The sequence below is a fragment of the Thalassolituus sp. UBA6592 genome (assembly GCF_002433655.1).
In the GTDB taxonomy this organism is placed as follows: Bacteria; Pseudomonadota; Gammaproteobacteria; order Pseudomonadales; family Oceanobacteraceae; genus Venatoribacter.
In genome coordinates, this window is sequence record NZ_DJIO01000140.1 from 1 (window position 1) to 45,291 (window position 45,291).

Annotated in this window: 42 protein-coding genes; 14 read left to right on the top strand and 28 right to left on the bottom strand. The window is 53.1% G+C overall.

What is annotated here, in order from left to right; translation table 11 throughout:
• The 4 genes from B2Z72_RS13825 to ispH all read left to right on the top strand — a co-directional run.
• A partial coding sequence (locus B2Z72_RS13825) for a class I tRNA ligase family protein (protein ID WP_297005086.1) occupies positions 1-1,407 on the top strand: 1,407 nt, incomplete at its 5' end.
• On the top strand, positions 1,407-1,901 hold the full coding sequence (lspA, locus tag B2Z72_RS13830) for a signal peptidase II (protein ID WP_296982761.1): 495 nt from the start codon (positions 1,407-1,409) through the stop codon (positions 1,899-1,901). The genes B2Z72_RS13825 and lspA, both read left to right, overlap by 1 nt.
• 20 nt (positions 1,902-1,921) lie before the next feature.
• Positions 1,922-2,365, top strand: a complete 444-nt coding sequence (gene fkpB, locus B2Z72_RS13835; protein WP_296982760.1) for an FKBP-type peptidyl-prolyl cis-trans isomerase — start codon at positions 1,922-1,924, stop codon at positions 2,363-2,365.
• Complete coding sequence (gene ispH / locus B2Z72_RS13840) at positions 2,355-3,302, top strand: 4-hydroxy-3-methylbut-2-enyl diphosphate reductase (protein WP_296982759.1); 948 nt, start codon at positions 2,355-2,357, stop codon at positions 3,300-3,302. The genes fkpB and ispH overlap by 11 nt, the downstream gene beginning before the upstream one ends.
• Here ispH and B2Z72_RS13845 read toward each other — a convergent pair.
• The 9 genes from B2Z72_RS13845 to B2Z72_RS13885 all read right to left on the bottom strand — a co-directional run bounded on the left by B2Z72_RS13845 (position 3,299) and on the right by B2Z72_RS13885 (position 12,964).
• Positions 3,299-3,700, bottom strand: a complete 402-nt coding sequence (locus B2Z72_RS13845; protein WP_296982758.1) for a type IV pilin protein — start codon at positions 3,698-3,700, stop codon at positions 3,299-3,301. The genes ispH and B2Z72_RS13845 overlap by 4 nt on opposite strands.
• Before the next feature lie 10 nt (positions 3,701-3,710).
• Entirely contained in the window at positions 3,711-4,547 is an 837-nt protein-coding gene (locus tag B2Z72_RS13850) for a PilW family protein (RefSeq protein WP_296982757.1), read from the bottom strand.
• Positions 4,544-5,113 carry a type IV pilus modification protein PilV gene (gene pilV / locus B2Z72_RS13855; RefSeq protein ID WP_296982756.1) on the bottom strand — a complete coding sequence of 190 codons (570 nt, stop codon included), beginning with the start codon at positions 5,111-5,113 and terminating at the stop codon, positions 4,544-4,546. The genes B2Z72_RS13850 and pilV overlap by 4 nt, the downstream gene beginning before the upstream one ends.
• Positions 5,101-5,580 (bottom strand): GspH/FimT family pseudopilin, encoded by a 480-nt coding sequence (locus B2Z72_RS13860; RefSeq protein WP_296982755.1) that lies wholly within the window; start codon positions 5,578-5,580, stop codon positions 5,101-5,103. Before B2Z72_RS13860 ends, pilV begins: the two co-directional genes overlap by 13 nt.
• A 4-nt stretch (positions 5,581-5,584) precedes the next feature.
• Positions 5,585-8,671, bottom strand: a complete 3,087-nt coding sequence (locus B2Z72_RS13865; protein WP_296982754.1) for a PilC/PilY family type IV pilus protein — start codon at positions 8,669-8,671, stop codon at positions 5,585-5,587.
• Positions 8,672-8,723: 52 nt separating this feature from the next.
• On the bottom strand, positions 8,724-9,278 hold the full coding sequence (locus B2Z72_RS13870; protein WP_296982753.1) for a pilus assembly PilX family protein: 555 nt from the start codon (positions 9,276-9,278) through the stop codon (positions 8,724-8,726).
• A gap of 132 nt (positions 9,279-9,410) precedes the next feature.
• A complete protein-coding gene (locus tag B2Z72_RS13875) occupies positions 9,411-9,974 on the bottom strand; it encodes a GspH/FimT family pseudopilin (RefSeq protein ID WP_296982752.1) in 564 nt (187 codons plus the stop codon).
• A gap of 83 nt (positions 9,975-10,057) precedes the next feature.
• Positions 10,058-11,422: a sigma-54-dependent transcriptional regulator gene (locus B2Z72_RS13880; RefSeq protein WP_296982751.1), complete on the bottom strand. Its 1,365-nt coding sequence runs from the start codon at positions 11,420-11,422 to the stop codon at positions 10,058-10,060.
• Positions 11,423-11,437: 15 nt separating this feature from the next.
• Positions 11,438-12,964 carry a sensor histidine kinase gene (locus B2Z72_RS13885; RefSeq protein ID WP_296982750.1) on the bottom strand — a complete coding sequence of 509 codons (1,527 nt, stop codon included), beginning with the start codon at positions 12,962-12,964 and terminating at the stop codon, positions 11,438-11,440.
• A gap of 142 nt (positions 12,965-13,106) precedes the next feature.
• Here B2Z72_RS13885 and B2Z72_RS13890 point away from each other — a divergent pair, with 142 nt between their 5' ends.
• Positions 13,107-14,741: an NAD+ synthase gene (locus B2Z72_RS13890; RefSeq protein ID WP_296982749.1), complete on the top strand. Its 1,635-nt coding sequence runs from the start codon at positions 13,107-13,109 to the stop codon at positions 14,739-14,741.
• A gap of 105 nt (positions 14,742-14,846) precedes the next feature.
• On the opposite strand, the gene B2Z72_RS13895 is transcribed toward B2Z72_RS13890, so the two are convergent.
• Complete coding sequence (locus B2Z72_RS13895; protein WP_296982748.1) at positions 14,847-15,680, bottom strand: outer membrane protein assembly factor BamD; 834 nt, start codon at positions 15,678-15,680, stop codon at positions 14,847-14,849.
• A gap of 120 nt (positions 15,681-15,800) precedes the next feature.
• On the opposite strand from B2Z72_RS13895, the gene rluD reads away from it, so the two are divergent.
• Together rluD and pgeF are read left to right on the top strand one after the other, a co-directional pair.
• Entirely contained in the window at positions 15,801-16,754 is a 954-nt protein-coding gene (gene rluD, locus B2Z72_RS13900) for a 23S rRNA pseudouridine(1911/1915/1917) synthase RluD (RefSeq protein WP_296982747.1), read from the top strand.
• On the top strand, positions 16,747-17,487 hold the full coding sequence (gene pgeF / locus B2Z72_RS13905; RefSeq protein WP_296982746.1) for a peptidoglycan editing factor PgeF: 741 nt from the start codon (positions 16,747-16,749) through the stop codon (positions 17,485-17,487). The genes rluD and pgeF overlap by 8 nt, the downstream gene beginning before the upstream one ends.
• 4 nt (positions 17,488-17,491) lie before the next feature.
• On the opposite strand, the gene B2Z72_RS13910 is transcribed toward pgeF, so the two are convergent.
• On the bottom strand, positions 17,492-17,953 hold the full coding sequence (locus tag B2Z72_RS13910; protein WP_296982745.1) for a DUF4124 domain-containing protein: 462 nt from the start codon (positions 17,951-17,953) through the stop codon (positions 17,492-17,494).
• Positions 17,954-18,307: 354 nt separating this feature from the next.
• Here B2Z72_RS13910 and B2Z72_RS13915 point away from each other — a divergent pair, with 354 nt between their 5' ends.
• Both B2Z72_RS13915 and ilvN read left to right on the top strand, forming a co-directional pair.
• Entirely contained in the window at positions 18,308-20,032 is a 1,725-nt protein-coding gene (locus tag B2Z72_RS13915) for an acetolactate synthase 3 large subunit (protein ID WP_296982744.1), read from the top strand.
• Between the two features lie 2 nt (positions 20,033-20,034).
• On the top strand, positions 20,035-20,526 hold the full coding sequence (gene ilvN, locus B2Z72_RS13920) for an acetolactate synthase small subunit (RefSeq protein WP_296982743.1): 492 nt from the start codon (positions 20,035-20,037) through the stop codon (positions 20,524-20,526).
• 94 nt (positions 20,527-20,620) lie between these two features.
• Here ilvN and B2Z72_RS13925 read toward each other — a convergent pair whose 3' ends face one another.
• Entirely contained in the window at positions 20,621-20,905 is a 285-nt protein-coding gene (locus B2Z72_RS13925) for a hypothetical protein (RefSeq protein ID WP_296982742.1), read from the bottom strand.
• Positions 20,906-21,153: 248 nt separating this feature from the next.
• Positions 21,154-21,822 (bottom strand): 2-polyprenyl-3-methyl-6-methoxy-1,4-benzoquinone monooxygenase, encoded by a 669-nt coding sequence (coq7, locus tag B2Z72_RS13930; RefSeq protein WP_296982741.1) that lies wholly within the window; start codon positions 21,820-21,822, stop codon positions 21,154-21,156.
• 130 nt (positions 21,823-21,952) lie between these two features.
• Here coq7 and B2Z72_RS13935 point away from each other — a divergent pair, with 130 nt between their 5' ends.
• Complete coding sequence (locus B2Z72_RS13935; RefSeq protein ID WP_296982740.1) at positions 21,953-23,431, top strand: AAA family ATPase; 1,479 nt, start codon at positions 21,953-21,955, stop codon at positions 23,429-23,431.
• Here the strand turns inward: B2Z72_RS13935 and B2Z72_RS13940 are convergent.
• From B2Z72_RS13940 to B2Z72_RS13980, 9 genes are all read right to left on the bottom strand, one after another.
• Entirely contained in the window at positions 23,428-25,767 is a 2,340-nt protein-coding gene (locus B2Z72_RS13940) for a 7TM-DISM domain-containing protein (RefSeq protein WP_296982739.1), read from the bottom strand. The genes B2Z72_RS13935 and B2Z72_RS13940 overlap by 4 nt on opposite strands.
• A 44-nt stretch (positions 25,768-25,811) precedes the next feature.
• Positions 25,812-27,101, bottom strand: coding sequence for a phosphoribosylamine--glycine ligase (gene purD, locus B2Z72_RS13945; RefSeq protein ID WP_296982738.1), 1,290 nt, complete (start codon positions 27,099-27,101; stop codon positions 25,812-25,814).
• 449 nt (positions 27,102-27,550) lie between these two features.
• Positions 27,551-29,182 (bottom strand): bifunctional phosphoribosylaminoimidazolecarboxamide formyltransferase/IMP cyclohydrolase, encoded by a 1,632-nt coding sequence (gene purH / locus B2Z72_RS13950; RefSeq protein ID WP_296984428.1) that lies wholly within the window; start codon positions 29,180-29,182, stop codon positions 27,551-27,553.
• 68 nt (positions 29,183-29,250) lie between these two features.
• Positions 29,251-29,583 (bottom strand): DNA-binding transcriptional regulator Fis, encoded by a 333-nt coding sequence (gene fis / locus B2Z72_RS13955; RefSeq protein ID WP_414716377.1) that lies wholly within the window; start codon positions 29,581-29,583, stop codon positions 29,251-29,253.
• Positions 29,584-29,633: 50 nt separating this feature from the next.
• Positions 29,634-30,605 carry a tRNA dihydrouridine synthase DusB gene (gene dusB, locus B2Z72_RS13960; protein WP_349676748.1) on the bottom strand — a complete coding sequence of 324 codons (972 nt, stop codon included), beginning with the start codon at positions 30,603-30,605 and terminating at the stop codon, positions 29,634-29,636.
• A 147-nt stretch (positions 30,606-30,752) separates the two neighbouring features.
• Positions 30,753-32,063, bottom strand: coding sequence for a DUF3426 domain-containing protein (locus tag B2Z72_RS13965; RefSeq protein WP_296984429.1), 1,311 nt, complete (start codon positions 32,061-32,063; stop codon positions 30,753-30,755).
• A 9-nt stretch (positions 32,064-32,072) separates the two neighbouring features.
• Positions 32,073-32,963 (bottom strand): 50S ribosomal protein L11 methyltransferase, encoded by an 891-nt coding sequence (gene prmA / locus B2Z72_RS13970; protein ID WP_297005089.1) that lies wholly within the window; start codon positions 32,961-32,963, stop codon positions 32,073-32,075.
• Positions 32,963-33,421, bottom strand: coding sequence for a type II 3-dehydroquinate dehydratase (gene aroQ, locus B2Z72_RS13975; RefSeq protein WP_296984431.1), 459 nt, complete (start codon positions 33,419-33,421; stop codon positions 32,963-32,965). Before aroQ ends, prmA begins: the two co-directional genes overlap by 1 nt.
• Positions 33,422-33,534: 113 nt before the next feature.
• The gene (locus B2Z72_RS13980; protein WP_297005092.1) at positions 33,535-35,139 is read right to left on the bottom strand and encodes a GGDEF domain-containing response regulator; all 1,605 of its coding nucleotides are present in this window, start codon (positions 35,137-35,139) and stop codon (positions 33,535-33,537) included.
• Between the two features lie 185 nt (positions 35,140-35,324).
• On the opposite strand from B2Z72_RS13980, the gene B2Z72_RS13985 reads away from it, so the two are divergent.
• The 4 genes from B2Z72_RS13985 to B2Z72_RS14000 all read left to right on the top strand — a co-directional run bounded on the left by B2Z72_RS13985 (position 35,325) and on the right by B2Z72_RS14000 (position 39,727).
• Positions 35,325-36,017 (top strand): transglutaminase-like cysteine peptidase, encoded by a 693-nt coding sequence (locus tag B2Z72_RS13985; RefSeq protein WP_296984434.1) that lies wholly within the window; start codon positions 35,325-35,327, stop codon positions 36,015-36,017.
• 31 nt (positions 36,018-36,048) lie between these two features.
• Positions 36,049-38,031 carry a bifunctional diguanylate cyclase/phosphodiesterase gene (locus B2Z72_RS13990; protein WP_297005096.1) on the top strand — a complete coding sequence of 661 codons (1,983 nt, stop codon included), beginning with the start codon at positions 36,049-36,051 and terminating at the stop codon, positions 38,029-38,031.
• 211 nt (positions 38,032-38,242) lie between these two features.
• Complete coding sequence (locus B2Z72_RS13995) at positions 38,243-38,686, top strand: copper chaperone PCu(A)C (RefSeq protein ID WP_296984202.1); 444 nt, start codon at positions 38,243-38,245, stop codon at positions 38,684-38,686.
• A 90-nt stretch (positions 38,687-38,776) separates the two neighbouring features.
• The gene (locus tag B2Z72_RS14000; protein ID WP_296984203.1) at positions 38,777-39,727 is read left to right on the top strand and encodes a DUF808 domain-containing protein; all 951 of its coding nucleotides are present in this window, start codon (positions 38,777-38,779) and stop codon (positions 39,725-39,727) included.
• Between the two features lie 87 nt (positions 39,728-39,814).
• On the opposite strand, the gene yacG is transcribed toward B2Z72_RS14000, so the two are convergent.
• The 6 genes from yacG to B2Z72_RS14030 form a co-directional block, all read right to left on the bottom strand.
• Positions 39,815-40,012: a DNA gyrase inhibitor YacG gene (gene yacG / locus B2Z72_RS14005; protein ID WP_349676745.1), complete on the bottom strand. Its 198-nt coding sequence runs from the start codon at positions 40,010-40,012 to the stop codon at positions 39,815-39,817.
• A 9-nt stretch (positions 40,013-40,021) separates the two neighbouring features.
• Entirely contained in the window at positions 40,022-40,624 is a 603-nt protein-coding gene (gene coaE / locus B2Z72_RS14010) for a dephospho-CoA kinase (RefSeq protein WP_296984204.1), read from the bottom strand.
• A 96-nt stretch (positions 40,625-40,720) separates the two neighbouring features.
• Complete coding sequence (locus tag B2Z72_RS14015) at positions 40,721-41,599, bottom strand: prepilin peptidase (RefSeq protein WP_296984205.1); 879 nt, start codon at positions 41,597-41,599, stop codon at positions 40,721-40,723.
• Positions 41,599-42,834, bottom strand: coding sequence for a type II secretion system F family protein (locus B2Z72_RS14020; RefSeq protein WP_296984206.1), 1,236 nt, complete (start codon positions 42,832-42,834; stop codon positions 41,599-41,601). Before B2Z72_RS14020 ends, B2Z72_RS14015 begins: the two co-directional genes overlap by 1 nt.
• Before the next feature lie 136 nt (positions 42,835-42,970).
• Positions 42,971-44,665, bottom strand: coding sequence for a type IV-A pilus assembly ATPase PilB (gene pilB, locus B2Z72_RS14025; protein WP_296984208.1), 1,695 nt, complete (start codon positions 44,663-44,665; stop codon positions 42,971-42,973).
• Between the two features lie 176 nt (positions 44,666-44,841).
• Positions 44,842-45,291, bottom strand: a 450-nt coding sequence (locus B2Z72_RS14030) for a pilin (RefSeq protein ID WP_297005100.1), incomplete at its 5' end; no start/stop codon positions are given.

The window sequence follows — 45,291 nt, forward strand, 5'->3', positions numbered from 1 at the left end:
CGTCAGCGTACCTGGGGTGTGCCGATTGCACTGTTCGTACACAAAGACACCAGTGAACTGCACTCGGATTCTGCTGCACTGATTGAAAAAGTCGCATTAAAAGTAGAAGAGAAAGGCATTGATGCCTGGTTCGATCTGGAGCCATCTGAACTGCTGGGCGACGAAGCCGATCAATACGTTAAAGTGATTGATACGCTGGACGTATGGTTCGATTCCGGTGTGACTCACACAGCGGTATTGCGCCAGCGTGACGAACTGAAATTCCCGGCAGAAATGTACCTGGAAGGTTCGGATCAGCATCGTGGCTGGTTCCAGAGTTCCCTGCTGACCAGTGTGGCGGCGTATGGCACTGCGCCATATAAAACGGCGCTGACTCACGGTTTCACTGTGGATGGCGAAGGCCGCAAAATGTCCAAATCACTGGGCAACACGGTTGAACCACAGAAAGTGATCAATCAGCTGGGTGGCGATATTCTGCGCTGGTGGGTAGCAGATACCGATTACAGCGGTGAAATGACCGTTTCTGATGAAATTCTGAAACGTACCGCTGACTCATACCGTCGTGTACGTAATACCTGTCGCTTCCTGTTGGCCAACATCAACGGCTTTAATCCGGCAACGGATATGGTCGCCGGTGATGAGTTGCTGCCACTGGATGCCTGGATGGTGGATTACACCCGCAAGCTGCAGGAAAAAGTCATCGCCTGTTACCTGGATTATGACTTTAAAACCCTGACAAAAACCCTGATGAACTTCTGTGTGACCGAGCTGGGTGGCTTCTACCTGGATGTCATTAAAGACCGTCAGTACACCTGCAAAGCCGATGGTCTGCCACGCCGCAGTGCCCAGACCGCGCTTTATCATGTGCTGGAAGCCATGGGCCGCTGGATCGCGCCTGTGCTGTCTTTTACCGCAGAAGAAATCTGGGAAAACCTGCCGGATCGCAAAGAAGACTCTGTGATGCTGGCTGAGTGGTATACCGATTTCCCACAAACCGGTGCCAGCCTGTTTGATGACGAGTTCTGGGATGACATCATCAAGGCCAAAGAGGCCGTCAACGGCGCACTGGAAAAAGCCCGTGGCGACAAAACCATTGGTGCCAGCCTGAGCGCGGATGTTGTGCTGTATGCCAAACCAGAGCTGAAAGCACAGCTGGAAAAACTGGAAAACGAACTGCGTTTTATCCTGATTACTTCCGGCGCCGAAGTGAAAGACTTCGACGACAACGCAGGCGATGCTACTGAGCTGGATTCTCTGCGCGTTGCCGTAACAGCATCAGAGCATGAAAAATGCGAACGCTGCTGGCACCACACAGATGATGTTGGTGCAGATGAGAAGCATCCGACTCTGTGTGGCCGCTGTGTGGAAAACGTTGAGGGCGACGGCGAAGTCCGTCGTTTCGGCTGATGGCTGCAAAAAAGTCTGCGCTGATCTGGTTGTGGTTAGCGCTGGCTGTGTTTGTGGTGGATTTTGCCACCAAGCAGCTGGCGGAAAATATGCTGAATTACGGCCAGGCAGTGAACCTTCTGCCTGTGCTGGATTTTACCCTGCTGTATAACCCCGGTGCGGCATTCAGTTTTCTTGCTGATCAGGGCGGCTGGCAGCGTTGGTTTTTTACCGCAATATCTGTTGGTGTGAGCCTGATGCTGATTATCTGGCTGAAGCGTCTGCCCCGTGGTCAGGTGCTTTTGCCCAGCGCACTGTCGCTGATTCTTGGCGGTGCTATAGGTAATCTGTTTGATCGTCTGGTGTACGGTCACGTGGTGGATTTTATTTCTGTGCACTGGGACAAATCCTATTTTCCGGCATTTAATATTGCCGATTCCGCCATTACCGTTGGCGCCGTGCTGATGGCACTGGATGTTTTGCGGGAAATGAAGCAGGAAAAAAAGCAGGCGTGAATGCCTGAAGAGAGAGAATAATGAGCGTTGCTGAAATTCAACAGGGTAGCAAAGTAAGTATGCACTTTGCGATTAAATTACCGGACGGCCAGGTGGTGGATTCTACCTTTGAAAAAGCGCCGGCTGAATTCGCTATGGGCGACGGTAATCTGCTGCCGGGCTTTGAAGAATATCTGGTTGGTCTGGTATCTGGCGATCATAAAGAATTCGCCATTCCACCGGAAAAAGGTTTTGGTCAGCCTAACCCGCAGAACATGCAGGAAATGAAACTGAGTGACTTTCCCGTGGATATGCCGGTAGCTCCCGGACTCATGGTTTCTTTTGCTGATGCCCAGGGTTCTGAATTACCCGGCGTGATTCACAGTGTTGAGGGAAATTGGGTAACAGTGGATTTTAATCATCCGCTGGCCGGTAAAACCCTGACCTTTGAAGTGCAGATTCTTGAGGTGCAGGATGCAGATTAAGCTGGCGAATCCACGCGGATTCTGTGCTGGTGTTGATCGTGCGATTGATATTGTAAATCGCGCGCTGGATTTGTTTGAACCGCCGATTTATGTTCGTCATGAAGTGGTGCATAACAAATTTGTGGTGAACGGACTGCGTGAGCGCGGCGCTATCTTTGTCGATGAGCTGGATGAAGTGCCGGACAACTGCATCGTTATTTTTTCTGCTCACGGCGTGTCACAGGCTGTGCGGAAAAATGCTAAAGACCGTGGTTTGCAGGTGTTTGATGCGACCTGTCCTCTGGTCACCAAAGTGCATATGGAAGTTACCCGTTTCAGTCAGTCGGGCAGTGAGTGCGTATTGATTGGTCATAAAGGTCATCCGGAAGTGGAAGGCACCATGGGCCAGTACAGCGAAGCCAACGGTGGCCGCATTTATCTGGTGGAAGATGAAGAAGATGCGGCGGCACTGGAAGTTGCTGATCCGAATACGCTTTCCTACGTTACCCAGACAACCTTGTCGATGGATGACACTTCCCGGGTTATTGACGCTCTGCGTAAAAAATTCCCGAACATTGAAGGGCCGCGCAAAGACGATATCTGCTATGCCACACAAAACCGTCAGGATGCGGTTAAAACACTGGCATCGGACTGCGATCTTTTATTGGTGGTCGGCTCACCGAACAGCTCCAATTCCAATCGTCTGCGCGAACTGGGCGAACGTATGGGCGCTAAAGCCTATCTGATCGACAGTGCGGCAGAAATCCAGCAGGAATGGCTGGAAGGCGTTAAAGCTGTTGGTATAACCGCAGGGGCATCCGCGCCGGAAGTGCTGGTTAAGGAAGTGGTTGATACCCTGGTCGCTATGGGTGGAGAAGCACCGCAGGAACTGGATGGCATTCCGGAGAATGTGGTGTTTTCGTTGCCGAAAGAGTTAAGAATGAAGGAAGTTGACTAAAGGTCAACTTCGCTTCCGCCTACTACGCGTGCCTGTTTCCCTGCTGAGTTAAACAACAGGTCGCCGTCTGCGGCCTGATTTCCCTGAGCCTTGGCCCGCAGCTGAACGCACTGGCTGTACCCCATGCCGGTACATTTTTCGACCGAAATTACATACAGGCCACGATTGCTGTTCATTGTGCTGTTTGGCAGGCCGAGATCTTTAAGGTCATCGGCATATTCCATATTGTCAGCATAAAAACGTTCCTGAGCATCCAGTAATTGCTGCATTGCCTCGATACCATCAGTGCGATCTGCCCGCATTGTGTAGTTACGGTACGATGGCATAGCGACGAATGCCAGAATAGAAACAATGGCGACCGTCACAAGTAATTCAACAAGAGTAAAACCGTTTTTCATAATAAGTCCATTAGATGTTCTTTCTGTTCGGGAACCAGATAGTGCCGGTCTGAACATATCGGGCAACCTGATCATCGTAGGTTACGGGTGTTGAGTTCAGCAGGCCATAGGTTCGTTCCGCGCGGTCGAGTGTTGTGCCGGAAAAATCCCGTGCCAGAATCGCGATGCGAACAGAGACTACCCGGCCATAATTGGTAGAACCGGATGGTTCTTCGTAATGCTCGATACTTCCATCATTATCGCCTATGCCCAGCAGGAGCTGAATGCTTTCAACGCCGTTGGCAATCGACTGCGCGGCTCCTATCGGATTGCCTCCAGCATCGTAGGTAACACACCATAACTGGAAGTCATTTGTGGTGTCTGCGTCGGCGGTATTAGGTAAAACCCAGTAGACATCGACTATTTCCGCACCGCTGCTGACCATAGCCGCAGGTAAGGCCTGGGCTGTGCAGGTGGTTTGTTCGCGTGTGCCTGAATTGAGTCCTCCGGCGGTTCTGCGAATAGCGATGCGATCACCACCATTGGTATTGTTGTCTGAATTAAAGGTGCAATCAGCTCCGGCGGCAGGCGGCATTGCCCCGCCGGCGCACAGCTCCGCAACAGGTTCTATACCGCCGGTACCTGAAAGATAATTTCCATCGTAACCACCGACAGATGTTTGCTCTGTCATCCACGCCATAACCAGACGGCCGGTTTCCTGAGCCTGAGCTAAACCTTCTGATACACCAGCATTACGGGCACTGGAGACCATAATATTGATGACGAAATAGGAGATAACCAATCCCAATGCTGCAGCTATCATAAGTTCGATGATAGTCATACCGGATTGGCGGCGCATGGCATTCATAACTGTACCTGCCTGGTGAGTGTCTCAGTTCGGTTCTCATTGTCATCGCCAATGATATAGAGCCTGTTACCGTTCTCGTCAGAACCTGAGGTTCTTACATCCCATGTTAAAGATAAAGTTGCTCTGTTGTTGACGATATCCGTTCTGATGCTTAATACCGGGTTGCTGATAAAATCCGCAGACTTTTCGCGGACGTTAATGCCATCCAGAGTGAAGTTCCTTGGGCACACCAATTCCCACAGATCAAACTGCGCCATTTCCTGAGCACTACAGTTTTCAGCATCCTGATTATCACCATCAAAATATGCTGCGCACATTTTAGCCGGAACAGCGCACGCGTAGTTACCGCCCGTGTTGTAAAACTGCAGCCCCAGACTGTTTGCATTCATTCTGTCGGCAAGGTCTTTAAGAATCCAGACCGCCTGGGTTCTGTTGCCCGAATCCTGACTGGCCTGATTAGCTTTAAGTTGCATAGCTGCCATGCCCAACAGACCAATGGTCGTAATAGCAATGGTGATCAGAATTTCAATCATGTTGAAGCCGCGCTGACGATTTAAGGTGCACATGCCGCTTCTCCTGTTACCTGAATTTGGCCAATCCGGTTGACGCTTAATGTTCTGACTTTATCTCCGGTACAGCCCGGCACATTAACAACGATGGTCGCATCGGTGTTTGATCTGCCATTAATATCAAAAGTCAGTGGCGCTGCTGTTGTGATGTTAGCGCTGGTGATCGTGCCGGCTGTCAGGTCGTGGCCACGGGCACGTAACTCCTGATTTGTTGTGGAGTTAACCACCCGCCAGCCATCGCGCCAGCTGTTCAGCGGCTGAAACACAATAACTGCCGATGTCGTTACCGCCTGACTGCGGGCGTAGCGGAGATCGATTTCGATCTCCTGATACAACCTGTCGGCCATCCGGTTTGGGATCAGACTGCTGAACATCGGGGCTGCGAACACACCGACAGCAGCGATAATCCCTACGACTATCATCAGTTCCGTCAGAGTGAATCCTTTTACTGCTTTAACATTCACGTGACTAATCTTCCCGCCAATAGGTCCGTTTGAATTGGGTAAAGTTGCCCCCGGCCGGAATAACCTCTGTGCCGATTGCTACCACCGGTGTCGAAGACTGCCCAGTGGAAGAATCTGACGGTGGGAACACGAGTACCGGTTTCGGTACGATACCGCCCTGGTTCAGGTCAATCTGAGTAACGATCCGCTCTGTTGTATCCGGCGCGTCGTATGGACTGATTTGCAGTAATCTCGCCTGCCCAGAGTCAGGCTCGCAACCGATTTCAATGGTGGAATCGGAAGGCCTGAATGTCGGAGCATAAATCACGTCGTTCACCGTCAGAGTGGTACTCAGAATTTTCTCACCGTCATCCTGCAGGGTCACGTAAAAACCATTCATTTGTTTGGTTGCAGATGCAGATGCAAATGAACTGTAATCAGCCAGATCTGACATCGAAAGTTTTGTATAAGAAGACGGTGCTTCATCAACATTAAAATCATTGATAACAAATAAATGATCTTTCGTCGCAGTAGATAACGGGCCGGCACGGAAACCCGATCCAATTGTAATCTGATAGCGGCCAATTTTACGGCTCAGCATGTTAGAAGAATCGTCCGGATCAGGGTATTCGAAATAACCATAATCTGTGTAAATCACATCAGGCTGAGTGTAAAAGCGGGTGTTGCCAGCTGCTGTCCCGCTATTTAAGTCAGCAATAACACCGCCTTTGGCGAAGTTGGTCTTACTGGTATTTTCTTCATTAATATCAAAACGCCAGATACGACCACCTACATCGGCACCATAGAGCGTATCGACAGTCCCGTTACCGTCGTTATCAATCAGAGACAGATCTCCGGCAAAGCTGGAGGTCATCTCAGATGAATAGAATCCTGACTGGCTGACAAATCTGCCGTTCGCTTTCCACAGCAGGTCGAACATATTGCCGGAACCTTCGTTATTTGCTTTTACCATATAAATGGCGTTGCCAACATCGTGAGTGATACGTTGGGTGGCGTTGTCTTCGTCCTGGTCATAGCCGCCACCGAAGAAGAATACGTCAGTTTCCTGTCCTTGCCACATAACGGTTGCTGGCATCATACGCGACCAGGTCTGACCAAGCTCTTCAAAGCCGGTATCGCCACTTTTAATCTGGGCAACAAATTTTGGATTAGTGCGATCGGATACATCCAAAGCAAAATAGCTGTTTCCACCACGGCGCATACCGGCGACGAGGTAGACAGTATCATCGGAATCAACCACACCGTCCTGGTTTTTATCGTTGTGCTGGATGGTTAATGGACCATCAATGCCATAAGCCTTGAGCATGCTGCCTTCGCCGCGTTGATAAACTGCGATATTGGGCAGTAATTCACGTGGCATAAAGGCCCACAGCTCTCCCGGAGAATTTACATTGGTATCAAACGCATGGATGTAGCCAGCATTTGTTCCTGTATAGAGGACATCCTCCAGCGTATCTGTACCGGTGCGGTAAGTCACCAGAATAGGGTTGCCGTGTAATGGGTCTGCCAGTGTGCGTCGTGCCTGGCCTGTATTTGGATTAATTCCCCGCGCCCATTGCAGGGCATCTTCACGATCGGCCGAGCTGAGCGTTGTACCGGACGGCAGTCTGTCATCCAGCATGGCGGCGGTAATTGAATTGTTGTCTTCGTGGATGCGGTTGCCGGTCTGGCGGATGGTGCCGCTGCCTTGCAGGTTGGTGAAGACATTGCGTCCGGCTGGCAGTCTGTTCGCCATACCGCCGCTCTCTACGTCTGAACCATCAGCATCGCCAATCGTCCAGAAACTTTTCGCGGAATCTTTGAAGAAACCTGTGTTCGGGTCAATGGCTGCAGCTGAGTTCTGATCGAGGATGGTGCCAGCGGAATTCATTTTGTAACGCTTGATGTTACCCGACCAGCCAGGCATTTCCGATGGCTTGAACACCGAGTAATAGAGCTCTTCTCTATGCTCAAGACTGTTGAAGGCATTCACCGCGACAACCGGAGCGGCGAAGTTACCAGCTGTATTGGCGATACCTCCAAAAACTTTCAGCAGAGCCGATGTGAGGCCTGATTCATCGCTAGCTGAATAATAGTGCTTAGAAAAATACTTTCCTGCATCTGCATCCCAATAAAGTTCATCATCGGTCAATGGATGACCAAATTTAGCGATATCACTGAGGTACTGCTTTTCTGTAGATGTAATGCCGGAAAATCCACCCACAGTATGAACATAAATGGGCTGATCAATTTCAGACGCATTAGGATCGTTTTCACCCGTGAGATCGCTGTCCGTGAAATGATCGGTTTGTTGCAGGAAGTATGCAAGTTCTTCGGTACAACCACCGCTATTGCTACAGGATTTTGATAAACCCGACGGCAAATTCTGCATTGGGTCTATCAGATTTTTGACCCGGCTGTTCGCGTCTACGTCCGAAGAGGCCGCACCATCGGTAAAGAGCACAATGTGATTTTTCTGACAGGTAGCTGTTACTGGTGAGCGGTATTTGCCATTACTGATACTTTGTGGAACGCTGCCCAGATAATTCACATAATGCACTTGGTTTGAGACGTTATCCCAATAATTATAGGTTACCCTGATACCTTCCAGATTGTTAGAATTTGACCATTCCGGGTCGCCGTAATGAGGCGATTTTCCTGTCATATATCGATAGGCTTCGTACATGCTTTCGGTAATAGGAGTACCGCCACCAATATTACCGTTACTCAGAGAATTGATGGTATTGATAAGAGTGTTTTTGTCGCTTTCTGAGTCGGTAGCAACAAAATGTTGCATGACGGAACCACCCTGATAACTGCCATAGGCCTCATCAAAGCGCATAACGGCAATGTTAATTGGCAGTGAAGGATCCAGTTGCGAAATGGCGTTCACGGCGGAACGTTGCACAATTTCCAGACGGGTGTCTTCGCCTGTGTGAGGCTTTTTATTTTCGGACGCTCTATACGCCATTGACCCCGATGTATCGATCAGGAAGATAACATTTGGATTAACGCGGTTTTGCGTATTACGATAAATTTCCGTGTCATCAGCATAAACGACTTTATTACTGAAGAGGCCGAAGGCTATCAGGGTTAACCAATAAATTTTCATAAGACGGCACTCCCGTCGCTCGTTTCTGTTCTGGTTTTAACTGGTGTGTGCATCATGCTCCTCCTGGAATCAGGCGCAGAACTCCGATTTCCTGAGTCACAGTGATCACGTTATTTTTACTGACCGCCGTCGTGGATATTGCTGCCGGTAATACATCGCAGGCAGTACCACAGCCTGGCACTGCTTTCAGGTAATAATTATTTCCCGATGGTTTTGGCAGTGCACTCACGGACGTCGTAATTCCGGAGTCAGGCACAACTTTGGAATCAAATTTTGGTTGTGACAGTACGTTGCTGAATTCCGTAAACGGATCGAAGTGTGGAATGTCGACATCATCTTTATCCAGAGCATTTTTGTACATTCGTTCTGAAAGGGACATGATCTTGCCCTGCAAGGCAGAATCGTCACGCATGACGTCGTAGACATAACTTAACGTCCCCCGCGCGGCATTAGCCACTTCGTGCTGATGCTGCAGGTTGTTAATCATCCGTATCTGGGTAGATGAGCGTTGCATGGCTACCATGGATACCACTGTGATGGCTGTCAGCATGACCAGACTGATGATCAGTGCAGAGCCACGCTGGTCATTATGCCGATTGTTGTTCATCTCAATACCTTCCGGAAAATCTTATACGCTTAACTGTAATCCTATTGGAAAGTACAGAAAGAGGATGGTGACGAACGGTCACTATCGGCAGATTACTGACGGCTATAGCGAACCAGTTCTCAGTCCGGGGGATTAGTTTCCACAGGGAACGTTTTTGCGTCCGGCTGTTTCGGCGACACCATCGTTGTTGCTGTCTGAACCTTTGCGGATACGCCCCAGGCGCGAGATGATGAGGGATTCTGAAAAGGGCATGCTCTGGCTTTGGCTGCGGCGGCAGTAGCCAAAAGAACCTGTGCTGGCACCTGAGTAGCCCTGCGGGTTGAAGCTGATGACGCTGCCAGTGTAAGAGCGAATGACAGACGGATCGGCTTCAGGAGAACCGGAATATGTCATCTCATTATCATCAAGAATACGGTTGTTGTTTTCGTCATTAAACATAACCAGTGGCGCGTTCCAGTCTCTGTGACAACTATTAGCTGTCATCGGGCACAGTGTGATGCGGGTCTGGCTATAGATGGCTTGTTCCCGGGCTGAGCGGATAATACGTTTAATCGCAGTAATATCCTGGCGTGCGCGATTTTTTTCCAGGTAAGCATTAAAAGGGGGAGCCGCGAGACCGGCTGTCCCGCCAATAATGAGCAGTACGACTAACAGTTCAGGCAGAGTAAAACCGCAATGGCGGCGCAGGTGTTCCATAGTTTCTCCTCAGGGTCGTCCTTGACCTGAGGAATATAGTTATCGCGTTAGTGAGAAAAGTCACTAGTACGTCGGTACTATATTTAATCGATTCCCAGTTTTTTGCAGCGATAACGCAGGGCGCGGAAGCTGATTCCCAGTTTTTCTGCGGCGGCGGTTTTATTCCAACGGGTGGCTTCCAGTGCCTGGGTAATGGCGGAGCGCTCAATGTTTTCCAGATAGGCTTCCAGATTGTTGGTTTCGATACGCTGTTCGCTGGCAGAACTCTGCGGACGTGATTCAGCAGATGGTTCCCCTGAGGATGGCTGCAGGCGAATATCGGCCAGTGTGATGCTGTCACCTTCGGCCAGGGTCACGGCGCGTTGCAGGATATTTTCCAGCTCTCTGACATTTCCCGGGAAGTCATAATCCAGCATTGCCTGATAGGCGTCAGCATCGAGAGTAATTTCCGGCATATCCCACTCTTTCGAGTATTTGATAATAAAGTGGCGTACCAGCATGGGGATATCTTCGCGCCGGTCAGCAAGGCGCGGTACATCGATCTGAATCACATTGAGACGGAAATACAGATCCTGACGGAAGCTTCCCTGACTGACCATGGCGGCCAGATCTTTGTGACTGGCGCAGAGAATACGGACGTTAACCGGTGTTTCCTGATCAGAGCCAATGGCCCTTACGGATTGCTCCTGAATAGCCCGCAGTAACTTCGCCTGCATATCCAGCGGTAGTTCGGCGACCTCATCCAGAAACAGCGTGCCACCGTGAGCGGCACGGAAAAATCCCGGTTTGTCCGAGCGGTCGGGAATCATGCCGCCTTTTACCTGACCGAAAAATTCGCTTTCCATCTGGTCGCGTTCAATGGCGCCGCAGTTTACGGCAATAAAAGGCAGCTCCATACGGGCACTCTGATGATGAATCAGGCGGGCGATCAGCTCTTTACCGGTTCCCGGCTCCCCTTGAATAAATACCGGTGCCTGAGTGCGGGCGACTTTATAAATGCGCTGCTTCAGATCGTGCATGCCGACAGAGTCACCGAGAAGACCATCGGCGGACGGAATATTTTCGATATTGGCCGGCACCCGGGTCAGCTGCAGGGCGGCTTTGACCAGTTCCCTTAAGCGCTCGGTATCCAGCGGTTTGGCCACTACATCAAAGGCACCGGCTTTCAGTGCGTTCACGGCAAGTTCCATATTGCCGTAAGCCGTAATCATGGCCACCGGCATATCCGGGTGCTGGGCGTTGCATTGCTCAATCAGTTCCAGCCCGTTGCCGTCCGGCAATTTCATATCCGTGATGCAGAAATGATAAGGGCGCTCATTGAGCAGGGCCTTGGCTTCACTGACGTTGGCCGCCTGATAGCAATCGAGATCCATACGCTGCAGAGTGATGGCAATCAGCGTGCGGATATCGGGTTCGTCGTCAATTATCAGTGCGGCGTACTTGCTCATAGTGCGATCCATTGTTTAAGCAGACTTCATAATGATACGGAAGCAGGTCCCGTTTGGAATGGGATAATACTGAATTCTCGCATGATTGGCTTCACACAGCTCCCGACAAAGGTATAAACCGAGACCTGTGCCACTGTGTTCTGTGGTGTAGAAGGGCTCAAATAAATGCGGCCTTTGTTCCGGTGCGACGCCATTACCATTATCGATAATGTCGAGATAAATACTGTTGACGTCAGAAATGGTGGCAATCATGGCCAGTCGTGCGCGTTCACCGGCAGCTTTTACTGCGTAGCGCAGACCGTTGGTGCAGAGGTTGTGCAGAATCTGCTGCAGTTGCCCTGGATCAAAACGCACCTGAATATCGTCTGGACAGAGAATGCTGAGTTTGTAGTGATCGGTTTGGGTGATCTGTTGCAGTTGTTTGGCGAAATGTTGAAGCCAGGGTGACAGCCGCAGTGTTTCAGCGGTGGACTGACTGCGACGTGACAGCGACAATACATCTTCGATGGTACGGTTAATGCGCATGCACTGTTGCTCAATAATCTGCGTCAGCTGTTTCTCGCTTTCCTGTAGTTCCGGTGCTTCGGAAAGCAGCTGGGCAGCCTGGCGCAGGGCACTTAACGGGTTGCGGATTTCATGGGCAATGGATGCTGTCAGACGACCAAGAGCAGCCAGTTTTACGTGTTGCGCTTCCTGAGAAATAATTTCGGTATTTTCTACATAAATCAGATAGTCGCCGGGCTCCGAGTCATTCAGTGGAACCCGCTTCAGCAAAAGTTTGTCGCTGCCGCTTTCAATAATGCTGTTTTCTCCGGAGTCATACAGCAGATCCGGCAGGTTTTCCCCTTCAATAAGGTCAAACCATTCCATGGCTTTATTATTGAAGAAAAGAATTTCGTCGTTTTTATCACAGGCAATAATGCCGTTTGGCAGATTGAGTAATGCCTGACGGCTGAAATGGTGCAAACGACGCAGGCGTGTTTCCTGATCGGTAGCGAGGGAGAGTGCGCTCTTTAATCTTTTCGACAGTGTCTGGGTAATGCTGGCAATCACAAAACAAAGCAGCCCATATAATCCGCTGTTGATCAGATCATGGGTCATTTTGCCTTCCATCCAGTAATTCTGGGTATAAAAAATCGCCAGCGTGGTCCACGCAGCGACACCAAAACCTAACACCCCCGGGGCAAGCAGGTTGGCAATGGCGACGGGGATAAGAATCAGACTGGAAAACCCACTGGCCAGACCACCGGACGCAAACATCAGTGCAGACAGCAGAGCGATTTCTGCGAAAACATAACTGATGGCTATCTGAGGGTCCGGCTGTCGGTTGGCAACGACGGCAAACGCTGCCGCGGCGACGACATAAATTGTGCAGCCAATCAGAAATACTGTCGGGTCTGTTCCGCCGATAATGGCATTCTGTTTATCCAGGGTGTTGCTGATGAGTAACAGCAGGGCGAGAAACAGCGAATAATAACTGTACAGGCGCAGCAGCCGGTTACCGTGAACAACCAGATCAGTGGGTTTTAAGCGGATGGCCAATATTTACTCCTGACTTTGTCGGACTCAGAGCGACAAACATTGCGCCCGGCGGCTATTTTCCTGACAATACTGCGCAACTATATCACGCTGTTGATAACACACCAGTTATCGCGCTCTCTCAATTTTACGGTTAAAAATCGTCATGCCGACTACAAACAACAGTCCGATGCGCATTGCTCTTGCGCAGCAGAATTTTCTCGTTGGTGATATTGAAGGCAACGCTGCCATTATCGCTGGCCAGGCGCGTAAGGCCGCCGCGGATGGCAACCAGCTGATCGTCTTCTCTGAGCTGGCTCTGACCGGTTACCCGCCAGAGGATCTGCTGCTGCGTCCGAGTCTTCAGTTGCGGGTTGACGCTGCTTTGCAGCAGGTGGCGGAGGCGTCTGCGGGAATCGCCATTGCCATCGGCTATCCATGGCGGACGGAAGGTGGGTTATATAATTGTGCGGGCATCTGGAGCGATGGCAAGCAGATCGCCCATTACGCCAAACAGCATCTGCCAAATTATCAGGTATTTGATGAAGAGCGTTATTTCACCGCAGGCAGTCAGCCTTGTGTGGTAGAGCTGCATGGCCATAAAGTTGCGCTGACCGTGTGTGAGGATGTCTGGCATCCAGGGCCGGTGGAGCAGGCCGCAGCGGCGGGTGCTGAGCTGATTCTTAACCTGAATGCTTCCCCGTTCCATCTGGGTAAACAGTCTGAGCGTGCCGAACACCTGCAGAATCATGCGCGCAGGCACAAAGTTGCGCTGTTGTATGTCAATCAGGTTGGTGGTCAGGACGAACTGGTATTCGATGGCGCGTCTTTTGCGGTATCGGCCAGCGGTGAAAAAGTGCTGCAGATGGCGGCTTATGAAGAAGCCCTTGCCTGCGTCGAGTGGAATGGTTCAGATCTTACCGCCATCAGCGACAGCTTTGATGCCCACGAAGATACGCTGGAAAGTCTGTATCAGGCCCTGGTTCTTGGTGTACGTGATTACGTGAATAAGAACCGCTTTAAAGGCGTTCTACTCGGACTCAGTGGTGGTATCGATTCAGCGCTGACCCTGGCCATTGCCGTGGATGCTCTGGGAGCCGACAGGGTCAAAGCCGTGATGATGCCATTCACTTATACCTCTGGTATGAGTAAAGAAGACGCCGCCGAGCAGGCAGAAATCATGGGCGTGATTTACCGCTCGATTTCTATTGAACCTATGTACCGCGAATTTATGGCCGCACTGGCGCCAGAGTTTGAGGGCATGTCGGTGGATACCACAGAAGAAAACCTGCAGTCCCGCTGTCGTGGCGTGCTGCTGATGGCAATGTCCAATAAGACTGGCTACATGGTGCTCACTACCGGCAACAAGAGTGAAATGGCCGTGGGTTATGCCACTCTGTACGGCGATATGGCCGGTGGTTATGGTGCATTAAAAGACGTCTATAAAACCAAGGTATTCGCGCTGGCGGAATACCGTAACACCATTTCGCCGGTGATTCCGCAGCGCGTGATTGATCGTCCGCCTTCAGCCGAGCTGGCGCCGGATCAGGTGGATGAAGACAGCCTGCCGCCGTATCCGGTTCTGGATACCATTCTGGAAAGCTATATCGAACAGGATATGAGTGCTGAAGCCATTATCGCGGCAGGCTTTGCGCGTGAAGATGTGATGCGGGTTATCCGTCTGGTGGACGTCAACGAATACAAACGCCGTCAGGCGCCGATTGGTGTGCGCGTTACTCCGCGTGGTTTTGGCCGCGACCGTCGTTATCCGGTGACCAACGGCTGGAAGGCAGGTATCTGATAGCAAGAACTGACAGGTAACACTTTTGTTTATCAGACGCTCTCGGATAAACAAAAAAGCCCGCGCTGAGTAACTCAGGGCGGGCTTTTTTGTTAAGCAGGGGTATCAGTCTTCGCCGGAATCCAGCAGACCAAAGCTGATGATGTTCCAGAATGAGCGACGGTCAACCATGGCCAGTCCGGAGTTCTCAAATTTGCCGTCAACCAGCTGCGGATGATCGGGATAGTTCAGTTTCAGCAGCGCCAGAGATTTATCCGCTTCAGGCTGCATGCCCAGTGCTTCGTAAGCTTCAATCTGAATCGCTACCGCATCAGCAACCGCGCCGGTTTTCTGATAATGCAGCAGCACATCGGTACAGCGGTTGGCGGCTGCCATATAGGCGTGACGCTTCATGTAATAGCGGGCAATTTCCACTTCATGAGATGCCAGACGCTCACGGATAAATACCATGCGGGCACGGGCATCGGCGGTGTAAGGGCTGTCGGGGAAGCGGATCAGCAGCTCTGAGAAATGACCAAAGGCATCCTGCAGTGGCGTAGGATCACGTTTGGCTGTTTCTTTGTCCAGATAACGCTCAACCGTCACAAAGCTCATTTCGTAGGTTGCAAGGCCGCGCATGTAATAAGCGTAATCAACCTGAGGATGCAGCGGATGCAGGCGGATAAAACGCTCAGTATCGGCCAGCACGGCTTCCATATCTGAGGTCATGTAGTGAGCATAAATCAGTTCCAGCTGCGCCTGTTCTGCATAGCTGCCGAACGGATACTGGGATTCCAGCTGCTCCAGACGGTCGATGGCGACCAGAAAGTTTTTGTCGTTCAGGGCGTCACGTGCTTCCTGATAGAAGGTTTGCTCGTTTTTTTCTTCCGGTTTTTGCGGTGAAGAGGAGCAGGCGGAGAGCAGAACGGCGAGAATAACCAGCAGCCAGCGGGTGTTCATGGAGTGTGTACCTGAATGTCGATATAATTTCATAAAGCGCCGTATTAAAGCACAGACCTGTCACAGCCCCAAACGCTGTTGGCTTTAACGCGCAAACCTATAGTCAGTAGCCGGAGCCGTATGAGTAATCAGATATCCCAAACCGCAGAAGTTCCTTATGAGATGGGCAATAAACGTCTCGATCAGGTGGCAGCACAGCTGTTCCCTGAGTATTCACGTTCACGCCTGCAACAGTGGATCAAGGATGGCCAGCTGCAGGTAAATGGCAAAACCATACGTGGCCGTGACAAACTCGTTGGCGGTGAAACCCTGACGCTGGAAGCTGAGCTGACCGCCGAAGGTGACTGGCAGGCAGAAGATATTCCGCTGGATATCATCTATGAAGATGACGACATTCTGGTGGTGAACAAGCAGGCCGGCCTGGTGGTTCATCCGGCGGCCGGTAATTACGAAGGCACCATGCTCAACGGATTGCTGCATCATTGTCCGCAGCTGGAAAACATTCCCCGTGCCGGCATCGTGCACCGTCTCGATAAAGACACCACCGGCCTTATGGTGGTGGCCAAAACTCTGCAGGCGCAGACCAATCTGGTGGCGCAGCTGCAGGACCGCTCCATGGGACGTGAATATGAAGCTGTGGTGCAGGGCCATATGACCGGTGGTGGTAAAGTGGACGAGCCGATCGGCCGCCATGGCACGCAGCGCACGAAAATGGCGGTTAACCCGATGGGCAAAGAAGCCATCACGCATTACCGGGTGCTGCACCGTTTTCCTACCCATACCTATATCCGTCTGAAACTGGAAACCGGCCGTACCCATCAGATTCGCGTGCATATGGCTCATATCGGCTACCCGCTGGTGGGGGATTCGACCTACGCTGCCCGTACCCGTCTGACCAAGGGGATCGGCCCGGATCTGCGTGAAACCCTGCTGAATTTCAAACGCCAGGCACTGCATGCCCGTAAGCTCGGTCTGATGCATCCGGTCAGTGGCGAATTTATGGAGTGGGAAGTCGATCTGCCGGACGATTTCGTCGATCTGCTGGCGGCGCTTGAAGCCGATGCGGATGACTGATTCAGGCGTTGTTGCGGGCGGATTTGTCCCTGACTGGACCCTGCCAGAGGGGGTTTCTGCGTTTGTCAGTACCCGCTCCGGCGGCGTCTCTCTGCATCCTTATGACAGCAATAATCTCGGTGCTCATGTTGGTGACGATACGCAGCACGTCGCTGAAAACCGCCGTCGTCTGCTGTCGGCGCTGAGCGGGCTGCAGCATATTCAATGGCTGGACCAGGTGCATGGCAGTGATGTGGCTGAGGCCAGCGATGACGGCATCAGCCGTACTGCTGATGCCCAGTACTCGTCTCAACCCGGACTTGGCTGTGCTGTGCTGACCGCGGATTGTCTGCCGGTGCTGTTCTGTGCCTCTGACGGCAGCAAGGTTGCTGCCGCCCATGCGGGTTGGCGCGGGTTGGCGGGGGGCGTGTTGCTGAATACACTGGCTGAGTTTGAAAGTGCGGACGATGTGCTGGTCTTTCTCGGTCCGGCTATCGGCCCTGATGCGTTCGAAGTCGGCCCGGAAGTGCGCGAGGCGTTCGGCTGGGCGTCCGATGCCTGTTTCCGCGCCGGGCAGGGCGACCGTTTACAGGCCGATCTGTACCGGCTCGCCGCTGAACAGCTGCAGGCGGCCGGTGTGAAATCAATATCCGGTGGCGGCTTCTGTACCTTCTCCGACGCTGAACGCTTTTACTCGTACCGGCGCGCGTCGGTTACCGGGCGGCAGGTCAGCCTGATCTGGCGCAGCTGCTGACGGCTTATTTGCAGTTCTGTTCGATCAGTTTATTGGCCTTTTCAATTTCACGCTGGCGCTCATCATCCGTGAGCGGGCGGATTTCACCATCCGGCTGTTTAAAGCGGCGGGAAAAATTGGTGGTCACGCGCTCTTTGTAGTCCCGGGCACGCTGGCAGTTTTTCATTGCCTTTTCTTTATCAGCCTGTGTCTGCTGTTCTTTTTCAGCTTCAGGTTCAGCTTCAGGCTTTTCTTCATCTTCCGTCTGCCAGGACGGTAATTTGTAGCCTTCAACATTTTCTGCCGGACGTTGCACGTTTACATTGTAACGTTCTGCTTTCTGCGCATTGCCTTCCGGTGGCTGACTGCTGAAATGCGTCTGACCTTTGTCATCGACCCAGCGATAAATTTCTGCGGAAGCACTTGCTGAATAAAGTGAAACAAGCACAAAAGGCAGTAAATATGTGACGGATTTCAAATGTCTCATCCGTTGGCTCTCCGGGAATTAATTGTTCGCTCACGTTCATAAAAACCGCGCGATTTGTCAAGGATTGAAAAGGCATTTGAACTGGACATAAACCGCGAAAATGCTAGAATTACGCCGCTTTTGTCAGCAGGCACGCATCCACCAGTGTAACGCCTCTGGCAATGACAGCTTCGGGTACGGTTATCTCCGTCCCGGTTCAGACTCGGCGTCCTCGACCAGGCAACGAGCTTCTGATGAATAACTACAAGTTAATCATCCAGCCTGAGAGAGCCTTAATGTTGTTTCTGGCTCAATTCGTATTTGAAATTAGATACCCAAGCTCCAATGGTGGGGCATGTGAAAGAGGATAGTACGGTGGAATTACTTTCCGGCGGAGAAATGCTGGTTCGTGCACTGCATGAATCAGGTGTTGAATACATTTACGGCTACCCTGGTGGCTCCCTGCTGCACGTCTATGATGCTCTGTACCGTCAGAGTGCCGTAAAACATGTATTGGTCCGTCACGAGCAAGCTGCTGCTCACATGGCTGATGGCTACGCTCGTGCGACAGGTAAGCCGGGTGTGGTCATGGTGACCTCAGGCCCGGGTGCAACCAATACCATTACCGGTATTGCCACAGCCTTTACTGATTCGATTCCAATGGTCGTCATCTCTGGTCAGGTGATGAGCTATCTGGTGGGCGACGACGCCTTCCAGGAAACCGACATGCTGGGTGTATCACGTCCGATCGTGAAGCACAGCTTTGCTGTTACCCGTCCGGAAGATATTCCTGAGCTGGTGGCAAAAGCGTTCCATATTGCCAGCACCGGCCGCCCAGGCCCTGTGGTTATTGATATTCCGAAAGACATGACCATGCCGAATGAGCGCTATGAGTATGTCTATCCGAAAAAAGTGAAGCTGCGTTCTTACACGCCGCCTCAGCGTGGTCACTCCGGTCAGATCAAAAAAGCCGTTGAGTTGCTGCTGAAAGCCAAGCGCCCGATTATTTATTCCGGTGGTGGTGTGATTCTGGATGGCAGCTCTGACAAACTGCGTCAGCTGGTTGATCGTCTGAATGCGCCATGCACCAGCACCCTGATGGGTCTGGGTGCCTATCCGGGCACCGGTGAGCGCTTCCTCGGTATGCTCGGTATGCATGGCAGCTATGAAGCCAATATGACCATGCATCACGCCGATGTGATTATCGCCATTGGTGCGCGCTTCGATGACCGTGTAACCAACGCGACTGATAAATTCTGTCCGGATGCCAAGATCGTTCATATTGATATCGATCCGTCATCCATTTCCAAAACCATTGTCGCTGACGTGCCGATTGTTGGTCCGGTTGGTAATGTGCTGGATGAGATGACTGCACTGCTGGACGAATCCGGTGAAGAACCGGATGCGGAAGCACTGGAAGCCTGGTGGAAACAGATCAACGAATGGCGTCAGCGTCATGCGATGCGTTATGAGAAAAACGACAACGGTCTGATGAAACCACAGGAAGTGATCGAAGCCATGTGGGAAGCCACCAAAGGCGACGCATATGTTACTTCTGACGTAGGTCAGCACCAGATGTTTGCTGCTCAGTACTACAAGTTCGACAAGCCAAACCGCTGGATCAACTCCGGTGGTCTGGGCACCATGGGCTTCGGTTTCCCGGCGGCCATGGGCGTGAAAATGAATTTCCCGGACGAGATGGTCGTGTGCGTGACCGGTGAAGGTTCCATTCAGATGAATATTCAGGAGCTTTCCACCTGTCTGCAGTACGGCATTCCGGTAAAAATTCTGTGTCTGAACAATGGCTCACTGGGTATGGTGCGTCAGTGGCAGGACATGAACTATGAAGGCCGTCATTCCAGTTCTTACATGGAGTCTCTGCCTGATTTCGTTAAGCTGGTAGAAGCCTACGGCCATGTGGGTATCCGCGTGACCGAGCGTGATCAGCTGCCACAGGCGCTGGAAGATACCTTTGGTAAATATAACAACCGTCTTGTGTTCCTGGATGTTGCTGTTGATGAACACGAACACGTGTATCCGATGCAGGTTCCAACCGGTTCCATGCGCGATATGTGGCTGAGCAAGACGGAGCGTACCTGATCATGAGACACATTATTTCTATTCTGCTGGAAAACGAACCGGGTGCATTGTCACGGGTTGTTGGTCTGTTCGCTCAGCGCGGCTACAACATTGAAACCCTGACCGTTGCGCCAACGGAAGATAACACCCTGTCACGTCTGACCATGACCACTCATGGCGACGACCGTAAGATTGAACAGATTACCAAGCAGCTGAACAAGCTGATTGAAGTGGTAAAACTGGTTGATCTGTCGGAAGGTGCTCACATTGAACGCGAACTGATGCTGATCAAAGTGAAAGCCGTGGGCGCACAGCGTGCGGAAATCAAACGTACTGCGGATATTTTCCGTGGCCAGATCGTTGATGTATCGCCGAGTGTGTACACCATTCAGTTAACCGGTGCGACCGATAAACTGGAAGCTTTTATTGAAGCGATTGGTCCCGGCTGTGTGCTGGAAACCGTACGTTCAGGCGTATCCGGTATCTCCCGCGGTGAGAAAATTCTGAGCCTGTAATTACACAGGTACAGAAGAAAAAGCCCTCTTAATGAGGGCTTTTTTGTGCCTGGGGTTCTGCTGCCGGTAACTGCACCAATGGTGCCCGACAGAGTTATTCCTGTTCCGGATCGAGAAAGGCCAGCGATAAAAAACCGGCAAAGGCTCCGAGTAAGAAAATAAATTCAATGCTGCCGCTGGCGAGCATGATCAGCCCGGTAATAATCCAGCCGCTTTTCACCTGCTCCAGTCGTCGCCGGTAAAGCCGCGTGCGGGTCCAGTTCAGTTCCGGGTAATCTATCGGCAGACCATAAAAGCGGCGGATGCGATCCAGCACTGCAGGTTTGCTCTGCGGTCTGTTGGACGAATGATCTGGCGGTTCGGGTGGGGGATTCTGCATGGTCACCTCCTTTACTATCAGCGTAAAAGAGGATTTACCGCTTCGCTGAGTTAACAGCGAAAAAATCTAATAAACAGGTTGGGATATAAAATCAGGTTCTGAGTCAGAACAGGGCACTGAGTTGTATGCTGGCCTGGTATCACCGCGCCTTCTACAACCTCGCCTTGCACAACCGCACTCTTCACAACCGCACCAGCACCCCGGGAACAGAAACCGTGCCTGTTCACCGGGGCCGGATAATCGCTGAGTCAGATACGGTAAACCGACTTGGTCATTACTTTTGAAACGGCGGTCATCGCCAGTTTCACCGGCAATGGAAACTTATGGCCACCGGCACTCAGTGCTGTGGTCGCGTGTTTTGCCTCGTCTTCCAGCATCTGCAGCAGCACGGCTTTACTCTTTTCATCCTGCACCGGCAGGCTGGTCATGTGCTGGGTCAGATGTTTGCACACCAGGTCTTCGGTGGCAGCGACAAAACCCAGACTGACACGATCCGATACTTTACCGGCTGCAGCGCCAATGGCGAAAGACATGCCATAAAACAGCGGGTTGAGCAGGCTGGTGGAGCTGCCCAGCTCTTTTACCCGGTCTTCACACCACACCAGATGATCGATTTCTTCACGGGCGGCTTCTTCCATGGCTTCACGGACTTCCGGTAGCTTTGCCGTCAGCGCCTGACCCTGATACAGCGCCTGTGCGCAGACTTCGCCTGTGTGGTTAATGCGCATCAGGCCAGCAGCATGTTTGGCTTCTGCCTCGCTGAGTTCGTGATAATCACGGTTTTCGGCAGGGGAAGGGCGGTATTCCTGAGCTGCACCGGGAACCAGAGTACGCAGCGCCTGATCGGCGTTCTGGATCAGCTTGTCGAACAGCGAGTAGCGACGGGCCGGTGTTTTAGCAGCAGCGTGTTGAGTCATAGTAACCTCCGGAATTTGCTCCATTTTATGCTATATCGCCGGGCTCTGCATTGTTCAGATCAAGGCGCGTGGCGATGGATGTGTCTGCCTGCGGAACACTGTTACTATGACAGCAGAACAGGAGGATGTTATGCAGGACCTGAATGATCTTGAGTTATTGCTGGCGCGTAAAATTCCGTTGCTGCTGGTGGAAAGCCATGAAGAAAACCGTGCGCTGGAGCTGTTTACCCGGCTGGCGATTAAGCGCGGTCTGGCATTGCAGCAATGGACCCTGACCGACGGTCTGCGTCGCCTGGGGTTTGGTGAGGATGTCAGTAAAGGCGATACTCAGCAGCCCGCAGATGCGCTGCGTCTGCTACGTGAGCGGCCGGAAGGTGGCCTGTTTATTTTCTGCGATCTGCATCCGTTCCTCGAAGAACCTCTGGTGATCCGCCTGCTGAAAGACATCGCGCTGCAGCACGAACGGCAGGGCAAAACGCTGGTTCTGCTCAGTCATGAGCTCAAAGTGCCGGCGGAACTGCAGCGTCTGGCGGCGCGTTTCAGCCTGAAATTACCGGATTCCGGCCAGTTGATGGCGCTGGTGAAAGAGGAAGCGCAACGCTACGCCAGAGACTCAGGGCACAAGGTGAAAGCCGACGGTGAAACGCTGGAGCAGCTGGTGGCCAATCTGAAAGGTCTGACGTTCTCCGATGCGCGCCGCCTGATCCGTGGAGCCATCATCGACGATGGCGCTATCACTCAGGACGATGTTCCGGAAGTCAGCCGGGCGAAAATGTCATTGCTCGCCGAAGACGGCATTATCAGCTTTGAATACGATACCGCACGCTTTAACGAAGTGGCCGGGCTGACGGCGATGAAAGACTGGCTGGCTAAACGTCAGCAGGCATTTCTGACGGCTGAGCGGAAACTGCGGCCACGTGGTCTGCTACTGTTTGGTGTGCAGGGCAGTGGTAAAAGTCTGGCGGCCAAAGCGGTGGCGGGTTCCTGGGGGCTGCCATTGCTGCGGCTGGATTTTGCCACGCTGTATAACAAGTTTTTCGGTGAAACTGAGCGTAATCTGCGTGAAGCGCTGGCGCTTGCAGAGACGATGTCGCCCTGCATTCTGTGGATTGATGAGATCGAAAAGGGCTTAGGCACTGACAGTAATGATGCCGGCATCAGCCAGCGTATTCTTGGAACGCTGCTGACCTGGCTGAATGAACATGATGCACGGGTATTTGTGGTGGCGACGGCGAATAATATTCATCAGTTGCCACCGGAGCTGATCCGTAAGGGGCGGCTGGATGAACTCTTCTTTGTCGATCTGCCGGACAAGCAGGTGCGCAAAGAGATTCTCAGTATCCATATGCACAAAAGAGGTCTGGAGCCAGGACGTTTTGATCTGGAATTATTGGCCGACGCCAGTGAAGGATTCTCGGGTGCAGAACTGGAGCAGGCGGTGGTCTCCGGCTGGCATTCGGCCTCGGTGGCTGGTAACGACAGCGCGAGGGTCAGCACAGATACCCTGTTGCATGAAATTCAGCGCACGCGGCCACTGTCGGTGGTGATGGCTGAGCCCATGGCGGCGTTACGCGCCTGGGCACAGGAACGGGCAGTTAAAGCCGATTAATCGTCAACGTCATCTGCTGGTCTGCGGTAACGCAGTTCCAGCAATGCCTGACGCAGACGTTCACCACTGGCAGGTTTTGCAATCACCTGCTGAATGCCAACCTGACGGGCATCGTCAGCGACGGCGCTGGTGCTCAGACCGGTCAGCATCAGGCGGGCAGGTTTGGGCGTAATATCGGCATCGTTTTCAATGCGTTCGGCCAGCTGCAGTCCATTCATCACCGGCATGTCGTGATCAATCACAATGACGTCAAAAGGTTGGCCGATATTGATCTGATTACGCAGCATGGCCAGCGCTTCTTTACCACTGTAAGTGGATTCCGGACGCATGCCCCAGCGGCGTACCTGTTTTTCAATCACACTGCGCAATGACGCGTTATCGTCCACCACCAGAATCCGCAGCCCGATGAGGCTTTCATCGCGCGGCATTGTGCGTTCGGTGTAAGTGGCGCTCATCGGTACACACAAGGTCAGCGAGGCCCCCTGGCCGGTCATGCTTTCCACCGCCAGCTGCGAGCCGGTCAGTTCAATCAGTTGGCGCGTCAGCAGCAGATTCCACGGGTCGCCATCGGAGGTCGGGGTGGTATTTTTCTGCTGCAGAATACGGAAGGCGTGCTTCAGTTCTTCTGGTTTAACCAGCGTATTACTTAATTGCAGCTGAATGCGCACACCGCTGGCGATGTTGTCAGCGTAAGGGCTGGCGTGCAGCGCAAGTTCGCCATATTCCGTGTAGGCCAGAGCGTGACTGACCAGATTATGCAGCATGGTCTGCAGGCGGCTGCTGTCACCGCGGAACTGTTCGGGCAGATCATCAGCGATGTCCATTACCAGCTCCACCTGTTTACGCGTGGCCTCCTGCTGGAAATGCGCCATCACCTGAGTCAGCACCATGGACAGATTAAACGGACGCTTTTCCAGCTCCAGTGTGCGGTTGCGCAGTCGTGCCAGATCTGAAATTTCGTTGGCGATGTGCAGCAGGTCACGGCCGGCAAGCGTTATAGTTTCTGAAAACTCCCGCTGGGCTGCGCTTAACGGGGTATCACTGAGCAGCTCGTTCATACCGATCACGCCATTGATCGGCGTGCGCAGTTCATGGCTGATCTGGGACAGCAGAGATAATGGCAGACCTGGCTGGCTTTGCTTGCGTCGCTCTTCAATGGGTTCTTTCAGGCATTCCATGGTGGCCATCACCAGACTGCCAATAATCACGAATGGCAGGGTCAGAGGGGCCCAGGCCGTAAAGGTATCGAGGGACAGGAAGTTATAGGTACTGAGGACGGCAATCAGCACACCGAAACCGACGACAACAGCGCCAATCAGTACGCGGCGCTGCGCCACCGGATAAGCAGAGCGGCCGAGCGCCATCGCCAGCGCCAGCAGGAACAGGTTGATAGCGACCTCAGAGGCCACGATAAGCATGGCGGCCGGGGTGAAAAATATCAGGGTAATGGCCAGCACAGGAATATGGATCAGTGCCAGAATCAGCAGCCAGCGTTTCAGCAGTGCTGCATACCTGTCCTGCCACTCGAGCTGGCGTGCGGCCAGTGTGTGGAAGACTACGGACAGCGCCAGAGCAATTTCGCCGATCAGGTTAGCTGCAGACGGTGATAAATCCGTAAGCAGCGGCAGTACGCCCATCCAGGCCGGCTGATAAATGGCTACTGTCAGGCAGTAGCCGGCAGAAGCCGCGGCAAACAGCAGACGACGGCGTTTGAAAATAAAAATAAACCACGCCAGCGTCGCCAGAATCCAGCCCATGCTGACACCCTGAATGGTGAACATGCGCTGCTCGTTCGACAGAAAGCGGTCGAGACTCAGAAGGTGCAGATCGGTGCTGAGGATGCCGTTGGCATGAATCCGGATCAAAAAGCTGCGTGTGCTTTGCGCAGGGATGGTCAGCTCAACCGGATGTGTCTGCAGGAAACCGCCACGCAGGGCGCGGGCCTGATCTTCCTGACGGATCTTGAGATAACTGTCACCGGCAGAAATATCGTAAAAATCTATGGTGTCCAGTTCGTTGCCGGACAGGGTCAGGACGACACGGCGCTCATGGCCGTAGGGGTTACTGAGACTGAAGCGCAGCCAGTAAGCGGAGTCGGTAATACCGAATTTGAGTGCCTGAGCGTGGCTGGGGGTAAAGCGCAGTTGCTGCTCGCGGGTCAGGACTGTGGTGATATCAAGTTCACCGGTCGCATCTTCCAGAACAGAAACATAAGGGGTGATGGAGTAGTCGAACGATGTGTCGGGCAACAGCACCGGGTTGTTGGCAAAAGCCCTGAGGCTGAGCAACATGAGGCAACCAAATACCAGCAGGTATGCCTTTCTCCCCGATTTCATTGTGCCGTTCCCCTTCACATCATGTTCTGATCTGATCCCAGGGATCAGTTGCCTTGTTCGCGCTCTATTGCACGATACCCTATGTCGGAGCGGCAGAACATGCCTTTCCAGCTGACCTGTTTCACAAGTTCATAGGCCTGGGCCTGAGCTTCGCTGACACTGTTGCCAAGGGCTGTGGCGCAGAGTACGCGACCGCCGGCAGTCACTACCTGACCTTCAGAGTTCAGTTGGGTGCCTGCGTGAAATATTTTGCGGTCAGTGCCGTCATTGTCCGGCAGGAAAATAACGTCGCCTTTGGCGTAATCAGCAGGGTAACCACCGGCAGCCAGTACCACACCCAGAGAAGCGCGTGGATCCCACTGAGTGGTTTCGCTGTCGAGTTTACCTTCCAGTGCTGCCAGGCAGTGTGCCACCAGGTCAGACTGCATGCGCAGCATAATTGGCTGAGTTTCCGGGTCACCGAAACGGCAGTTGTACTCGATCACTTTTGGCGCACCGCTTGCGTCGATCATCAGACCGGCATACAGGAAACCTGTGTAATCGTTGCCTTCGGCAGCCATGCCTTCAACGGTCGGGTAAATCACTTCGCGCATAATGCGGTCATGAATTTCCTGAGTGACCACAGGGGCAGGGGAGTAGGCACCCATACCACCGGTATTAGGACCTGTGTCTTTATCGCCGACACGTTTGTGATCCTGGCTGGTGGCCATTGGCAGCACGTTTTTGCCATCCACCATCACGATGAAAGAGGCTTCTTCACCGGTGAGGAATTCCTCAATCACCACTCGACAGCCAGCTTCACCGAAAGCGTTGCCGGAAAGCATGTATTTTACTGCGTCCTCAGCCTGCTCGAGAGTTTCAGCGACGATCACGCCTTTACCGGCAGCCAGACCGTCGGCTTTCACCACGATCGGTGCACCTTTCTCCTGCAGGTAAGCCAATGCCGGTTCAACTTCGGTAAAGTTCTGATATTCCGCGGTCGGGATTTTCTGACGGGCAAGGAAATCCTTGGTAAAGGCTTTGGAACCTTCCAGCTGAGCTGCGCCTTTGGATGGACCGAAAATTTTCAGGCCGGCCGCTTCAAACTGATTCACCACACCACCTACAAGCGGTGCTTCCGGACCAACGATGGTCAGGCCGATGCTGTTGTCTTCGGCGAATTTCTGCAGGCCGTCGAAATCCATGACATCAATATCGACGTTTTCCAGACCGTCTTCGATGGCGGTACCGGCGTTGCCGGGGGCAACGAATACTTTATCAACCAGCGGAGATTGGAGAGCTTTCCAGGCCAAAGCGTGCTCACGCCCGCCAGAACCAATTACCAGTATCTTCATAGTTAGCGTTTCCTGTTGCCGGGTCTTAAATCCGCCAGCACGGCGTTATAAATTTCGTCAAAATGCTCACTTAGCGCACTAAGCTCCGCTTTTTCCTCAATTTATGCCTTGTTCTGACAAATTTAATCTCCCGGTTCTGGCCAGGCCGATAGTAATTGCCTGACTGCATTAAATTTATTTTTACTTAAACGCCCGGTGGCGTCTTTCGCGCCAGAGAGCAGTTTTGCTTACAGCGCCCCGGAGTTTTTTCGCGTACGAAAGCGTTATGCCTTCAACGCCCCGGAGTTTTTTCGCGTACGAAAGCGTTATGCCTTCAACGCCCCGGAGCGTCGTGAGCGAAGGTCTGGCCAGGCAAAAATTCCTGAGGGAGCGGAGTGTAGTTAACCTACATGAGCATCCCGAAGGAATTTTTAACACCGCCAGACCGAGCGCAACAGCTCCGACCGTTATCAGTGGCGGAAATGACGCATACCAGTGAACACCATTGCTATTCCTGCTTCATCGGCGGCAGCAATCACTTCCTCATCACGGATCGAACCACCCGGCTGAATAATGGCTTTAATGCCATTGGCCGCAGCGTTGTCGATACCATCACGGAACGGGAAGAAAGCATCAGATGCCATTACCGCACCTTCAACGGCCAGACCAGCATGCTCCGCTTTAATGGCAGCGATACGGGCTGAGTTCACACGGCTCATCTGACCGGCGCCAACGCCGACAGTCTGACGGTTTTTGGCGTACACAATGGCGTTGGATTTTACGAACTTGGCCACTTTCCAGGCGAAAATGAGATCGTGAATTTCCTGTTCAGTCGGTGCACGTTTGGTGACGACCTGCAGATCGTCCACTGTGATCATACCGTTGTCGCGGTCCTGAACCAGCAGGCCGCCATTGACGCGCTTGTAGTCGAAACCGGCAGCACGTTCAGCAGGCCACTGACCACAGGCCAGCAGACGCACGTTTTTCTTGGCTTCCACAACAGCCGCGGCTTCCGCGGTAACCGTTGGTGCGATAATCACTTCAACAAACTGGCGGTCAACGATGGCCTGTGCAGTTTCGGCGTCCAGTTCACGGTTGAAGGCGATGATGCCGCCGAAAGCGGATTCGGTATCAGTTTCGAAGGCCAGATCGTAGGCTTTACGAATGCCGCCGTCTTCTTCAGGAACCACGGCGACACCACATGGATTAGCGTGCTTGACGATCACACAGGCAGGTTTTACGAAAGACTTCACACATTCCAGCGCAGCGTCAGTGTCGGCAACGTTGTTGTACGACAGTTCTTTGCCCTGCAGCTGTTTAGCGGTGGCGATGGATGCTTCAGCCGGGTTTGCTTCCACGTAGAAAGCCGCTTTCTGATGCGGGTTTTCACCGTAACGCATGTCCTGCGCTTTGATAAACTGGCTGTTGAATGTCTGTGGGAACTCCAGGCGATTATCAGTGCTCAGGGTTTCTGCAGACTGATCAATGGTGCCCAGGTAGTTGGCGATCATACCGTCGTAAGCAGAGGTATGTTCGAACGCTTTCAGTGCCAGGTTAAAGCGGGTTTTGTACTGCAGGCCGTTATGGGCTTTCAGATCCTCCAGCACCATGCTGTAGTCTGCGGTATTGACCACGATACCAACATAAGCGTGGTTCTTGGCCGCCGAGCGCACCATGGTTGGACCACCGATGTCGATGTTTTCAATGGCCAGTGGCAGGTGACAGTCTGGTTTGGCAACGGTCGCAGCAAACGGGTAGAGGTTTACCACTACCAGATCGATCGGGTTAATGCCGTGTTCGTTCATCACGTCATCATCCTGACCACGACGACCCAGAACACCACCGTGAATTTTCGGGTGCAGGGTTTTTACACGACCATCCATCATTTCCGGGAAGCCGGTGTAATCAGAGACTTCAATGGCCGGAATCTGGTTGTCGATCAGCAGTTTGTAGGTGCCGCCGGTGGACAGAATTTCCACGCCTGCTGCGTGCAGGGACTGGGCAAATTCTACAATGCCGTTTTTGTCGGACACACTGATCAGGGCACGGCGCACTGGCGTGATGTCGGCTGGAGTTTCGTTTGCTGGAATAAAGTTGCTCATATGGTCAGATTTTTAAGTGTATTTAAAAAGAAAAAGCGGCACACGGCCGCTGTTAATTCTGTCGTTACTTACAGCATTCCATACTGCTTGAGTTTTTTGCGCAGGGTACCGCGGTTGAGACCGAGTACCACGGAGGCTTTGGTCTGGTTGTCGCGGGTGTACTTCATGACGGTTTCCAGAAGCGGTGCTTCTACTTCTGACAGAACCATGTCATAAAGATCAACGACCGGCTGCCCGTCCAGGTGGTCAAAGTAGTTCTGGAGAGCCTTTTCTACGCTGTCGCGCAGAGTTTGGGTCGGCTCGGATGGGGCGCGCAGATTGTGCTGCATGTCTGCTGAATCGGTCACTGTGTCAACCTTCCTTCTTTCTGTTGCTTCGCTGTTCAATGTATCGGTGTTCATCGTAAAAATCCCTCTTGCTGTCTGCTCCTGTGGTCGTACCCGCTGAAAAGTCAGTGCAGATACGAACCAAACCACTGCTGAACGGCCTCGACCTGTTCAGCTGCGCTTTGCAGCCCGTTGAAGCGGCTGCGGAATTCATTGCTGTCCTGCTGACGCTGCAGGTACCAGCTGACGTGTTTGCGGGCGATGCGGACACCCAGATACTCACCGTAGAAGTCGTGCAGATCCTGCAGGTGGTTAAGCAGGATCTGTTCGGTTTCTGCCAGCGGTGGTGAAGGTAACTCTTCACCGGTGCTGAGGTAGTGGGCGACTTCGCGGAAGATCCACGGCTGCCCCTGAGCGGCACGGCCGATTAATACGCCGTCTGCTCCTGTGTAATGCAGCACTTCGGCTGCCTTGCGTGCGCTGGTGATATCGCCGTTGGCGAACACCGGAATGCTGACGCTGTTTTTGATGGTACGGATCGTGTCGTATTCCACCGTATTTTTGTATCCGCAGGCACGGGTGCGTCCGTGAACCGCCAGCGATACGATGCCGGCATCTTCGGCGATGCGGGCAATGGTCGGGCCGTTTTTATGATCCGGGTCCCAGCCAGTCCTTATTTTCAGAGATACCGGAACATCCACGGCACCTACGACGGCCTGTAATATATCTTTCACCAGACCTTCATCTTTCATTAACGCTGAGCCTGCAGCTTTGTTGCAGACTTTTTTCGCCGGGCAGCCCATGTTGATGTCAATGATCTGGGCACCGTTGGCGACGTTAAATGCAGCACCTTCGGCCAGCGTCTGCGGATCACCGCCGACGATCTGGACGGCAATGGGCTCAGGTTCACCATCATGGTTCAGGCGCAACTGCGACTTGCGGGTGTTACGCAGGTCGGCATTGGCTGAGACCATTTCGCCAACCACCAGGCCGGCACCAAGACGACGGCACAACTGGCGGAACGGACGGTCGGTGACCCCTGCCATCGGCGCCAGAACTACGGGATTAGGTAGTGTGTACGGACCGATTGAAGGCATTATCTGCTGATCAAAAAATGTGCTGGAAAAGTCGCGGTATGATACTCATAACCCCCCTGTGAATAAAGAGGGTTATTTGCTGTTTCAGTGAATTCTGTGGCTTGATTTGCCGCTTGTTTTCTGCATCAGGCCGGCATTGCTGCCGGCTTACTGATTCGCCTGCAGGCTGATGGAATAACTGACGGCTTCCGGACCCGGATCAACCAGCTCCAGGGCAATATGCACCGGGGTCTGCACCGGCATGTCGTTTTCGCCTGACAACTCTCCGGAAAGATACTGCGCCGGGGTGAAACGGCGACTGGCGACCATGTTGTCGTTGAGATCGCGGAACATCAGCGTGATATCCGGGAACGGCTGCTCATAGTCAGCTTTGTTGAGCAACAGGGCATCCACCACCAGAGCGCGCTGCAGTGTCGGGTGTGAACGCACGACCAGATTCTGTGTGGTCATGTCGCGGATGTTCTGTACCTTCGGCAACTGACAGCCGGCCAGTTCACAGGCTTTGGCGTACCACGGCCGCCACTGCGGCGTGCGTGACCATTCGTCGAAATTAAAATAGAAGGTCTGTGCTGCTGCCACTATCAGCATCAGCAGAATACCGCTTAACCAGCCCCAGGGGATTCTGCGGCGCGTGCGTTCGCCGAGATCGAGTGGCTCGTCCTGGACTGCAACATTAATCGGTGCATTGTTCGGTGGCAGCTCGATGGACAGTTCTTCGGATGGAATATCCAGATCACCGTTCAGTGCAAAGGCTTCATCATGGTGTTCGTCTTCATCCATGAACCCCTGAAAATCGTCGTCTTCCGGTGGTGGCAGATCGTAATTGAAGTCGTCAGCACCATCCAGGCTGATTTTGCTGGTGTCGACGCTGTTGTCGTCGTCTTCCAGCAGCGCATTGGCCCAGGACTCATCAGCATCCGGCGCTTTGCCATAGTTATCATCCCCACCGCCGCCGATGAAATCGAGCGTATCGCGGTCAGCGTTGCGGACATTGAAAATTGATTCGTCAAGTTCCAGATCATCCCGTGGTTTGGGTCGTGAGCGGTGCTCCGGTGTGCGCAGGTTGAAGTCGGTGAAGGGGTCGTCAGCCAGACGTTCCGGAATAGGATCGTCTTCCATATCATCGTGGATCAGACCGAAATCGTCGTCATCGGCGGTACTGGCTTCAGCTTTTGCCGGCGTCACAGCGGGCTTAACAGGCCTGGCTTCCGCTTTGCTGACTTCCGGCTTGAGAGGGGGGCTCTTGACAGGGGTGCTCTGAGGCTGTTCTGCTTTTTCTGTCCGTGCAGCGGCCACCACAGGTTTGGCTGCCTGTGGATTATCAATAAAGTGTTCTGCGGCCTTGAAGACCTGCAGACAGGAACCGCAGCGTACCATGCCTTTGGCAACACTGAGATGCTCGTCGCGTACGCGAAAGCTGGTCTGACAGTGTGGGCAGCGGGTAACGTGAACAGCCATGTTATTCCCTCAACGTTTAATCCCGGTAAGGACAACCCAATCGTCCTGTTGTTCCGGTGGATTCATATCAAACCACTGGCTATAAGCGGCTGATACTTCCTGTGCCTGCTCTGCCAGCAGACCTGACAGGGCGAGCTTGCCGCCACTGCGGGTCAGCGATGCAATGTGTTCGCCCAGTGACACCAGAGGCCCGGCAAGAATATTGGCGACCGTGATGTCGGCCTCAATCTGCGGGGTGTCTTTGGGCAGATATATTTCATAACGGCTGTCATCCACGCCATTACGACCGGCATTATCTCGCGTTGCGGTCAGCGCCTGCGGATCAATGTCGGTACCAACCATGTGGCGCGCACCAAGCAGCAGGGCAGCAATGCCGAGAATACCGGAACCACAGCCATAGTCGACGACCAGTTCGCCGCCTTCTACTTCACGATCGAGGTATTTGAGGCACAGTGCGGTGGTCGGATGGGTGCCGGTACCGAAGGCCAGTCCCGGATCCAGCATCAGGTTCACAGCGTCTTTCTGCGGTGGCTCACGCCAGCTCGGACAAACCCAGAGACGCTGGCCGAACGGCATCGGGTGGTAATCATCCATCCAGGCCCGTACCCAGTCTTTGTCTTCCACCAGTTCGGTTTTATGCAGCGGCAGTTCACTGCCACCTTCCGCACCGTAACAAATGCGGATCTGCTCCAGCAGTTCGTCACTGTTGCGGCTGGCTTCGAACAGGCCAATGACTTCTGTGTTGTCCCAGATCGGGGTCGTACCCAGCTCGGGTTCCAGAATCGGCTGGTCAGCATCATCCTGCAACGTGACCGACAGGGCGCCGGCGCCGAGTAAGGCATTTTCAACCGCTTCTACCTGCGAGCGGTCAGCATGAAAACGAACCTGCATCCAGGACATCAGTGGTGTACTCCCTGCTGTTTGCCAATATGGGCAATGGCGGCCTGCAGTGCCAGCTCGTAGCCCTGAGTGCCCAGACCGGCGATAACGCCCACGGCGATGTCGCTCAGATAGGAATGGTGGCGGAAGCTTTCACGGGCATGCACATTGGAGATGTGAATCTCGATAAACGGGATGGCGACACCGGCCAGTGCGTCACGCAGGGCAACACTGGTGTGGGTGAACGCGGCAGGGTTAATGATGATAAATGCAGTGTCATCATCGCGCGCGGCATGGATACGGTCGATTAACGCGTGCTCGGCATTGCTCTGGAACTGCTCAAGATCAAATCCGGCCTTTTCAGCCGCTTTGCTCAGCTGTTGTTCGATATCCGCCAGCGTCGTGCTGCCGTAGATGTGTGGTTCCCGGGTGCCCAACAAATTAAGGTTTGGGCCCTGAAGTACCAGAATACTCGCCATTGCGTCAGTTCCTGCTTTGAAGAGTGGGCCAGAAATTGCCCTGAAAGCCCGCGAGTTTGCCGAAAAAGCCCGCTATCGTCCAGCTTTCCGCCGTATTCTGCCGGGATGAAGGCTTATTTATGTGAACTGGCAGTGCATACCTGGTTGCGGCCGCTGTCTTTGGCGCGGTAGAGGGCTTTGTCGGCTTCGGCAATCAGCTCACTGACGCTTTGCCCCTGCCATTCACTGACACCACAGGAGAAGGTGATGTTCAGATCCTGCTGATCGTGGGTCAGGCAGGAGAAATTTTTGCGGATTTTATCCATCACAGCTGCCGCCTGTTCAAGGTCGGCATCGACCAGTACGACGGCAAATTCTTCGCCACCATAGCGGCCGATAGGGTCACTTTTGCGCAGGCTCTGGCGCAGAAACAGCGACAGATTGCGGATCACGTTGTCCCCCACCGGATGGCCATACTGGTCGTTCACCTGTTTGAAGTGATCGATATCGATCATGGCGAAACTGACCGGGGTCTGTCCGTCTGCTGCGCTGATGGCCTGTTGCAGTGCTTCCTGCAGATGGGTGTGATTTAACAGTCCGGTGAGACTGTCGCGGGCGATCAGTTGCTGCAGCTGACGGGCACGGTCCACGCGGTTTCTGATGGTGGTAACCAGGTGCGCCGGACTGACCGGTTTGGTCAGGAAGTCGTCACCGCCTTCTGCCATGGCCGCCAGTTGCCGGTCACGGTCTTCTTCACCGGAGACGTAAATAATCGGCAGGTGAAAGTATTCCGGTTGCTGGCGGATGATGCGCGCCAGTTCCATGCCGTTGCAATCGGGCATATACATGTCCATCAGTACGATGTCTGGCACGAAGTCATGCAGAACCTCAAGCAGTTGCAGAGGTTCATTCACTACTCTGGTGATCATGCCGGCCTTATTAAGAATGTTCTGAGCATGCACACTCTGTGTCCGCGAATCATCCACCACCAGAACCTTCTGCGGCTGTGGTGGCGTACAGTCCAGCCTGGTTTCCAGCTTGCTGATCAGGGCATGCACGTTGGTTTCATTCATAAATGCAATGCTGCCGCTGCGCTGCGCCTGAATCTGTTCTTTCAGACTGGGAGGGGTTCCGGCCCAGGTGAATATAACCGGCAGAGGCGTTTCCCGTTGTTGCTGTATCTGAGCCGCTATCTCCAGTCCCATACCTTCACGGCCAAAATTATGATCCAGCACGATGGCGGCCGGATGGCGTTGCTGCAGGCTGCTGACCAGGTCCTGCGGTGTGCGCTGTAATTCGGGGCGGAAGCTGAAGTACTGCATCTGTTCGGCCAGTACAACGGCCTGATCGGTATTCTGCAGGGCGATATAAATGGGTTTTTTCTGTGGAATAAGAGCGGTGGCATCCGGACTGTCAGTATGCCGCAGGGCGGTTTGGCTGAGATTCTGAATAATGCGGTTAATGGTCTGCAGCTGGGTATTGTCGGCGCATTCGCCGGGGGCAATGTGCATCAATAACTGCAGCAGGTCTTTGCCCAGCTGCTGATGTCTGGTGGCGCCAAAGCGCCCGGCGTAGCGGATCAGTTTATCGACACTGAGACTGAGTTCAGTCAGAGCGTCCTTTTGCCAGTTGCGTTGCGGCAGCTGCCGCCACAGATCAATGATCTGCCGGACCTGATGAATTACCCGGTGGGAGAAGTGTTGTTTCATACGGTCAGCCGCGGACTGGCTTTCAGACATATGCGTCAATTCTCAATAGTGGTGGTGTAAGCGTAGCAATGAACCGCACTTTCTGCTGATTGAGCAGCAATCAGACAGGCAATGAGGCCGTTGTTTCTTTTGTCATTTTATTTGCGCCTGCGGTTAGAGAGATCGCAGTCTGCTGTCTACGCTTAAGGCATGTCATTTTCCGGTTTTTCCCGCTGATGGGCTCAAGGACTGGCAGTCGTGCGCAGACATGGCTGCAGAAAACACTGCTGCTGCTTTCTTTTTTGCTGTTTGTTCGGGCAGGTCTGGTGGCGGACGCAGAACGCTGGGTGCCGGATTCGCTGATTGAGTCGGCTTATCGCGACTACGGTGACAAGGCCGGTGATCTGATTAAGGACTGGCGCACTGCGCTGCACCGGCTCAGCGATGAGGACGAACAAAAAAAGCTCGCCGGCGTGAACCGCTTTATCAACAAAGCCATTCCTTATGTGTCCGATGCCGAACATTGGGGGCAGGATGATTACTGGGCGACGCCTTACGAAGCCATGGTGACCCGTGGCGGTGATTGCGAGGACTATGTGATCGCCAAGTACTATTCCCTGCGTCAGCTGGGGGTCGACACAGAAAAGCTGCGCATCACCTATGTTAAAGCCCTTCGCCTGAATCAGGCGCATATGGTGTTGACCTATTTCCCCGAACCGGATGCAATCCCTCTGGTACTGGATAACCTGACCGGCAAAATTCTGTACGCCAATGAACGGCTGGATCTGGCGCCGGTGTACAGTTTTAATGGTGATGGCATGTGGCTGGAGCGGATGAAAGGTCAGGGCATCCGCATGGGGAATCCGAATAAGCTGGACCTGTGGACGGATCTGCGGGTCCGTATGAATGAACTTGGTATGGACCTGTAACCCGGAATGATTTTATGAAAAGGATGCCGTCATGACACTGCGACAACAGTTTTCTCTGCTGACCGGATTACTGGTAGTGATTCTGCTGGCCGGCAGTCTGGTGCTGACCATCAGCAATGGCCGTGATTATTTCCAGCAGCAGCTGAACGCCCGGGCTTACGATGCTGCTACTTCATTGGCGCTGTCGATGTCACAGATGCAGGAGCAGGATACGGTTCAGCTCAGTCGTCTGATTGATGTGCTGTTTGATCGCGGATTTTTCTCCGCCATTGAATTTCACCCGGTGAAGGGCGATGTGCTGCACCGCCGCAGCCGTGAAGCGCTGACCTCTCAGCCTGCACCTTCATGGTTTATGGGCGCCGTTACCTTTGATATGACCGCGGCTGAGGCCGATGTCACCCGCGGCTGGCAGCGCCTTGGCACGGTTATCGTCACCAGTCATACCGACTTCGCCTATCGCGATCTGTGGGCCATGGTGCGCAGTGAATTAATCTGGTTTGCCTGGGTGCTTGTCGTTTCTCTCGCACTGCTGCACCTGTTACTAAACTGGCTTTTCCGTCCGGTGTTACTGGTGGAGAAACAGGCGCTGGCGATTTGTGAGCGTGAGTGGCAGGTTCAGGAGGATATCCCCCGTCCGCGGGAGTTGCGCCGTATGGTGCTGGCGATGAATAAAATGGTGCTCAAACTGCAGAGTATTTTCTCTGAGCAGTCAGCCATGACGGAGCAGCTGCGCGAAGAATCCTTCCACGATAGTCTCACCGGGGTACTGAACCGGCGTGGTTTTGATGAGCGTATTGCGCATATTCTGCAGCGTGAAGAAGACCACAGTGGTCTGCTGATTCTGCTGCAACTTGAAGGGCTGGCCGAGGTTAACCGCGATGATGGCCGCCAGGCCGCAGACGAACTGCTGTCGCTGCTCGGGGAGCAGCTGCGTGACATTACTGCGGTGTCGGCTCAGGCATTTTCCGGGCGTCGTTCCGGCAGTGATTTCGCCCTGTATCTGCCCTGTTCTGACAGCCTGCAGGCGGAAGGTCTGTTACAGCAGATTCATGGGCAGCTGATCACCGGTGTGTTGAACCAGCGCTATGGTCTGGTGTTCCATCTGGGCGCGGTTTTTCTACAGAGTGAACGCGATGATCCTTCCCATGCACTGAGCTGTGCTGATGCGGCACTGCGTCAGGCTCAGCGGCATCCGGAAAGTACCGCGCAACTGTATGACGGCAGCAATTCAGATAAAGAGTGGAGCGCCGGTGAATGGCGTCAGCTGTTGACCGAGGCTCTGGCGGCCGATGGCCTGTCACTGCAGTTTATGCCGGTGCTGAGTGGCGACCACGGCAGCGTTCTGCAGTATGAAGTGTTCAGTCGCCTGAGCTGGCAGGGGGAGGTGATATCCGCTGCCCGTTTCTGGCCCATGGTTGAACAGCATCATCTGGCTGCGCGTTACGATCTGGCGATTATTGCGCGGGTAGTGCGCATGCTGGTCAAAACACCACCGAAATCCGGTGTACGTTATTGTGTGAATATTTCTGCAGCATCAGTACTCGATGATGAATTTCACCTGCAGCTGCGTGGCCTGCTGACGGAAGCTCCGGAACTGGCCGGCTACCTCGCCATTGAGATTGCTGAACCTGCACTGGGCGGGGCGGAGGCAGCGCTTGCCCGTATGGCAACAGTGCTGCGCACCTTTGGTGTGGCGATTGGTGTCGATCAGGTGGGAACCGGCAGCATGGCGTTTGCTTACTTACAGCGTTTGCCACTGGATTACATCCGCATTGATGGCAGCTTTAACCGGGGTCTGCATAAAGCTCAGGACCGGCGCTTCTTTATTCAGTCGATGGTGCAGATTGCCCACAATCTGGATCTGGCCGTACTGGGCGAAGGGGTGGAAGAGAGCGAAGATGTTCAGGTACTGCGTCAGACCGGCGTCGATGGTATGAGCGGCTACTATTTCTGCCGTCCGATCGCATCCCTGGCGGATGCACATCAATGGTCACAGCCGACAGACGAGGGTTGACGGACGAGGGGTGATAGACGAGGGATAACCAACAAGAGGCGACGGCATCGGTAGCGATTATTTCTGGCGCTTGATCGCGTTGTTGGCTGATGCACATCAATGGTTACAGCAGATGACCTGATTGTGCGGCATTCTGTCGCTATCCCCGGCCAAAAGCGCAGGTAGAATCCGGTGGATCAGATAAATAACAAACAGAATACGGAATAAAACCATGATCAGATCCCGACGTTTTTCTTTGCTCAGTCTGTGTACCGGCACGTTGCTGTCATCGTTGGCCTGTGCTGATGTTGCTGCAGATGTTGTTGTTGACGGCGCTTATGTGCGTGAGCCAGTGCCAGGACGCAATATGAGTGCGGCCTTTATGCAGATTAAAAACACCGGAACTGAGGATAAAACGCTGGTCAGTGCCTCTGCGCCATGGACTGAACGGATCGAAATTCATACTCATATTCATGAAAACGGCATGATGAAAATGCGCCAGATTCAGTCGTTACCCGTACCGGCCGGCGAGACAGTCGTGCTGCAACCTATGGGTCTGCACCTGATGCTGTTTGGACTGCAGCAGCCACTGGCGCAGGAATTACCGCTCACTCTGTGTTTTGCTGGCGGCGATTGTGTTGATACGACCGCTGTACTGCGTACACCAGATCACTGATTTCGCGCAGGCATTTTTGCTAAACTGTCGCTGGACGGAAAAGACAGGCAACGCTATTGTGCTGCCTGTTTTTTTATATGGATATTAGGTATGGCCGCCTCCAGCCTGTTGGCACTGATTGATGATATAGCGTCGGTTCTCGACGACGTTGCTGCGATGTCGAAAATGGCAGCAAAAAAAACCACCGGTGTACTCGGTGATGATCTTGCTCTGAATGCACAGCAGGTATCCGGCATTCGCGCCGAACGTGAACTGCCCGTGGTGTGGGCAGTAACCAAAGGTTCGCTGAAAAATAAGCTGATTCTGGTGCCTGCCGCTCTGCTGATCAGTGCCTTTCTGCCACAGGCCATTATGATTCTGCTGATGATTGGTGGTGCTTATCTGTGTTTTGAAGGGGCAGAAAAGGTTTTACACACCCTGTTCCATGCTAAAGCGGAAAAGGATGAAAAGCGTCAGCTGAAAGCGGCGCTGGAGAAATCTCCGCAGGATTTAATGGCCTTTGAAAAAGAAAAAATCCGTGGTGCGGTAAGAACCGATTTTATTCTGTCCGCCGAAATTATTATAATCACGCTGGGCTCGGTAGCAGAAGCCGATCTGCTCACCCGTATTATTGTGGTCGCGCTGCTGGCGCTGGCATTTACCTTTGGGGTTTACGGTATTGTCGCCGCCATCGTAAAAATGGACGATGCGGGTTTGTGGCTTTCCGAGCGGGAAGGTGACGGGGCGGGTGCGCAACGACTGATCGGACGCTTATTACTCGGTGCTGCACCTAAGCTGATGAAGCTGCTGGCCATCGTTGGCACCATCGCCATGTTTCTGGTGGGGGGCGGTATTCTGATGCACGGAATTCCGGCGCTGGAGCATCTGAATCATGCTATGACCGAAGCGTTTGTTCACGGCAGTGGCAGCTGGCTTGCAGCGTTGGGCGAGAGCGTATTACCTGTGCTGTTTAATATGATCGCCGGTGGTCTGGCCGGACTGGCGCTGGTGGCGATTGTATCTGTGGGCAGTAAACTGATGGGAAAAGCCAAATCGTCCTGATCTGCTGTCTCTTGTGCGCAGGATGGCCTGAGTTTCAGACAATAAAAAGGCCTGCTTTCAGCAGGCCTTTTTGCGTCCGGGGCGGGATCAGCTGTCCCAGGGTTTTTTATCTTCCCATTCTTCTGACATCATCTCTTCCTGCACGGATTTCCCCGGAATAGCGTGGCCGCCACTGGCCCATTCACCGAGATCAATGAGTTTGCAGCGTTCACTGCAAAAGGGACGGTATTTGTTTTCCGGCTTCCATTCGACGTCTTTCTGGCAGGTCGGGCATTGTACTTTCATAAGCGATATTTAACTGTCGGCTGCGTATTTCAGATAGGAATGGTGCAGTGTATCTAACTGAGCGTAAAGATGCTGCAGGTCGCCGCTGTTGTCAGCGATATCATCCGCCAGCTGGCGTTTTTGTTCGGCTGGCATCTGCGCCTGAATAATGCGGCGTATCTGCTCTTCGTTGTTGTTGTCGCGCGAGCAGGCACGTTTGAGCTGCAGCTCTACCGGAACGTCAATCAGCAGGGATCGTTGTGTCAGCGCGTGCTGGGAAGATTCAAACAACAGGGGAGAAACCAGAACAGCGTAGCGGGAGGTTGCGTCGTTCAGCTGCTGAATAATGCGCTCACGGATGCGCGGGTGGGTCTGACCTTCAAGCCACAGACGTTCCTGCGGTTCGTTAAAGACCTTTTCCCTCAGCCAGGCACGGTTCAAGGTCTGATCTGCCAGCAGAGCCTGCTCACCAAAATGCTCGCGTATGGCGCGCCATGCAGGTTCGTTTGGCTCAACGACTTCACGTGCTACGACATCTGCGTCGACGACGCGGATGCATTTACCAGCAAAGTAATCTGAAGCAGCGGTTTTGCCGCTGCCAATGCCTCCGGTGAGGCCAAGAACCCAGGTCATAACAGGTTGCTCCGTTTCAGAACGCACAGGTTAACAGAACAAGTTAACAGAACAAGCGGCGAACTGGGTAACTGCCAGCTGTATACAGGGCGCAGCTTAAAGCGACCCAAGATACCAGCGGGTCAGATCATCACCCCACATGGCGGCAATCCAGCCTGCAGCGGCCAGATACGGGCCAAATGGAATCGGAACATTTTTATCCCGGCCAAGAATCAGAATACCGGCGATTCCCACGACAGCACCGACAACGGAGGACAGCAGAATAATCACTGGCAGGGCGGAGATACCGAGCCAGGCACCTAATGCTGCCAGCAGTTTAAAGTCACCAAACCCCATGCCTTCTTTGCCGGTCAGAAGTTTGAAAATCCAATAAACACTCCACAAGGCCAGGTAGCCGGCTGCGGCACCGTAGACAGCGTCGCTGAGATCGGTAAACAGGCCCTGGGAGTTGACCAGCAGGCCAATCCATAACAGCCCCAGTGTCAGGGTATCGGGCAGAATCTGATAATCGATATCGATCACCGACATGGCCAGCAACAACCAGGTGAACACCAGCATGGCAGCCAGTGGCCAGCCCCATGGGAACTGGATGATAAGCGCAGCGCTGAGTACCGCCGTGGCTAGCTCAACGATCGGATAACGTACGCTGATCGGCTCACCGCAGGACTTGCATTTACCTTTCAGCAACAGCCAGCTGATGACCGGAATATTCTGCCATGCACGGACTTTGGCGCCACATTTTGGGCAGTGTGAATCCGGCTTTAACAGATTGAATGGCTGATCGAGATTGTCCAGAGCAGGGTGCTTTGGCAGCGTCGTGTCCATTTCCAGCGTATCGCGTTTCCACTCACGGAACATCATGATGGGCAGGCGCAGGATAACGACGTTGAGGAAGCTGCCGATCATCAGACTGATGATGGCAATAAAGACAACCGCCAGCAGCGGTGAGGCTGCCAGCAGAGAAAATAACTGCATTAAACCACGTTCCCCATCTGGAAAATTGGCAGGTACATGGCAATGATAAGACCACCAATAACGATACCGAGGAAGGCCATCATAAAGGGTTCAATCATAGCGGTCATATTATCGACGGCGTCATCTACTTCAGATTCATAATAGCCGGCGGCTTTATCCAGCATGGTATCCAGGGCACCGGATTCTTCACCAATACTGGTCATCTGTACCACCATATTGGGGAACACACCGGTCGATTTCATAGCGAAGTGCATTTGCTGGCCGGAGGAGACTTCGTCACGGATTTTTAATACTGCATCCCGGTAAACTGCGTTACCCACGGCGCCTGCAACGGAATCCAGTGCTTCTACTAACGGAACACCGGCGGCAAATGTCGTCGAAAGAACCCGGGCATAACGGGCAACAGAGGCTTTCAGAATCAGATCGCCAAATACCGGCAGTTTCAGCGTATAGGCGTCAACGGCATCAGCAAACTTCGGAGAGCGTTTTTTCGCCTGAGCAAACGCTATACCGGCAACGACCAGAACAGCCAGCACCTGTAACCAGTAGGCCTGGGCGACTTCGGAAATATTCACCACCATCTGAGTCGGGGCTGGCAGCTCTGCACCAAAACTATCAAACATTGCCTGAAACGTCGGCACCACTTTGATCAACAGGATAGCGGTTACCACTGCGGCCACAATGAGAGTAATCACAGGGTACATCAGCGCTTTTTTGATTTTTGCTTTCAGTGCTTCGGTTTTTTCTTTGTAGACTGCGACTTTATCCAGCATGGTTTCCAGCGCACCAGCCTGTTCACCGGATTCAATCAGGTTGCAGGTCAGGTCGTCAAAGTATTCCGGGTGATTCTTCAGCGCCGAGGCAAAATCATTACCTGCAGCTACGCTGTCGCGAATTTCCATCACCAGTTCTTTCATGGTGATGTTGTCAATGCCGTCGCCAACAATATCGAAGGACTGCACCAGAGGCACGCCAGCTTTGATCATGGTGGCCATCTGGCGGGTAAAAAAGGTGATATCAGATGATTTAATTTTTTTCTTTTTCGCGCCGCCAATGCCGAACAATGGCTGGCTTACTTTGCGAACCTTGGTTGGGTTTACCCCCTGTTTGCGCAATTGGGCTTTAACCATTGCCGGGTTAGCGCTGGACATTTCCCCTTTAACCGGCTGGCCCCGGCGGTTTGTTCCTTCCCAGGTAAAGGCGCTTCTGCTGTCTTTTTTTGCTGCTTTTGCCATGTGTTGAGTTACCTGTTGTCCTGTTTCCTGCGTTTGCTTGGGCAGGCTTTAATCCCTGAGCTTCAATAACGACCAATCAAAGAGCCGAATAATATCAGCCATGTATTGTATCAGTCGCGCTGAGTCGTTCTGTACGTCAGTCTGTTGTGACGCGGTTGGCTTCTTCGAGGCTGGTTACCCCTTGTGCTACTTTCTGCAGGGCTGAGACCCGAAGATCGTGGAAGCCTTCTTTGCGGGCAGCATCGGAAATTTCGATGGAGTTGCCGCCTTCCATAATAATACGGGAAATAGGGTCGGTAATTTTAACCACTTCATAAATACCGACACGTCCCTTATAGCCATTTTTGCATTGATCGCAGCCAACGGGTTTGAATAGTTCCGCGCTGGCCAGCATCGCTTCAGAGAAGCCAGCGTCAATCAGAGCTTCCTGAGGTAAGTCGGCAGGTTCTTTGCAGCTAGGACATAAACGCCGCGCCAGTCGCTGGGCAATAATAAGCGTCACAGAGGTGGCAATGTTAAACGATGGCACCCCCATATTGGCCAGACGGGTCAGGGTTTCAGCAGCACTGTTGGTGTGCAGGGTCGATAACACCAGGTGGCCGGTCTGGGCTGCTTTAATTGCAATCGAGGCGGTATCCAGATCCCGGATCTCACCCACCATCACCACATCCGGGTCCTGGCGCAGGAAGGAGCGCAACGCCGCGGCAAAGTCGAGGCCAACCTTTGCGTTTACGTTCACCTGGTTAATACCTTCCAGGTTGATCTCTACGGGGTCTTCCGCGGTCGATATATTGGTGCCTTCGACGTTAAGAATATTCAGACCGGTATACAAGGACACGGTTTTACCGGACCCCGTTGGCCCTGTGACCAGGATCATGCCCTGCGGTTTGGACAGAGCTTCCATGTACAGGTCTTTCTGCTCAGGTTCATAACCCAGCATATCGATGCCCAGTTTGGCCGATGATGGGTCGAGAATCCGCAGTACGATTTTTTCCCCCCACAGTGTTGGCAGGGTATTCACGCGGAAGTCGATGGCCTTGTTCTTGGAAAGTTTCATCTTGATCCGGCCATCCTGAGGGATACGTCGTTCGGATATATCCATGCGGGACATCACTTTCAGTCGTGCAGCAATCTTCCCAGCCAGATTAATGGGTGGGCTGGCGACTTCGTGCAACAAGCCATCGGTGCGGTAGCGCACGCGATAGCGTTTTTCATAAGGTTCGAAGTGAATGTCGGACGAACCGCCTTTGATGGCGTCCAATAGCATTTTGTTTACAAAGCGAACAATAGGGGCGTCATCCCCACTTTCTTTATTAGCATCCTGCTCTTTGGCAGCGGCCTCCGGGTCTTCCAGGTCTACGTCATCGAGTTCGCCGTCCAGGTCATCGAAGGCGTTGTCATTGGCACTGAGGTAGCGGTCGACGGCCGCGGAGAGTTTATCTTCCTCAACGAGAGTCGCTTCTACCGTCATACCGGTATTAAATTTAATTTCATCGATGGCCATCATGGCCGACGGGTCACTTTGAGCAACAAACAGGCGGTTACCGCGCTGAAACAGCGGCAGTACCCGGTGTTTTTCAATCAGAGTACGGCTGACAAGATCCTGTGGCATCAGATCAAAATCAAAGGCAGAGATATCGAGTACAGGTAAGCCAAACTCCTCCGATGCCAACAGGGCAATATCACGGGATTTCAGCTGGCCGGAAGCAACGGCGGCAGCCACAAAACTGGTTTTATCCTGTATCGATTTTTCGATAATTTCCTGCGCCTGGCGGGCAGTAACCAGATTCTGCTCAACGATACGGCGGGGCAAACCCGTTAACGCAGCCATAGATAGGGTTCCAACAGATACAATTAGCCTGAACATACCAGAGGCGGCAAAGCGGCGCCAGTACTCAGGTCAGGGTTGTGACGCGGGTAGGGTAATGATATGAGAAAACAAAAAAACTGAGGCACAAAAAAGGGAAACCGAAGTTTCCCTTTTTTGACCAGTAGATCCAGTAAATCTTATTTACAGGATGCTGGCAGGTACTTGTTATCGATAGTGCCAGAAGCACACACCCAAGCACGTACCGGAACGTTTGAGCCTGCTGCGTAATCGGTTGCAGTCATCTCTGTACCAGTAGCAGCAGAAGCATCAGAATATGGAGTGAAAGTAATGGTGTTACCGTCTACGTTGGTGCTGTCGATACCGGTTGCAGTAATAGTGATTACACCAGCGGCAGAGGTAGAAATAGTTTGAACGTACTGAGACAGAGGGGCAGTAGCAGTACCACCTTCGCCACAACCGAAGCTATCAACTGCGGAAGGTGCTGAGCTCAGACCAGTTTGAGCAGCTTCACTAACTGCGGCACGACATGGTGAGCCTGCCAGAATAACTTCAGACATTTTGCTGCGTGCAGTGTAATCCTGATACGCTGGCAGCGCTACGGACGCCAGAATACCGATGATCGCAAC

What these genes read in the sequence shown, in the direction of transcription:
- B2Z72_RS13870 (WP_296982753.1), bottom strand. Translation starts at nt 9,278, where the DNA reads ATGAACAACAATCGGCATAATGACCAGCGTGGCTCTGCACTGATCATC.
- B2Z72_RS13935 (WP_296982740.1), top strand. Translation starts at nt 21,953, where the DNA reads ATGCAGGACCTGAATGATCTTGAGTTATTGCTGGCGCGTAAAATTCCG.
- B2Z72_RS13925 (WP_296982742.1), bottom strand. Translation starts at nt 20,905, where the DNA reads ATGCAGAATCCCCCACCCGAACCGCCAGATCATTCGTCCAACAGACCG.
- ilvN (WP_296982743.1), top strand. Translation starts at nt 20,035, where the DNA reads ATGAGACACATTATTTCTATTCTGCTGGAAAACGAACCGGGTGCATTG.
- ispH (WP_296982759.1), top strand. Translation starts at nt 2,355, where the DNA reads ATGCAGATTAAGCTGGCGAATCCACGCGGATTCTGTGCTGGTGTTGAT.
- B2Z72_RS13890 (WP_296982749.1), top strand. Translation starts at nt 13,107, where the DNA reads ATGCCGACTACAAACAACAGTCCGATGCGCATTGCTCTTGCGCAGCAG.
- pilV (WP_296982756.1), bottom strand. Translation starts at nt 5,113, where the DNA reads ATGTGCACCTTAAATCGTCAGCGCGGCTTCAACATGATTGAAATTCTG.
- purH (WP_296984428.1), bottom strand. Translation starts at nt 29,182, where the DNA reads ATGAGCAACTTTATTCCAGCAAACGAAACTCCAGCCGACATCACGCCA.
- dusB (WP_349676748.1), bottom strand. Translation starts at nt 30,605, where the DNA reads ATGCCTTCAATCGGTCCGTACACACTACCTAATCCCGTAGTTCTGGCG.
- prmA (WP_297005089.1), bottom strand. Translation starts at nt 32,963, where the DNA reads ATGTCCTGGATGCAGGTTCGTTTTCATGCTGACCGCTCGCAGGTAGAA.
- B2Z72_RS13850 (WP_296982757.1), bottom strand. Translation starts at nt 4,547, where the DNA reads ATGAATGCCATGCGCCGCCAATCCGGTATGACTATCATCGAACTTATG.
- fkpB (WP_296982760.1), top strand. Translation starts at nt 1,922, where the DNA reads ATGAGCGTTGCTGAAATTCAACAGGGTAGCAAAGTAAGTATGCACTTT.
- B2Z72_RS13845 (WP_296982758.1), bottom strand. Translation starts at nt 3,700, where the DNA reads ATGAAAAACGGTTTTACTCTTGTTGAATTACTTGTGACGGTCGCCATT.
- B2Z72_RS13990 (WP_297005096.1), top strand. Translation starts at nt 36,049, where the DNA reads ATGACACTGCGACAACAGTTTTCTCTGCTGACCGGATTACTGGTAGTG.
- B2Z72_RS13880 (WP_296982751.1), bottom strand. Translation starts at nt 11,422, where the DNA reads ATGAGCAAGTACGCCGCACTGATAATTGACGACGAACCCGATATCCGC.
- B2Z72_RS13865 (WP_296982754.1), bottom strand. Translation starts at nt 8,671, where the DNA reads ATGAAAATTTATTGGTTAACCCTGATAGCCTTCGGCCTCTTCAGTAAT.
- B2Z72_RS13875 (WP_296982752.1), bottom strand. Translation starts at nt 9,974, where the DNA reads ATGGAACACCTGCGCCGCCATTGCGGTTTTACTCTGCCTGAACTGTTA.
- coaE (WP_296984204.1), bottom strand. Translation starts at nt 40,624, where the DNA reads ATGACCTGGGTTCTTGGCCTCACCGGAGGCATTGGCAGCGGCAAAACC.
- rluD (WP_296982747.1), top strand. Translation starts at nt 15,801, where the DNA reads ATGAGTAATCAGATATCCCAAACCGCAGAAGTTCCTTATGAGATGGGC.
- B2Z72_RS14015 (WP_296984205.1), bottom strand. Translation starts at nt 41,599, where the DNA reads ATGCAGTTATTTTCTCTGCTGGCAGCCTCACCGCTGCTGGCGGTTGTC.
- B2Z72_RS13980 (WP_297005092.1), bottom strand. Translation starts at nt 35,139, where the DNA reads ATGTCTGAAAGCCAGTCCGCGGCTGACCGTATGAAACAACACTTCTCC.
- B2Z72_RS13895 (WP_296982748.1), bottom strand. Translation starts at nt 15,680, where the DNA reads ATGAACACCCGCTGGCTGCTGGTTATTCTCGCCGTTCTGCTCTCCGCC.
- B2Z72_RS13985 (WP_296984434.1), top strand. Translation starts at nt 35,325, where the DNA reads ATGGGCTCAAGGACTGGCAGTCGTGCGCAGACATGGCTGCAGAAAACA.
- purD (WP_296982738.1), bottom strand. Translation starts at nt 27,101, where the DNA reads ATGAAGATACTGGTAATTGGTTCTGGCGGGCGTGAGCACGCTTTGGCC.
- B2Z72_RS13910 (WP_296982745.1), bottom strand. Translation starts at nt 17,953, where the DNA reads ATGAGACATTTGAAATCCGTCACATATTTACTGCCTTTTGTGCTTGTT.
- B2Z72_RS13940 (WP_296982739.1), bottom strand. Translation starts at nt 25,767, where the DNA reads ATGAAATCGGGGAGAAAGGCATACCTGCTGGTATTTGGTTGCCTCATG.
- fis (WP_414716377.1), bottom strand. Translation starts at nt 29,583, where the DNA reads ATGAACACCGATACATTGAACAGCGAAGCAACAGAAAGAAGGAAGGTT.
- pgeF (WP_296982746.1), top strand. Translation starts at nt 16,747, where the DNA reads ATGACTGATTCAGGCGTTGTTGCGGGCGGATTTGTCCCTGACTGGACC.
- lspA (WP_296982761.1), top strand. Translation starts at nt 1,407, where the DNA reads ATGGCTGCAAAAAAGTCTGCGCTGATCTGGTTGTGGTTAGCGCTGGCT.
- coq7 (WP_296982741.1), bottom strand. Translation starts at nt 21,822, where the DNA reads ATGACTCAACACGCTGCTGCTAAAACACCGGCCCGTCGCTACTCGCTG.
- pilB (WP_296984208.1), bottom strand. Translation starts at nt 44,665, where the DNA reads ATGGCTGCGTTAACGGGTTTGCCCCGCCGTATCGTTGAGCAGAATCTG.
- yacG (WP_349676745.1), bottom strand. Translation starts at nt 40,012, where the DNA reads ATGAAAGTACAATGCCCGACCTGCCAGAAAGACGTCGAATGGAAGCCG.
- aroQ (WP_296984431.1), bottom strand. Translation starts at nt 33,421, where the DNA reads ATGGCGAGTATTCTGGTACTTCAGGGCCCAAACCTTAATTTGTTGGGC.
- B2Z72_RS14020 (WP_296984206.1), bottom strand. Translation starts at nt 42,834, where the DNA reads ATGGCAAAAGCAGCAAAAAAAGACAGCAGAAGCGCCTTTACCTGGGAA.
- B2Z72_RS14000 (WP_296984203.1), top strand. Translation starts at nt 38,777, where the DNA reads ATGGCCGCCTCCAGCCTGTTGGCACTGATTGATGATATAGCGTCGGTT.
- B2Z72_RS13965 (WP_296984429.1), bottom strand. Translation starts at nt 32,063, where the DNA reads ATGGCTGTTCACGTTACCCGCTGCCCACACTGTCAGACCAGCTTTCGC.
- B2Z72_RS13995 (WP_296984202.1), top strand. Translation starts at nt 38,243, where the DNA reads ATGATCAGATCCCGACGTTTTTCTTTGCTCAGTCTGTGTACCGGCACG.